Annotated in this window: 51 protein-coding genes, 1 tRNA gene, 2 pseudogenes and 1 riboswitch; of the genes and pseudogenes, 32 read left to right on the top strand and 22 right to left on the bottom strand. The window is 61.2% G+C overall.

The features are described from left to right. The first annotated feature begins 376 nt into the window (after positions 1 to 376). Entirely contained in the window at positions 377 to 2,116 is a 1,740-nt protein-coding gene (locus ACO1XS_RS01685; protein WP_486389897.1) for a pyrrolo-quinoline quinone, read from the top strand. Between the two features lie 147 nt (positions 2,117 to 2,263). Here the strand turns inward: ACO1XS_RS01685 and ACO1XS_RS01690 are convergent. The 6 genes and pseudogenes from ACO1XS_RS01690 to ACO1XS_RS01715 form a co-directional block, all read right to left on the bottom strand. Beyond that, positions 2,264 to 2,338: transfer RNA gene (locus ACO1XS_RS01690), tRNA-Gly, on the bottom strand. A 178-nt stretch (positions 2,339 to 2,516) separates the two neighbouring features. Continuing rightward, complete coding sequence (locus ACO1XS_RS01695) at positions 2,517 to 2,945, bottom strand: DUF2442 domain-containing protein (protein WP_486389898.1); 429 nt, start codon at positions 2,943 to 2,945, stop codon at positions 2,517 to 2,519. Then, positions 2,938 to 3,186 (bottom strand): DUF4160 domain-containing protein, encoded by a 249-nt coding sequence (locus ACO1XS_RS01700; protein WP_440561257.1) that lies wholly within the window; start codon positions 3,184 to 3,186, stop codon positions 2,938 to 2,940. Before ACO1XS_RS01700 ends, ACO1XS_RS01695 begins: the two co-directional genes overlap by 8 nt. Before the next feature lie 135 nt (positions 3,187 to 3,321). Further along, entirely contained in the window at positions 3,322 to 3,681 is a 360-nt protein-coding gene (locus tag ACO1XS_RS01705) for a DUF1493 family protein (RefSeq protein ID WP_486389899.1), read from the bottom strand. After that, positions 3,678 to 4,130, bottom strand: a complete 453-nt coding sequence (locus ACO1XS_RS01710; protein WP_486389906.1) for an STM2901 family protein — start codon at positions 4,128 to 4,130, stop codon at positions 3,678 to 3,680. The genes ACO1XS_RS01705 and ACO1XS_RS01710 overlap by 4 nt, the downstream gene beginning before the upstream one ends. 248 nt (positions 4,131 to 4,378) lie before the next feature. Beyond that, positions 4,379 to 4,555 (bottom strand): annotated as a pseudogene (locus ACO1XS_RS01715) (transposase); the annotation flags it as partial. 759 nt (positions 4,556 to 5,314) lie between these two features. Here ACO1XS_RS01715 and ACO1XS_RS01720 point away from each other — a divergent pair. The 5 genes from ACO1XS_RS01720 (at position 5,315) to ACO1XS_RS01740 (ending at position 9,726) form a co-directional block, all read left to right on the top strand. After that, positions 5,315 to 7,456 carry a peptidase domain-containing ABC transporter gene (locus tag ACO1XS_RS01720; RefSeq protein ID WP_486389900.1) on the top strand — a complete coding sequence of 714 codons (2,142 nt, stop codon included), beginning with the start codon at positions 5,315 to 5,317 and terminating at the stop codon, positions 7,454 to 7,456. Continuing rightward, positions 7,456 to 8,265, top strand: coding sequence for a sulfotransferase (locus ACO1XS_RS01725; protein WP_486389901.1), 810 nt, complete (start codon positions 7,456 to 7,458; stop codon positions 8,263 to 8,265). Before ACO1XS_RS01720 ends, ACO1XS_RS01725 begins: the two co-directional genes overlap by 1 nt. A gap of 69 nt (positions 8,266 to 8,334) precedes the next feature. Further along, complete coding sequence (locus tag ACO1XS_RS01730) at positions 8,335 to 8,526, top strand: hypothetical protein (protein ID WP_440561391.1); 192 nt, start codon at positions 8,335 to 8,337, stop codon at positions 8,524 to 8,526. Positions 8,527 to 8,793: 267 nt separating this feature from the next. Next, on the top strand, positions 8,794 to 8,919 hold the full coding sequence (locus ACO1XS_RS01735; protein WP_331571881.1) for a benzoate/H(+) symporter BenE family transporter: 126 nt from the start codon (positions 8,794 to 8,796) through the stop codon (positions 8,917 to 8,919). Between the two features lie 75 nt (positions 8,920 to 8,994). Next, a complete protein-coding gene (locus tag ACO1XS_RS01740) occupies positions 8,995 to 9,726 on the top strand; it encodes an oxygen-binding di-iron domain-containing protein (protein ID WP_486389902.1) in 732 nt (243 codons plus the stop codon). 138 nt (positions 9,727 to 9,864) lie between these two features. Here ACO1XS_RS01740 and ACO1XS_RS01745 read toward each other — a convergent pair whose 3' ends face one another. The 3 genes from ACO1XS_RS01745 to ACO1XS_RS01755 form a co-directional block, all read right to left on the bottom strand. Further along, the gene (locus ACO1XS_RS01745) at positions 9,865 to 10,908 is read right to left on the bottom strand and encodes a methyltransferase (RefSeq protein ID WP_486389907.1); all 1,044 of its coding nucleotides are present in this window, start codon (positions 10,906 to 10,908) and stop codon (positions 9,865 to 9,867) included. A gap of 332 nt (positions 10,909 to 11,240) precedes the next feature. Beyond that, complete coding sequence (locus ACO1XS_RS01750; RefSeq protein WP_331567730.1) at positions 11,241 to 12,053, bottom strand: class I SAM-dependent methyltransferase; 813 nt, start codon at positions 12,051 to 12,053, stop codon at positions 11,241 to 11,243. A 153-nt stretch (positions 12,054 to 12,206) separates the two neighbouring features. Further along, positions 12,207 to 12,464, bottom strand: coding sequence for a type 2 periplasmic-binding domain-containing protein (locus ACO1XS_RS01755; RefSeq protein WP_331567710.1), 258 nt, complete (start codon positions 12,462 to 12,464; stop codon positions 12,207 to 12,209). Positions 12,465 to 12,817: 353 nt separating this feature from the next. Here ACO1XS_RS01755 and ACO1XS_RS01760 point away from each other — a divergent pair, with 353 nt between their 5' ends. Further along, positions 12,818 to 13,108, top strand: a complete 291-nt coding sequence (locus ACO1XS_RS01760; protein WP_331567708.1) for a hypothetical protein — start codon at positions 12,818 to 12,820, stop codon at positions 13,106 to 13,108. On the opposite strand, the gene ACO1XS_RS01765 is transcribed toward ACO1XS_RS01760, so the two are convergent. Next, positions 13,092 to 13,991: a LysR family transcriptional regulator gene (locus ACO1XS_RS01765; protein WP_331567706.1), complete on the bottom strand. Its 900-nt coding sequence runs from the start codon at positions 13,989 to 13,991 to the stop codon at positions 13,092 to 13,094. The two genes, ACO1XS_RS01760 and ACO1XS_RS01765, sit on opposite strands and share 17 nt — an antisense overlap. A gap of 130 nt (positions 13,992 to 14,121) precedes the next feature. On the opposite strand from ACO1XS_RS01765, the gene ACO1XS_RS01770 reads away from it, so the two are divergent. Then, the gene (locus tag ACO1XS_RS01770) at positions 14,122 to 14,514 is read left to right on the top strand and encodes a carboxymuconolactone decarboxylase family protein (RefSeq protein WP_331567704.1); all 393 of its coding nucleotides are present in this window, start codon (positions 14,122 to 14,124) and stop codon (positions 14,512 to 14,514) included. A gap of 32 nt (positions 14,515 to 14,546) precedes the next feature. Here ACO1XS_RS01770 and ACO1XS_RS01775 read toward each other — a convergent pair whose 3' ends face one another. After that, entirely contained in the window at positions 14,547 to 15,428 is an 882-nt protein-coding gene (locus ACO1XS_RS01775; RefSeq protein ID WP_331567702.1) for a LysR substrate-binding domain-containing protein, read from the bottom strand. A 94-nt stretch (positions 15,429 to 15,522) separates the two neighbouring features. Here ACO1XS_RS01775 and ACO1XS_RS01780 point away from each other — a divergent pair, with 94 nt between their 5' ends. Further along, on the top strand, positions 15,523 to 16,290 hold the full coding sequence (locus tag ACO1XS_RS01780) for a sulfite exporter TauE/SafE family protein (RefSeq protein ID WP_331567700.1): 768 nt from the start codon (positions 15,523 to 15,525) through the stop codon (positions 16,288 to 16,290). Between the two features lie 165 nt (positions 16,291 to 16,455). Then, positions 16,456 to 17,004 (top strand): putative glycolipid-binding domain-containing protein, encoded by a 549-nt coding sequence (locus ACO1XS_RS01785; protein WP_331567698.1) that lies wholly within the window; start codon positions 16,456 to 16,458, stop codon positions 17,002 to 17,004. Between the two features lie 70 nt (positions 17,005 to 17,074). Here ACO1XS_RS01785 and ACO1XS_RS01790 read toward each other — a convergent pair whose 3' ends face one another. Next, a complete protein-coding gene (locus tag ACO1XS_RS01790; RefSeq protein WP_331567696.1) occupies positions 17,075 to 17,791 on the bottom strand; it encodes an SDR family NAD(P)-dependent oxidoreductase in 717 nt (238 codons plus the stop codon). Positions 17,792 to 17,920: 129 nt separating this feature from the next. Between ACO1XS_RS01790 and ACO1XS_RS01795 the strand changes: the two genes are divergently transcribed. Continuing rightward, a complete protein-coding gene (locus ACO1XS_RS01795; protein ID WP_331567694.1) occupies positions 17,921 to 18,877 on the top strand; it encodes a LysR family transcriptional regulator in 957 nt (318 codons plus the stop codon). A gap of 53 nt (positions 18,878 to 18,930) precedes the next feature. On the opposite strand, the gene ACO1XS_RS01800 is transcribed toward ACO1XS_RS01795, so the two are convergent. The 4 genes from ACO1XS_RS01800 to ACO1XS_RS01815 form a co-directional block, all read right to left on the bottom strand. Then, positions 18,931 to 19,260 (bottom strand): DMT family transporter, encoded by a 330-nt coding sequence (locus ACO1XS_RS01800; RefSeq protein ID WP_331567692.1) that lies wholly within the window; start codon positions 19,258 to 19,260, stop codon positions 18,931 to 18,933. 14 nt (positions 19,261 to 19,274) lie between these two features. Continuing rightward, positions 19,275 to 19,985: a glutathione S-transferase family protein gene (locus ACO1XS_RS01805; protein ID WP_331567690.1), complete on the bottom strand. Its 711-nt coding sequence runs from the start codon at positions 19,983 to 19,985 to the stop codon at positions 19,275 to 19,277. After that, the gene (gene gstA, locus ACO1XS_RS01810; RefSeq protein WP_331567688.1) at positions 19,982 to 20,608 is read right to left on the bottom strand and encodes a glutathione transferase GstA; all 627 of its coding nucleotides are present in this window, start codon (positions 20,606 to 20,608) and stop codon (positions 19,982 to 19,984) included. The genes ACO1XS_RS01805 and gstA overlap by 4 nt, the downstream gene beginning before the upstream one ends. A gap of 194 nt (positions 20,609 to 20,802) precedes the next feature. Further along, complete coding sequence (locus ACO1XS_RS01815) at positions 20,803 to 21,600, bottom strand: DeoR/GlpR family DNA-binding transcription regulator (RefSeq protein ID WP_331567686.1); 798 nt, start codon at positions 21,598 to 21,600, stop codon at positions 20,803 to 20,805. A gap of 175 nt (positions 21,601 to 21,775) precedes the next feature. On the opposite strand from ACO1XS_RS01815, the gene ACO1XS_RS01820 reads away from it, so the two are divergent. The 9 genes from ACO1XS_RS01820 (at position 21,776) to ACO1XS_RS01860 (ending at position 31,071) form a co-directional block, all read left to right on the top strand. Continuing rightward, positions 21,776 to 22,630, top strand: a complete 855-nt coding sequence (locus tag ACO1XS_RS01820) for a transketolase (RefSeq protein WP_331567684.1) — start codon at positions 21,776 to 21,778, stop codon at positions 22,628 to 22,630. Continuing rightward, positions 22,623 to 23,567, top strand: coding sequence for a transketolase family protein (locus tag ACO1XS_RS01825; RefSeq protein ID WP_331567682.1), 945 nt, complete (start codon positions 22,623 to 22,625; stop codon positions 23,565 to 23,567). Before ACO1XS_RS01820 ends, ACO1XS_RS01825 begins: the two co-directional genes overlap by 8 nt. 31 nt (positions 23,568 to 23,598) lie before the next feature. Next, positions 23,599 to 24,396 carry a GolD/DthD family dehydrogenase gene (locus ACO1XS_RS01830; protein WP_331567680.1) on the top strand — a complete coding sequence of 266 codons (798 nt, stop codon included), beginning with the start codon at positions 23,599 to 23,601 and terminating at the stop codon, positions 24,394 to 24,396. 64 nt (positions 24,397 to 24,460) lie between these two features. Further along, positions 24,461 to 25,405, top strand: a complete 945-nt coding sequence (locus tag ACO1XS_RS01835; protein ID WP_331567678.1) for a D-ribose ABC transporter substrate-binding protein — start codon at positions 24,461 to 24,463, stop codon at positions 25,403 to 25,405. 68 nt (positions 25,406 to 25,473) lie between these two features. Next, positions 25,474 to 26,109, top strand: a complete 636-nt coding sequence (locus ACO1XS_RS01840) for a DUF2291 family protein (protein WP_331567676.1) — start codon at positions 25,474 to 25,476, stop codon at positions 26,107 to 26,109. After that, a complete protein-coding gene (locus tag ACO1XS_RS01845; RefSeq protein WP_331567674.1) occupies positions 26,106 to 27,644 on the top strand; it encodes a sugar ABC transporter ATP-binding protein in 1,539 nt (512 codons plus the stop codon). The genes ACO1XS_RS01840 and ACO1XS_RS01845 overlap by 4 nt, the downstream gene beginning before the upstream one ends. Positions 27,645 to 27,664: 20 nt before the next feature. Then, complete coding sequence (locus tag ACO1XS_RS01850; RefSeq protein ID WP_331567672.1) at positions 27,665 to 28,747, top strand: ABC transporter permease; 1,083 nt, start codon at positions 27,665 to 27,667, stop codon at positions 28,745 to 28,747. Between the two features lie 35 nt (positions 28,748 to 28,782). After that, entirely contained in the window at positions 28,783 to 30,252 is a 1,470-nt protein-coding gene (locus ACO1XS_RS01855; protein ID WP_331567670.1) for an FGGY-family carbohydrate kinase, read from the top strand. A 27-nt stretch (positions 30,253 to 30,279) separates the two neighbouring features. Further along, positions 30,280 to 31,071: a glucose 1-dehydrogenase gene (locus ACO1XS_RS01860; RefSeq protein WP_331567667.1), complete on the top strand. Its 792-nt coding sequence runs from the start codon at positions 30,280 to 30,282 to the stop codon at positions 31,069 to 31,071. Positions 31,072 to 31,133: 62 nt separating this feature from the next. Here ACO1XS_RS01860 and ACO1XS_RS01865 read toward each other — a convergent pair whose 3' ends face one another. Further along, positions 31,134 to 31,634 carry a 6,7-dimethyl-8-ribityllumazine synthase gene (locus tag ACO1XS_RS01865; RefSeq protein WP_331567665.1) on the bottom strand — a complete coding sequence of 167 codons (501 nt, stop codon included), beginning with the start codon at positions 31,632 to 31,634 and terminating at the stop codon, positions 31,134 to 31,136. 70 nt (positions 31,635 to 31,704) lie between these two features. Then, positions 31,705 to 31,863: riboswitch (FMN riboswitch) on the bottom strand. Positions 31,864 to 32,245: 382 nt separating this feature from the next. Between ACO1XS_RS01865 and ACO1XS_RS01870 the strand changes: the two genes are divergently transcribed. Beyond that, positions 32,246 to 33,133: a hypothetical protein gene (locus ACO1XS_RS01870; RefSeq protein ID WP_331567663.1), complete on the top strand. Its 888-nt coding sequence runs from the start codon at positions 32,246 to 32,248 to the stop codon at positions 33,131 to 33,133. Between the two features lie 79 nt (positions 33,134 to 33,212). Here ACO1XS_RS01870 and ACO1XS_RS01875 read toward each other — a convergent pair whose 3' ends face one another. Continuing rightward, complete coding sequence (locus ACO1XS_RS01875) at positions 33,213 to 33,848, bottom strand: 2-hydroxychromene-2-carboxylate isomerase (RefSeq protein WP_331567661.1); 636 nt, start codon at positions 33,846 to 33,848, stop codon at positions 33,213 to 33,215. 254 nt (positions 33,849 to 34,102) lie between these two features. Here ACO1XS_RS01875 and ACO1XS_RS01880 point away from each other — a divergent pair, with 254 nt between their 5' ends. The 4 genes from ACO1XS_RS01880 (at position 34,103) to ACO1XS_RS01895 (ending at position 36,399) form a co-directional block, all read left to right on the top strand. After that, positions 34,103 to 35,077 (top strand): LysR family transcriptional regulator, encoded by a 975-nt coding sequence (locus ACO1XS_RS01880; RefSeq protein WP_331567659.1) that lies wholly within the window; start codon positions 34,103 to 34,105, stop codon positions 35,075 to 35,077. A 19-nt stretch (positions 35,078 to 35,096) separates the two neighbouring features. After that, the gene (gene crcB / locus ACO1XS_RS01885) at positions 35,097 to 35,483 is read left to right on the top strand and encodes a fluoride efflux transporter CrcB (RefSeq protein WP_331567657.1); all 387 of its coding nucleotides are present in this window, start codon (positions 35,097 to 35,099) and stop codon (positions 35,481 to 35,483) included. A gap of 49 nt (positions 35,484 to 35,532) precedes the next feature. Continuing rightward, on the top strand, positions 35,533 to 35,856 hold the full coding sequence (locus tag ACO1XS_RS01890) for a DUF190 domain-containing protein (RefSeq protein WP_331567655.1): 324 nt from the start codon (positions 35,533 to 35,535) through the stop codon (positions 35,854 to 35,856). A 303-nt stretch (positions 35,857 to 36,159) separates the two neighbouring features. Then, positions 36,160 to 36,399, top strand: a complete 240-nt coding sequence (locus ACO1XS_RS01895; RefSeq protein ID WP_331567654.1) for a hypothetical protein — start codon at positions 36,160 to 36,162, stop codon at positions 36,397 to 36,399. Positions 36,400 to 36,508: 109 nt separating this feature from the next. Here ACO1XS_RS01895 and ACO1XS_RS01900 read toward each other — a convergent pair whose 3' ends face one another. Continuing rightward, positions 36,509 to 37,009 (bottom strand): Ohr family peroxiredoxin, encoded by a 501-nt coding sequence (locus tag ACO1XS_RS01900; RefSeq protein WP_331567653.1) that lies wholly within the window; start codon positions 37,007 to 37,009, stop codon positions 36,509 to 36,511. Between the two features lie 437 nt (positions 37,010 to 37,446). On the opposite strand from ACO1XS_RS01900, the gene ACO1XS_RS01905 reads away from it, so the two are divergent. The 5 genes and pseudogenes from ACO1XS_RS01905 (at position 37,447) to ACO1XS_RS01925 (ending at position 43,885) form a co-directional block, all read left to right on the top strand. Further along, positions 37,447 to 38,472, top strand: coding sequence for a LysR family transcriptional regulator (locus ACO1XS_RS01905; RefSeq protein WP_331567651.1), 1,026 nt, complete (start codon positions 37,447 to 37,449; stop codon positions 38,470 to 38,472). Between the two features lie 424 nt (positions 38,473 to 38,896). Further along, positions 38,897 to 39,250, top strand: a pseudogene (locus ACO1XS_RS01910) (lecithin retinol acyltransferase family protein); the annotation flags it as partial. Between the two features lie 111 nt (positions 39,251 to 39,361). Beyond that, a complete protein-coding gene (locus ACO1XS_RS01915; protein ID WP_331567728.1) occupies positions 39,362 to 40,876 on the top strand; it encodes an efflux transporter outer membrane subunit in 1,515 nt (504 codons plus the stop codon). Positions 40,877 to 40,909: 33 nt separating this feature from the next. After that, positions 40,910 to 42,226 (top strand): EmrA/EmrK family multidrug efflux transporter periplasmic adaptor subunit, encoded by a 1,317-nt coding sequence (locus tag ACO1XS_RS01920; RefSeq protein ID WP_486389903.1) that lies wholly within the window; start codon positions 40,910 to 40,912, stop codon positions 42,224 to 42,226. 105 nt (positions 42,227 to 42,331) lie between these two features. Further along, positions 42,332 to 43,885, top strand: a complete 1,554-nt coding sequence (locus ACO1XS_RS01925; protein WP_486389904.1) for a DHA2 family efflux MFS transporter permease subunit — start codon at positions 42,332 to 42,334, stop codon at positions 43,883 to 43,885. Positions 43,886 to 43,913: 28 nt separating this feature from the next. Here the strand turns inward: ACO1XS_RS01925 and ACO1XS_RS01930 are convergent, their stop codons facing one another. After that, complete coding sequence (locus ACO1XS_RS01930; RefSeq protein WP_486389905.1) at positions 43,914 to 44,915, bottom strand: LysR family transcriptional regulator; 1,002 nt, start codon at positions 44,913 to 44,915, stop codon at positions 43,914 to 43,916. Positions 44,916 to 45,151: 236 nt separating this feature from the next. Between ACO1XS_RS01930 and ACO1XS_RS01935 the strand changes: the two genes are divergently transcribed. Beyond that, positions 45,152 to 45,907 (top strand): SDR family oxidoreductase, encoded by a 756-nt coding sequence (locus ACO1XS_RS01935; protein WP_331567643.1) that lies wholly within the window; start codon positions 45,152 to 45,154, stop codon positions 45,905 to 45,907. A gap of 98 nt (positions 45,908 to 46,005) precedes the next feature. Here the strand turns inward: ACO1XS_RS01935 and ACO1XS_RS01940 are convergent, their stop codons facing one another. After that, a complete protein-coding gene (locus ACO1XS_RS01940) occupies positions 46,006 to 46,569 on the bottom strand; it encodes a YggT family protein (RefSeq protein ID WP_331567641.1) in 564 nt (187 codons plus the stop codon). A gap of 63 nt (positions 46,570 to 46,632) precedes the next feature. Further along, positions 46,633 to 47,562 carry a Rossmann-like and DUF2520 domain-containing protein gene (locus tag ACO1XS_RS01945; RefSeq protein WP_331567726.1) on the bottom strand — a complete coding sequence of 310 codons (930 nt, stop codon included), beginning with the start codon at positions 47,560 to 47,562 and terminating at the stop codon, positions 46,633 to 46,635. Between the two features lie 326 nt (positions 47,563 to 47,888). On the opposite strand from ACO1XS_RS01945, the gene ACO1XS_RS01950 reads away from it, so the two are divergent. Next, positions 47,889 to 48,050 (top strand): hypothetical protein, encoded by a 162-nt coding sequence (locus tag ACO1XS_RS01950; RefSeq protein WP_173259740.1) that lies wholly within the window; start codon positions 47,889 to 47,891, stop codon positions 48,048 to 48,050. Positions 48,051 to 48,404: the final 354 nt, after the last annotated feature.

Raw genomic sequence — 48,404 nt, forward strand, 5'->3', positions numbered from 1 at the left:
GCAACCGTTCGTAATGCGACGCATCGTGCGCGAATTTATCTTCGCGCTGCTGCGTGATGGCCCGCCGGGCATCGACGAGCAACGCGACGGCGCTGGTGCGAGACATGAAATACCGTTCCATCGACTGCCATTCAAAGGGGGGAATGAGTCGGGCATCGATTGTCGCCCGAAATGCGTGACCATGCATCGACAGCCGGTTAATGAAAAAATTCAGGCATGGCGCAAAAAAAAGGGCACGCAAACCCGCAACGATGGCGGACCAATGCGCTGCAATGTCGCGCTACGTTGTGTGCGGCTTCGTACCATCGAAGCCTCTGACGATGCGTCGGCCGACGTTTTTGCGATCGTCTGGCGCTCGCCGGGAACGGAGATTGGCATGCGAGCTCTGCAGCCCGAGCGCGACGACAGGCGGCGCCTGCTCGCCCAACGCGCGAGACGTCTGGGAATATGGCTTTTGACAGCGGGCATCTGCGTATCGTGCGGTGGAGGTGGCTCCGGTAGCAGCCAGATGGCGGCGCTCGGAGGCGGCGCGGGTGGCGGTGGAACCGGCTCGGGCGGCGGAACCGGCGCGGGCGGCGGAACGGGCGGCGGCGGCATGGGCGGCATGGCCTTCGCCACCGACGTACTGATGCACCACAATGACCTCGCCCGTACGGGCGAGATGCTGGCCGAGACGACGCTGACGCCGGCCAACGTGCGCGCTGCGACGTTCGGCAAGGTGGGTTTCCTGCCGGCCGATGGCAAAGTGGATGCTCAACCTCTCTTCGTCACGAATCAGTCGATCGGTGGGGCCGCGCACAACGTCGTCTATGTCGCGACCGAGCACGATAGCGTCTATGCCTACGACGCCGACACGTCGGCACTCCTATGGCATGTCTCGCTTGTGGGCAACGGAGAGACGCCGAGCGACGATCACGGGTGTCAGGACTTCACGCCGGAAATCGGCATCACCGCCACACCGGTAATCGATCGCAATCGCGGCGCGAACGGCGTGCTCTATGCCGTCGCAATGACGCGGGATGCAAGCGGCGGCTACCACCATCGCCTGCACGCACTCGATTTGTCGACGGGTACCGAAGTGCTGGGCGGCCCCAACGAGATCGGCGCGAGCGTTCCGGGCAATGGAAGCGAAGGCACGAACGGCGTGATGCGGTTCGATCCGTCGCTGCATACCGAACGTGCCGCCCTGACGCTCGTCGGCGACAAGATTTACACCGGATGGACTTCCCACTGCATGAACGGCCCTTATACGGGCTGGATCATGTCCTACAGCGCGAATACGCTGCAGCAAACGGGCGTGCTCAACATCGCGCCGAACGGAAGCGCCGGATCCGTCTGGATGGCGGGCTCCGGGATGGCTTCCGACGGTACGTCGATTTTCGTCGTCGATGGCAACGGCACGTTCGATCCGACGCTCAATGCGCAGGGCATGCCGAGCGGAGGCAATTTCGGCAATACCTTCATGAAGCTATCGGGTGCGTCGCTCGCCGTCACCGATTACTTCGCGATGTCGAATACCGTAGCCGAATCGAATGCCGACGACGATTTCGGTTCAGGCGGGCCCTTGCTGCTGCCCGACGAGGTGGCGGCGGACGGCACCGTCAAGCACCTGGCTGTCGCTGCGGGCAAGAACAACAAGATCTATGTCGTCGATCGCGATGCGATGGGCAAGTTCGACGCTGCGGGGGACCACATCTGGCAGGAGCTGACGGGCACGCTGGGCGGTGGCATCTGGGGCTCGCCGGCGTATTACAACGGTGTGGTGTACTACGGCGGGCTCAACGACAATCTCAAGGCCTTGCCGATCACGAACGCACTGCTTGCATCGACCGCAGCTTCGAGGAGTCCCACGACCTTTCCCTATCCGGGCACCACGCCGGCGATCTCAGCCAACGGCGCGACGAACGGCATCGTATGGGCCGCGGAAAACGGCAGCACGGGTGTGCTGCATGCGTACGACGCGGGCAATTTGGGCAACGAGCTTTACAACAGCAATCAGGCCGGTACGCGCGATCAATGGGGTAGTGGCAACAAGTTCATCACGCCGATGATTGCGCTGGGCAAGGTGTACGTGGGTGCGACGAATGGCGTTGCTGTTTTTGGGTTGCTGCATTAGGCGGTGCGGGGCGGCGGGCGATGCAGGGTGCCGCCGCTTCCCTTCGGGCGAGGGTCGACCGCGTATCGATTTGCACGAAAGGGGGAGTAATCCGGGAACCGCGCGCAGATCACATTGCGCGAAAGTCTTTGCAGGAAGAGGAGATGCTGGAGCGGGCGATGGGAATCGAACCCACGTCTCTAGCTTGGGAAGCTAGGGTAATAACCATTATACGACGCCCGCGGAGCCGGTGATTGTACAGGGGTTACCGTGGGGACGGCAAGCACAAGAGATTGGCCAGTGATGGCAAAACTGGCATGGCTCGATCGTGAAGCGCTGGCACCGCTAGGATAATCGGCGAGCCACCGCTTCGGGGGAGAGGCATGTTTAGAAGCCGCTGCCGTAGTCCGAGTCCATTTCGTTACGCGTGTGCGGGCGTGGCCGGATGTTTGCGCGGGCGGCCACCCTTGCGTCCGTTCTGGCGGGATGCCGCAGCCTTGGCTGGGGACTTGATCGCGCCCATCCCGCGCGCGAGTTCGCGCATCCACGCCTTGGTTCCAAAAATGCCATGCAACAGGCCCGGGCCCCACAGACCGAGATCAAGGCGCGGCCAGTACAGCGAGGTACCCGCGCCCGATACCTCTACCTCAGCGAGTTCGGCCAATGTCGGCTCACGCCCCAGCGTGCCGAAGTCTTGAATCAGCGTGATAGGAACCCCGAGTTTCACACCATGTACGAATACGACCTCCAGCGTGCGCGTGGAGCGTATGAAGCGGACCGATACGATAGTCGGTTCATCTGCACCGCGCTTGCGTGCGGCGGCAATTTCGGCAGCAGTGATGTTAGCCATGTATATTTCTCCATTCCCTGCAAAGGCGCTCGATTTCGGGCTCGATCAGTTCCGCAAGCCGGGCAATTGTGCGATCCGACATGCGCCCCTTTACTGTCCGTAACCTGAGCGGGCCGCGCGGACAGCTCAACTCGAACACGCACGACGGGCCGCTCGTCTTTTCGACGTGAACGTGCGGTGGGCTATGGTCGTTGGTGAATATTTGAACACGATAGCCGAGGATTCTTAGCAGTGTTGGCATGCTGGGATTATAACCTAACGTTAGGTTTTTGCCGGTAAGCTTCCAGCGGTAATCCCCCGAAGATCACGTTGTCGGCTGCCGCGTCCAGCTGAATCATCTGGTATCGAAACCGCCCATCGCCTTCCCGATGGTTCGTCACAAGCGACCGTTTTCTACCTTGGCGGAATCCCATTTCCCCAGCCCGATAGCTGTGACGAGCATGCCGACCGTGATAGGAATGCGATCGAGCGCCTTTCGCCGCTTTCGCGACAGGGCTGTGACGAGCATGATCAGAAGGCCGGACCCCTCGTCCATGAAGTAGCGCCCCGACGCAAAATCGCCTTCATCGACCTTGAAGCGGGCAAAGAAGGCTTCCATGAACATTTCGCCCTCCATGCCAGTGATGCCGAGGTCGTCTTCAAGCGTCGTGGCCGTCGTGATGACCTTGCTCTTCGACAAGCCGCGCTCTTTGCGCACGAACAATTCGACTTCTTCGAGCAGCAGCGGATTGCTCATAGCCGGTCCTCGGGCTTCACCAACTGGTTGTAATGAACGGCGCTGCGGTAGCTGATTACCGACACGTCGTAGGCGAGGATGACTTCGCCGATGATCGGGACCGTGCGACCGACGAAGATGCCGATGTTGCGCGTCCAAAGAATTTTGAAGCGTCGGACGCTGCCGAGCGTTAGCGTTGGCAGGATGTCCTTTTCTATCCTGAAGTCGAGGTGCCTGCGCGCCAGCCGCGATGCTATCGATGTGCCGATTGTCGCACCCTTCGGTTTGCGCCTCGTTGGAAGGAATGGCCAGCCGATGATCAGCAGTGCCAGCCCGGTCAGCTCGTCAACGCCGAAGTGCGTTGCGGCCTCGTCGAGCATGACGAGAAAGAACAATTGCGGCGGCGTTAGGTTTGTGTGTATGCCGTATGTGTAGGTGTTGTTCGATACGTTTTGGTCCTCGGAGTCGATCAGGGCGAGAACGTATCAGAACTTGATTCGTCTGAGAATAGACAGGCCGGGCTACTCCATGCCAGCGCGTCAGCAAGCCTAGCCACCTGCCTTATACCGCCGCTTCGTCGAGTAGGATGCCCTCGTTGTTACGATCGCGGCATAGCCGGGATAGTCGCCGCATGGACGACACCGAACACCCCCGACAATTTCCCGCCGCTGACCATCGAGGAGAGTAGCGAGTTGGCTGCCGCAATTCGCGAAGTCTGCATCGTCTCCAAACCGCGCGGCCGCCGGCCTTTGCCCGCCTTAGGGTAATGAGGCTCGATCAGCTCCATCAGCCGCGCCCACGGCACCACCTGATCCATCTCGTCAAGGAAGCGTTGGTGCTTGGTCTTACGCTTCTTGCTCGTCTCTGCCAGCGTTGCAAAGCTGATTTGCTTCATCGTCCTTCTGTACTCGACTCGTCCGCGTTGCGCCCAGCGAGGACTTGTTTAGAGATTCCCTAGCTCGGGATACGGAGGAATGATTGGCACCCGTTCAGTTGCTTTGAATCGCTCGATGCTGCGGGCGGGCAGATTGTCATCGATACGAGAGAACCCCGCAATCGGACGGATATGCCGCTACCGAGCCAATGACTTTCTTGAATGACCCGGCAACGGCCCGAAAACGACGGATTTCGGCTTGCTTCGACTCGAATCCATCAGAATCGAATGACGTAAAAACTAGAAATACCCTACCTAATTCTCAAAAACTCTCATCATCGCGGAGAGGCTTTAACTATCGAGTTGACAGCGTCTGTGCGGTGTCGCCGGAGCAGTGCGAATTCAATTACGCACCAGCGAATCAATAAGGATTATCTGACGAGAAATTCAACGAATTCTTCACATTTTATTATCAATAACTATGCGAGACTATAAGCGCTCGCCGATCGACCGGCTTTCAATGTAAATCGATGCGGCACGCCCGCAGCTTTCTCATTGAGATGAAGCATCAAAAAATAGTTTTCTTATGGCGCAAAACCGGATCTTTCGGACAGCTGCACTGAATTACCGGCAACGCACAATGGCCGGCACGGTTCTGATCCGCCGGGCATGGCCTGCGTGGGCGTCGTGGGCACTGGCAGGCTCGCTCGTGGCCGCCGTGATGATCTTTGCGTACATGGCGCAAACGCGATGATCGGGCTGCGCGGGAAACTTCCCGTTATGCTCCAGGCCGAGTTGACCGAATGCGGTCTCGCGTGCGTGGCCATGATGGCCGCCTTCCACGGAAAACCGCTTTCGATGCGCGAAGCCAGACAGCACATTGTGTTGTCCAGCAAAGGTGCAACGCTTGCGGATCTCATCGATATTGCCTCCGCTTTGGCGTTGTCGTCGCGAGCGTTACGCGTCGAGATCGAAGATTTCGGCGAGCTGCGGCTGCCGTGCATTCTGCACTGGAACATGAATCATTTTGTCGTGCTTAAGTCGCTGAGCCGAAGCGGCGTCACGATACACGACCCGGCCGCGGGCTTGCGGCGAATTTCGTGGCGCGAGTTCGATGGGCATTTCACCGGCGTGGCGCTGGAATTGTGGCCATCGAGCGAATTCGTGCGCCACAGCGAAAAACGAGATCTCTCGCGCTTCGCACCGATCGCCAAATATTGTCTCGATGCGAAATCCGAACTTAGCTGGATTTTGCTATCGGCATTCGCGCTCGAGGCGTTGTCCATTGCCATGCCGTTTCACCTGCGATGGGCAATCGACCGGGGGCTCGTGTCGTCGTCTCACGCGCGTACGCTGGCGGTGCTGTCGATGGGATTCGCGCTGCTGGTCGTCGTGCAGGCGGCGATCTCCGCGGTTCGTGGGTGGCTAGTCGCCGCGATCAGCGCACACCTGAATTTCCGGTGGCTATCGAATGTCTTTTCGCATTTGATTCGGCTGCCGCTCGCGTGGTTCGAACGGCGTCACCCGGGCGCCGTTCAGTCGAACTTCGGATCGGTCGAGCAGATCCAGCACATGCTGAGTACGCGATTTGCGCAAACGATCGTCGATGGCGTCATGGTCGTCGGCACGATGGCCATGATGCTGTCGTATAGCACTGCCGTCGGCGTCGTATCGGTCGGTGCCGCGTCGCTGTACCTCGCCTCCCGATGGCTGTCGTTTCGTGCAATGCGCGACGTCAAGGCGGAAGAGATCGCGTTCGGCAGCAAGCAGAACAATCATTTTCTCGAAACGCTGCGCGGCATTCAGACCGTGCGCCTGTATGGCCAAGTGCCGCTGCGGACAATGCATTGGCTGAATCTGCTGGTCAGTCAGTTCAACGCCGGTCTGCGCGGTGAACGCATTGTCGCCGTTCAACGCGCGATGAGCACATTGCTGTTCGGGCTGGAGCGCATTGCGGCCGTCTGGATCGGCGCGCTCGCGGTCATCGATAGCCGCTTGACGGTGGGGATGCTGTTCGCCCTTGTCGCCTACCGGGAGCAATTCTCAACCCGTGTTGCCGGGCTGATCGATTGCGTCATCGATTTGAGAATGCTTGCCGTGCACGTGGAACGGGTAACCGACATTACCGATCACGCGCCCGAACCCAACGAAGCAGTGGCGGGCTGCTTGTCGCCGATCGACCACGATCGTCTGGAGGCGAGCGTCGAGCTGCGCGGCGTCAGTTTCCGATATGCGCCGTCCGAGCCGTGGGTATTGAAGCGCGTCGATCTGCGCATCGAGCCCGGCGAAAGCGTCGCCATTACCGGCCCATCCGGGGGCGGTAAATCGACCTTGGCAAAAATCCTGTTAGGGCTGCTCGAACCCGTGGAGGGAGAAGTGCTGTTTGGCGGCCGGCGTATCGACGAGATCGGATTGACACCTTTTCGTCGTCTCGTCGGCACCGTGATGCAGGACGACACCGTGTTCGGCGGCACGATTGCCGAGAACATCAGCTTCTTTGCCGCGGACGTCGATATCGCGCGCATCGAAGCCTGTGCAGCGCTCGCCGGGCTCCATGCGGAAATCGATCGCATGCCGATGGGTTACGACAGCCTCGTGGGCGCGGGCGGATGTTTGCTGTCGGGAGGCCAGAAGCAGCGCCTGCTGCTGGCGCGTGCGCTCTACAAACAACCCCGCCTGCTGCTGCTCGACGAAGCCACGAGCCATCTGGATACCGCGAATGAAACCGCCATCAATGCGGCCGTGCGCGCGATGCAACTGACTCGCATCGTCATTGCCCATCGGCCGCAGACGATTGCGTCGGCCGAGCGCGTGTTCCGGCTCGAGCACGGCCGCGTAGATCTTGTCGACGATGACGAGGCACACCGGGGCCAGGATGCCGGCGCGGTCGGCACCCACCACGCTCATAGGGAGACCGCCTGATGACCTATCACGTTCTGTCGGGATTGCCGCGCTCGGGATCGACGCTGCTGGCGGCGCTGCTTCGACAGAATCCTCGTATCCACGCGGATATGACAAGCCCCGTCGCCCAGCTCTACATTGCGCAGTTACAGGCGATGAATGCATCGGTCGAGATGCACCATCATTTTGATACGGCACGACGGCGACGGCTGTTGCGGGCGGTTTTCGATGCCTACTACGGCGATGCGGACGGACGGCCGGTTGTGATCGATACGCATCGCTCATGGAGCTGCATGCTGCCGGGATTGGTCGATCTGTTTCCGGCGACACGGGCGATTTGCTGCGTCCGGAATGTCGGCTGGGTGGTGGACAGCCTCGAGCGGCTCGCGCGCAAGCATCCCCATCGATTGTCCGCATTGTTCGGCAACCGGGCGGACGTGACGGTGTACGAGCGCGTCGAGGCGCTTTGTGCGAGCAACGGCATGGTGGGCTACGCGCTCGATGCACTGAAGCAGGCTTGCTATGGGGCCGAAGCCGGACGCGTGCTCGTGGTGCGCTACGAAACGTTGTGCCGCGAGCCCGCCCTGGCGCTCGCTCGCATTTATGCGCATCTTGATGAAGTGCCTTTCGAACACGACACGGCAAACGTTCAATACGACGCTGAGAGCTTCGATCTCGCCGTGAATACGCCCGGCCTGCATCAGGTGCGGCGCGGCGTGTCGTTCGAGCCGCGTGACACGGTCTTGCCGCCCGATATGTTCGCGCATCTGGAGTCGTTCAATTTCTGGGAACGCCCCGATGTGGAGGCACACGGCATCGCGATTGTATGACTTCGATCGATACCCGCACGATCGAAGGCAATGAAGCCTTTAATTGCGGGATTTACGAGGATATTCACCATGAATGAGAAGAACCAGGTCGAGCGCCAGGCAGCTGAATCGCTCACGCGCGAAAAGATCCGCACGCCGATGACGCTCCGTGAAGGTCGCTCGTCGTCGCTGCGGACGCTGACCGCCGAGGAAATCCAGGGCGTGCGCGGTGGGTATAGCGACCCGGGCCCGAACTGCAACCGCTGGGGATACGGCTGCTAAATAGCGGTGAGATGACGCGCGCCGGAAGGCGTGCGTCTCCGTACCCCTCAGCGATTGGAAGCACAGCGGCTCCGCTCCCGCACCTGCGACTCGTTACGATCCTCGGCTTGTACATCCACGTTTGCCGGCTCCTTGAGTAGACGATAGGATCGAGCTCGCTCCTTCGTATCCGAACTCGATTCGTCTGAGAATGACGGACCGGGCTACTTCGTGCAAGCGCGTCAGCAAGCCTACCCACTGGGCTCCGTACCGGGCACCATGAGTGGCATGGTCGTGGAGGTCGCGGACGATCGCGATGCGGCCGCTCTGGCGTTTGCTGCTACCGCCTCGGGCATAGCTCTGGTCGGGATCGGGTCCGCGTTTTGGGGCATTGGACATCAGTACCCTGGATAATCGACAATCGGTGAACGTGCACCGACGATGTGACCGCGCCTGGAGCACGTCAGTTGCCCAAGACAGGAGCGCACCATGTCGACTCTATCTCTTTCGAGCGGTACAACAATCGACGAGATTGCGGACCGCATCTATCGCATCTCCACTCCAGTCGAGATTCCCGGTGGCGGCGGATTCTCGTTCAACCAGTACCTGATCGACGACGACGAGCCGCTGCTATTTCATACGGGTCTGCGCAGATTATTTCCGGTCGTCCGGGAAGCAGTCGAGCGGATCATGCCAATCGGTCGCTTGCGTTATGTCGGTTTCTCGCATTTCGAGGCCGACGAATGCGGCGCACTCAACGAGTTTCTCGCGGCCGCGCCGCGTGCGGAGCCACTGTGCGGCCAGATCGCGGCTATAGTCTCGGTTAGTGACTACGCCGACCGGCCGCCACGTGCGCTGGATGATGGCGAGACGCTCTCGCTTGGGCAGCACACCGTGCGCTGGCTTTATACACCGCATTTACCGCACGCGTGGGAATGCGGGTTCCTCATGGAGACAGCGTCGGCAACGCTGCTTTGTGGCGACTTGTTTACCCAAGGCGGTTCGAATCACCCGCCGCTTACCGAGGGCGACATCCTCGAATCGAGCGAGGCATTCCGTCACAAGATGGACTACTTCTCCCACACCAGGGACGCCCGCGCAATGCTGGAACGCCTCGCGGCCTTGCAGCCGACAACGCTCGCCTGCATGCACGGCAGTGCTTGGCGCGGCGATGGCGCGGCCTTGTTGCGCGCGCTCGCCGACAGCGTCGAACACGGCTAGGCCCTGCGCTGAAGGGCCGCTTCGGAGCAAACTGATCAGCTCGTCTCGTCCGGGGCTACGCCCGTCGTCCGGCTGTCACCGACCGCCGAGAAGCATCGTGGTCGGTGGTCGAATGCCTGCGGATTTCGCGGCGACTTTCTACCTGGTTCCAATCACCATTGAATCGGGCCCGGTAAGAGCCTCGACGCGTACCTGTGTGAAGCCGACTTCCTGCATCCATTCGCGACACTGCGCGCCGGTATAGTCGAAGCCGCCGGCTGTCTCGATAAGCATGTTGAGGCTCATTAGCAGGCCAAAGGCATTGCGCCTTCGCTCATCGTCAATTATCGCGTCGTACACGATCAGGCAACCTCCAGGAGGTAGCGCTGCGTAACACTTCGCGAGGAGTTCGAGCTTCTGCGCGAGGTCCCAGTCGTGGAGGATGTGCCCCATTACGAGCACATCGGCCCCCGGACAGGGATCCTTGAAGAAGTCGCCCGGATAGAAATGCAACCGTTCCTGCAGGCCGTGCGACGTGACGTATTCTTCAAATACAGGGCGCACCACCGGCAGATCGAAGCCGCCGCCGCGCAAGTGGGGATGGGCGAGTGCGATCTGCACGGGTAAGGCGCCTTGGGCCGCGCCGATGTCGACGAAGGTGCTGTAATTCTGCCAGGGGAATTGCTGCGCAATCGCCTTGGCTGCGCCCAGGCTGACCCCGCTCATCGCACGCAGGAATCCACGTAGTTCGTGTTCGTCGCGATATATCGTATCGAAGAAATTGCCGCCCCCTTTAATCTCATTCTGTGGCTGCCCCGTGCGAAGGGCTTCCGTCAGAGAACCCCAGAACGGATATAGCCGCGCGTTGGCCATTTCCAGCAACCCACCTACGTAGCCATGCTTGGCCCTGTCCAGAAAGACATCGACATCCGGCGTATTGCGGTACCTCCCATCTTCGCGTTCCAGCAGATTCAAAGCGACCAGCGCGTCAAGAAAATCAAGGGCCGATCTCGGATGCAAGTCGAGTGCGTCAGCGAGCTGCGTGCCTTCGAGAGGACCTGCCGCGAGGTGCGAGAACACACCGAGTTCGACTGCGGACAATAGGGTCTTGGACGCCCAGAACCCCATGCCCAGTTGAAGTAGCCGTTCGGGGGAGGGCTCGCTCTGGAGCGTGTTGTCAGCGCCAGGCTCCTGTTGAACCATGCTCGGTGTGCTTTTCATCATTGCTCCCGGGGGCGTATGAAGAGCATCAAATAGCGTAGTGGGCGAAGCGAAGCTTTTCAAGCGATCGCTATCGTTCAGACGAACGAGCAATGCGTCAATTGGCGCGCCTTCTCGTGCGCTTGCGGATCTCCGAATCGAGAGTAAGCCGGCCGCGCAACTTGCCCTTCATCCGCTTCACATAACGCGCGCGCGGCGGTGCTCGACCTGTTTTCCCACTTGATTCGAACGCCGAGTACTGACTGAAAGTTCTCGCTGAAGGCATCCGCGCTGCCCGGCAGCTTTTGCACGGATATGAGCAATCCATGAATCCACTATCCTGCTGCCACGATCACATGCGCCTGAATTTTGCCGGCCACCGGCCCGTCGCCATGGCGGTTGGCAATCGCCTTCGTCGCTCGGTCCGTGGCGAGTTGAAGCAAGCTGGCGTCGCGCGCTTCGATTTCATTACGCAGAGGCGTTCCCAGACAATAGGCGGCGGCAGCGTCTCGCGCCGAACGCGCCGAGCTCACCTTCTCGCGTGTCTCGACCTCGATGTCGGAAAATCCTGCGCGGCTCAGCTCCTCGCGGATCAGCGCGACATCGTGATAGCCGTGCGGCGTGCGGGCGAGGAATCGAGGAGGGTCGTGCGGAAACAGCGTGGCGACGGCATTGGCAACTTCTTCGGCAAAGTCGTTCTCTTCGATGCGGTCCCAGACGTTGAAGACAAAGCGACCGCCAGGCCTCAGCATGCGCCGCGCCTCGACGTAGCCGGCGACCCGGTTGGGAAAAAACATCGCGCCGAACTGGCAGCAAACCACGTCGAACGAGGCATCTTCGAACGGCAGATCAAGCGCGTCCGCTTGCCTCCATTCGATACGGCTGTCGGCCTGCTGCTTGGCCGCGGCGTAGTCGAGCATGGGCTGGTTGAGGTCGGTCACGACGTAGCGCGCACCCGCGCAAAGTTTTGGCGCAAGCGCTCGCGTGACCACGCCGCTGCCGGCTGCCGTTTCAAGCACCGAGCCGGGCGAGGAGGCTGCGACAAGCTCCGCCAAGTCGGCGGCATAGGCCTCGAAGATCAGCGGCACCATCAGCGTGTCATAGAACTTCGGGATCGAGCCACCAAACACCTTATCGCGCTCGGTCATGATTCCTCCGCGAAAGCACCAACGGTGCCCTTGATCATCATTCAAGAGCGCACCAACCTGCTGCAATGAGGCGTCAGCCTGCTTGGTAATTGGCGAGCATTTACCATGGTGGCCACGCATATCCGCCCCGTCAAGGTTGTCCGGCAATCATGTTCACAACCGGTCACGCACACACATTGCATCATCGGCATAAATCGTGGGCTCGTCGTTTTCCCACTCGGTGAGTGTCGGCAGCAGCGAACCCTCGGCCAAGTGATTGCACACATAGAGTTCGGGAATGGGGCTCAAGCCGAATCGCGCAAGCAGCGCGTCGCGTACAGCAAGGCTCGAAGAAACCTTATAGAGGCTCGTCACCGGCACCGTCACCGTCGGTCCTTGCGAAACGCCCAGGCGGCACATATGAGGTAACATTTTCCCGGGAATAGCGGGGAATTCTGGATAACGACGACGGGATGCTGATGCTCGCTTCCTGGGTGCTGGATACGGACGACAGGGTGCTGCGCGCCCTTCGACGTGCCCGATTGCGAGTTGGCGTGCGGCGCGGCCATTTGCGCACGTTGGCTGAAAGCGCCTAGATTTTCCACCCCTTGCAAGGTTTACTACGGCGGCACAGTTACTACACTGCTAACGGGTCGCGGATATCAGACCGCGCGACCTTCTCCATCAGTTGCGCGCACTGCACGCTGTCGGAGGGAGCAGTGAGGGGACGCACGCATTGCGTGTGCGGCTTGCTCGTCTCGTTGGTCCGTCAAGGAGCATCGATCATGCAAACTGTTATAAGGAAATTTTCCGGAAAGGGTGCAAAGGAGTTATACGATCTGCTCGAGAAACGAACGACTGAGGTGGAGGAACTGATGCGTTCGGTCAAGGGCTTTGTCAGCTACACCCTCGCACGCAGTGGAGATGGCGGATTCTCGGTAACCGTTTGCCAAGACAAGGCAGGCACTGATGAAAGCATGCAAAAAGCGAAGGACTGGATCGCGAAAAACGCCGCAGACACGGGCGTGGGCGCGCCCGAAGTATTGGAAGGATCAGTCCTCATTTACCTGAAGTGACGTCTCCAAACCGTTCGACCAAGAAGTCGACAAACGTACGAATCTTCGCCGGCGGCCGCCGGTCCGCCGCGAACAGCAGGTGCATCGACCGCGACGCAGGCGCGTAGTCGGGCAATATCCGTACGAGTCGGCCAGCGTGCAAATCGTCGGCGAGCAGAACCTCGGGCTGCATGACGATGCCGAGCCCGGCGAGCGCCGCCATTTTCAGTGCTTCGCCGTTGTTGGCCGTCAGCACGAGCGAAACGGGCACGACAACTTCCCCGTCCGGTCCCGCCAAGCGCCAGCGGCGGCCCGCCACCGGATGCGCAAAGCCCAGACATCGATGGGCCGTCAGATCCGCCGGCACGGAAGGCGTCCCGTGCCGCTCCAGATAGGCAGGCGCGGCGCACACGATTGATCGATATGGGCGCAATCGTCGTGCAACGAGCGAGGAATCGGGTAGTTCGCCCACCCGCACCGCGACATCGAAGCCTTCGTCGACGAGATCGACTGCGCGATCGCTCAATACGAAGTCGATGTCGACGGCCGGATGCGCTTCGCGATAATCGATGCACGCGGGCGCCAGCGCATGGACACCGAACGATACCGGCGCCACCACGCGTAGCCGTCCGCGTGCTTCGTCTCGCAGTTCGACGCCGAGCGATTCCGCATCGCGAACGTCCGTCAGAATGCGCCGGCAACGTTCATAGTATTCGGCGCCGAGCTCAGTCAGGCTCTGACGGCGCGTCGTGCGGTTCAACAAGCGCCCGCCCAGCCGCGCTTCGAGTGCTCGGACGTGATGGCCCACCATGGTTCCCGTCAGCCGGAATTCCTCTGCTGCGGCCGAGAAACTGCCTCGTTCCACGACCCGCACGAAAATCGCCATGCTTTCCAGTCGGTCCAATTGCGAAGCGTCCTTTCGTTATGTTCGAAGCAGTTCCATCTTTTTCCCGGCGGGCTGCGTCGCAACAATGACATCGATCGCCCGAATCGAAACCGGTGCGACCTCGCAGACCAACACAGGAGGATTCGTCATGCTATCGCAACCCACGCTTCGCGAACGCGGGGCGGCATTGCTCGAGCAACTGCATGGCAGCGGTGCTGCCGACGCTTTGAGGGCCGACATGGAAGGGCTGTGCCCCGACTTTGTCGATATGTCGATCGAATGGGCGCTCGGCGGCGTCATGGCGCGGCCGGGCCTCGATCTCGTGACGCGCGAGCTCGTCGTCATCTCGTCTTGCGTGACGCTCGGGCACCCCGTTACGCAGTTGCGCGCGCACGTCCACGCCGCGCTCGCAGCCGGCGCGACACGCGAGCAGGTGATCGAAGCGATTCTGCAATTGATGTTCTATGCGGGCGGAGCGGCCGTTCGCAATGCGCTCGTTCACTGCAAGGATCTGCTAGCGGAGCCGGCGTCGGCTCGGTAGGGCAACCAACGATGGCTCTGTCAGCGCAAAGGCTATGGCGAGCCTGCCTTCAACTGCCGCGCGAGCAGATCGGCATGCGGCGCCAGCGCGAGAAAGTCGCGCGCGCAAAGGTAAAGCCGCCGCGCAGCCCATGCCTCCGACAGTGGCAGGATGGCAAGGTCCCGACGCAGCGTGCTCGCCAATACTTTGGATAGGATCGATACGCCGACGCCTGCCTCGACCAACATCGCCACATGCTCGACGCTGCGCAACTGGACGCGGTAGTAGAGCTGACGACCAAGACGCGACGCGCGTTCCGCAAGGTATGTTTCGAGCGCGGTATCCGCCATGCCGACAATCGGTTCGCCAAGAACTTCCGTGAATGCCACGGAGGCTTGCGTCGCCACGCGATGCGCGCGGCTGGCCACTACCACGAGTTCGTCCTCTGCAATCAGATGCGTCTGCAGGCTCGCGAGGTCGGTACTGTCGGCCACGATGCCAAGGTCCGCGCGCCGGTCCACCAGCGCCTGGACGATCTCGGAACTAGGCCGTTCTTCGAGATCGACGGCAAGGTCGGGATGCGCCGCCAGGAACTGACATAGCCGGGGCGGCAGGAATGCCGCCAGCGCGGCGGTGTTGGACAGCAGTCGAATGCGTCCTTTCAGTCCCGTTGCGTAGGTACGCAACTCCCCGCGCATCTGCTCCACTTGGCCGAGGATCGAACGGGCATGCCGAATCAAGGCCTCGCCGGCCGCGGTTGCGCGCACGCCGCGACGGTTGCGCTCCAGCAACGGTGCGCCAAGCGCCGACTCCATGCCCGCGATGCGCTCACTGACCGACGCCAGCGCCAGGTGCATTTCTCGCGCGCCTTGCGTCAGGCTGCCGCATTCCACAACAGTCAGGAATAGCCGCATATCGGTCAGGTCGAAGCGCACGATACGGGTCCTTTATCTGCTTTCGCTTTTTCCGAAGTCTAGCACTGGAAATGCCAGATTGCGGATAGAGGGTCGAGTGCCTAGCATTACGGCCATGGAATCAATTTTTCTGATTTTTCTTGCTGGATTGGTGGCTGGTGCAATGAATGCACTAGCCGGGGGCGGCTCGTTTGTCAGCCTGCCTGCGTTGATCGCGGCGGGTGTGCCACCGGTTTATGCGAATACCTCCAGTACGGTTGCGCTGTTTCCTGGTGGCCTCGCCAGCGCGTGGGCCTATCGCGACGGCCTGGGTCCGGTCGGGTCGGTGCCGTTGCGCGCGTTGCTGGTTGCGACGCTGTGCGGTGGCCTGGTGGGAGCGATCCTGCTGCTGCACACCTCGTCCGCAGCATTCGCTTTCGTGTTGCCATGGCTGCTGCTGATCGCGTGCGTTGCGCTTTCGTTCGGACGGCGGATCGGCGCCGCGCTGCGTGCTCGCTGGCGCATTCGCGCAGGCGCGGTACTGGCCATCCAGTTCGCGCTCGGCGGATATGGAGGCTACTTTGGGGGCGCGGTGGGGATCATGATGGTCGCCATATGGGGGCTGCTCGACAATCGCGATATCAAGCACCTCAATGCTGCACGTACGCTGCTGGTCAGCGCGGCGAATCTTGTTGCAGTGCTGGCGTTCATCGGCGCGCAAGCGGTGCGCTGGCCGGAGACGCTGGCCATGCTGGCCGGCGCAATCCTGGGGGGATACGGTGGTGCGCACCTTGGCCGGCGCGCCTCGCCGGCAGTCATTCGTGCCGGCACGCTGCTGGCAACTTCCTGCATCACGCTGGCGTTCTTCGTGAAGACCTATGCGCCGATGCTGCTGCATCGTTGAGCATGTTGTACGCCCTGCTGGAAACTATTGGATCGCTCCTAACGGCCGGTATGCTTCATAGGCACTGATTGATGGCAGGTGGGAATCGCACGCGCTGTCTCGATGGCAGCAAATCATATTTCCGCGGTCACAAGGGCTCTGAGCGAGCCCGCGGAGGGAACACAGATGACATGCGTTGCGCAGTGGGCCGCGGAAGACGGCGTGGGCGTCGAGCACCTGGTGTTGAACGAATGGCCGGATCGCGTGATCGGCGAGGCGGTGGTCGTCGATACCCGCTTTGGCTCGCCGTATGGCGCGCACTACCGGGTTGAGATTGCCCCCGACTGGACGGTGCGACGCGTGCTGGTCGCGCTGACCGATGGGCGCACACTGGTGGTATCGGCGGACGGCAGTGGCCATTGGTACGACATCGACGGCATGCCGCTGTCGGCACTCGATGGCTGCATCGACATCGACATTTCGGGCACGCCATTCACGAATACGCTGCCAATCCGCCGCCTCGGGCTGATGCAGGGCGAGCGGCGCGAAATCCGCGTAGCCTATCTGGCGCTGCCGGCGTTGACCATCGAGCCTGCCGATCAGGCGTACACGTGCATCGAACCGCGGCGGCGCTATCTGTACGAGGGCCCATTGCGACAATTCGAGGCAGAGTTGACGATCGATACCAATTGGCTGGTCGAAGACTATCCGACGCTGTTCAAACGGATCGCGTAGTTCGTGCAGAAGGAAGACCACGCGGCGCGGATCGGCGAAACGCTGCGCGCATGGATTGACGCGAATCTTCTCACCACCGAACGGTCCGACCTTGGTAGTCGAGATACTCCAACCCGGGACGCCCCAACTTGTTTAGCAGCACGTTCACGACCCCGGGCACGCTCTCGTCGATGGACAACCGTCCCTCGGGCCCTCCGAGGTCGGTCCGCACCCAGCCCGGCGCCATCAGCACCATGGGCCGCGGCGTACCCGCCTGGCGCGCGGCAAAGCTGCGCATGAACTGATTCAGCGCCGCCTTGCTGCCCCGATAGACCTCCCGCTGGCCTGTTTCGTTGTCGGCGATGCTGCCTTGTCCCGACGACATGATTCCAATCAGGCCGTCCGGTGCAACGAGATCGGAAAGGCGTTCGACCACGCGCATCGGGCTGAGCGCGTTGGTGATCATCAGGTTCACGAAATCCTCGGTCGATACTTCGCCAATCGTTTGAGTGGGATCGGGATTGGTTGTGCCCGCATTGACGAAGAGCATCTCGAACGTACGTCCGGCCAGGCGTTCTCGCAAGGCGGCGATTTGTTCGGGCCGCGTGATGTCGAGCGTCTCGATGTCAACCTGACCGGGACATGCATCGGCCAAGTCGTGCAGCAGCGTTCGGCGGCCGGCGCGGACAGTGCCCACCACATGCCATCGCTGCTTCACGAACTCGACCGCCATGGCGTGGCCAAGGCCGCGCGAGGCGCCGATCAGCGCAATGGTGCGGACAGGAGCGGAAGTGGAAATGTCTGGCATGGCGCGATCCTTTGTGCGGGTAACGTCATCGATTCTCCGGATAGCGGCCGGCTTGCGCCAGACGCCTGGGATGCAATCGACGGTTGCGCGTAACGCCATACCTCAGTCGTTTTCGACTATGCTGCGGGCATGTCACGCGTCGACCTCAATCTCTTGACCGCGCTCGATGCATTGCTGAGCGAACGCAGCGTTACGCGAGCCGCGCTACGCCTGAATGTGAGCGTTTCGGCAATGAGCCGCACGCTGGCGCGTCTGCGCGTAGCTACTGGCGACCGGTTGCTATTGCAAGCCGGCCGCGCGCTGGTTCTCACGCCTTACGCCGAGCAGTTGAGTCAGCGCCTTCCCGCGCTGCTCCGCCAAGCTCAGGCTGCGCTGAGTCGTGCCGACACTCGGTTGGAGATCGCGGCGCTCGAGCAGCGCTTCACTGTGCGAGCGGGGGAGGGCTTCATCGATCTGCTGGGCGCAGCATTGATCGATCGGGTGCATCGAGCGGCCCCTGGTGTTCAGCTTCGCTTCACGCCGAAGCCCGATTGGAATGCGCAACCGCTGAGGGAAGGGGGCGTCGATCTGGAGATCGGCATCGTCAAAACCGCCGCGCCGGAGGTCCGCGCGCGTGTGCTCTTGCGCGACCGCTACGTCGGCGTGTGCCGCGTCGGTCATTCGCTGTTGAGCGATGGCGATGTCAGCCTCGAGCGATGGACCGCGTACCCGCACGTGGATATATCTCGCACTGGCCAAGCCGATAGTCCGGTGGACACGGCCCTCGCGTCGCGCGATCTGCGGCGGAGCGTGCCGATCGTCGTGCCGTCATACACGAGCGCTATGCAGCTTGTTCGTCAATCGGATTTGCTGGCCGTCGTCCCACATTCGTGCTTGGGCAACGCCTTTGTGCCTGACTATGCAACGGCCAACGGCGTGCAGCGCTTCGAGCTGCCGCTGGCGGTGCCGGCATTCAACGTCTCGGCGATTTGGCATCCGCGCCTCGATCACGATCCGGCGCATCGCTGGTTTCGCGCGGAAGTGCTGGCGCTGTGCTTGGCCGCTTACCCGCGCACTGCAACTCGGGCTGGACATTCATCGACCTGAGCCTCGGGGCGGGACGCTTCGAACGCGTGCATACGATCTGTTAATGCTGCACGTTAGGCAGGCGCCATCTTCAATGTGACGATGCCCGCCACCACGAGCGCGACGCCGCCGAGTCGGATCAGCCCCGCGGGCTCTTCGAAGAGCGCAATGCCGAGCAGCACCGTTCCCGCCGCGCCAATTCCGGTCCACACCGCGTACGCCGTGCCCACGGGCAGCACTTGCAGTACGCGGCCCAACAGGAAGACGAACGCGGCGAGCAACAGCAACGAAACCACGCTCCAACCCAGCCGTGTGTAGCCCTGGGCGTATTTCATCGATACCGCCCAGGCGACATCGCAAAGCCCCGATACGATCAGCCAGCCCCATGCGGCCCCTTGGCTCATTGCGGTTATCCCGTTCATTGCATCGACGCTCCCGAGCGTTTGAGCAGATAAGCATCATGCCGAGTCAGAAACGCCCGCAGGCGCTCCTCATAGCCGGGCAAGACCGCATCCGAAACGCTGGGTCTTTCGAACAACGCACGCCGCCAGGCGTCGACCTTCGGCGTGCGCGCAAAGACGCCGGTGGGCACGAGCGCATCGAACACATCGAAATATCTGAAGATCGGCGCGAACGCCGCGTCGACGAGGCACATTCGCGAACCGCAAAACAACGGACCGTCGCCGAGTTCCGCTTCGACGCGAACGAACTTCCGTTCCAAAGCCTCGCGCTTCGTCTCGTAGGTGGTCGCGTCGGTCGCGGTCTCGAAATGCCAGATGTCCGCGAGGATGGCCGAAGCGAATTCGATCCAACTGCGATGCCGCGCCCGCTCGAGCGGATCCGACGGGTGCAGCGAGGGGCCCGCGCCGACATCTTCGAGGAATTCGCAAATGACCGCGCTCTCGAAGACGGCGGCAGGCGGCTCGGGGCCGTTCCCGCCGACGAGCAACAACGGAACTTTGCCGAGCGGCGATATCGCGCGAAACCATGCGGGTTTGTCCGCCAGATCGATGTAGCGCCGCTCGAAAGCCACGCCTTTTTCAGCGAGTGCGATCGCGGCGCGCTGCACATAGGGACACAGCGCATGGCTCACGAGCGTGTAGGCCGGCGTTATCGACGACGCAGTCATGCCGGCACCTTCAATCCTTCGGCCTTCATCGCTTCGCGTACGGCCGGCCGCCGGCCCACCCGTTCGAGATAGGCACGCAGACTCGGGAAGCCGGATAGGTCGACGTCGACGAACCGCGACCAACTGACGATGGTGAACAGATAAGCGTCGGCCACCGTGAAGGCTTCGCCCGCGAGAAAGGGGCCCCCCGCAGCCAAATGCGTTTCGACGTGTCGCAGCCGCTCGGCAATCTTGCTACGCGCGACTGCTTGCGCTTGCGCGCCGTATTCGTCGTGGAACAGCCAGGGGCTGTACATCTTGTGCAATTCGGTGGCGATGAAGTTCAGCCAAGCTTGCAGGCGGACGCGCGCCATCGTTCCCGCCGGCGGCGCCAAGCCGCTTTCCGGCTTCATGTCGGCCAGGTATTGCACGATCGCGGGGCCTTCGGTCAGGAGCGTGCCGTCGTCGAGTTCGAGCACCGGGACATAGCCGTTTGGATTGACAGTCGAGAAGTCGGTCCCGGAACCGGTGGTGTGCGGTGTTTTCGTGATGCTCACGCGTTCCAGTTCGAGCGCGATGCCGGCTTCGACGGCGACGATATGCGGCGACAGCGAGCAGGCGCCGGCGGAGTAATAGAGCTTCATAGGGGCCTCTTGAGCGATGGCGGTAGATGAACGACCGGACCAGCATACGGGCTGCGAGCATGCAACGTCTATTGCACAAATGCCATTTTGGATTGCATTCGCGCAAGCGATCGTCAGCGTTTCGCCACGCTGGACTTGCCGAAATCGACCGCAAGGTCGCCGGGCCCTGCGCCGCCTAAATCGTCATGCGCGCATCAGCCCGCGGACCGATCGGACTCGTCCTGGGCGTAGATGATCTGCGTGCCGTTGTCGGCGAGCCACTGGGCGAAATCCGCACCCAACCCCTCGTCGGTGACGAGATAGTCGATCCGGTCCATCGCGCCGAATGCCGCGAACTCACGCTTTCCGAACTTTTTCGAATCGGCGAGCAGGTAGACCGTTTTCGCGGCATCGATCATCGCCCGTTTGACGTGCAAATCGATGAAGTCGGGGTACGAGATCCCCGATTCTTTCGAGACACCGCCGGCCGCCAGGAACAGTTTGTCGACGAACATCCCCTGGAAAAACGTCGACGCCTTCTCCCCCGAAACCGCGATCGTCTCCGGCTTGAATTCGCCGCCTGTCAGCATGATCCGGTTGGTCGGCTCCGCGCCCAGGATGATGGCGATGTTCAGCGCATTCGTCACGATCCGCAGGTGCTGTCGATCGAGCAGGTTCTTCGCGAGTTCGGTCGTCGTCGCCCCGCAATCGAGAATGATGGAGTCGCCGTTTCCGATGAGCGTCGCAGCCATCCGGCCGATCAGCTCCTTCTCGGGACTCGTCGGAAGAATGTTGGTTCGATCGGCGACAGGTCGGGCCTGACCGGCCAGCGACGTCACGAGGCGGACGTTGCCGTGGACGCGTTCGACGCGGCCATGTTTCTGAAGCTCGTCGATGTCCTTTCGAATGGTTGGCATCGAAACGCCAAACTCGCTCGAAAGCTCGGAAAGCTTGATCAGCTTGGCGGCCTGCACCCTCTCGAAAATCTTTTCTGTTCTCGTCCGTTGGTCCATTGTTCTCTTCCCGCGAAGCGACCGAGCGGCTTCGCCACATCCGCCAATATTGTGCCCTAAACGACCACGATGTGGTCCGATCCGGGGTTTACCCTCTTTCCTTTTATTTCTCTTTGACTTTCGAAAGAAAGTAAAAGAAACTTAAATCAAGCAAACGGGAAGTGCGGGAGTCGGAATGCAAAACCCTTACAAGCAGTCTGGAGACGCGCTCCATCGGCGCGCGCAAGAAATCCGTAAAAAGATCTGCGTGATGAACTCCGCTGCCAAGAGCGGCCATACGGGCGGTGACATGTCGGAGGCCGACGTGCTCGCAGCGCTTTACTTCCACGTGCTCCGCTATGAGGTGCAAGCTGACCGGACGGTGAAATGGCACGATGAATTCATCCTCAGCAAGGGACACGGCGTAGGAGGGCTCTATTCCTGCTTTGCCGAACTCGGCTGGCTCACCGACGACGAACTGCTGACCTACCTGAGAGACGATTCGCGCCTGCCGGGTCATCCGGTGCGCGAGAAGCTGCCGTCACTGGTGACCGTCAACACGGGCGCTTTAGGGCACGGCTTGCCCATCGCGGCAGGGCTGGCGATGGCAAAGCAGCGTCATGCAAGCCATGTGGACGGCTCGCCCGGCCGAGTTTTCGTGCTGACGGGCGACGGCGAGCTCGAAGAGGGCTCGAACTGGGAAGCCGCGATGGCGGCGGCACATTTCGAACTGGCGAACCTGGTCGTAATTGTGGATCGCAACCGCCTGCAACTGGCGGACTTCACCCACAACATCATGGACATGGATCCGCTCGACGAGAAATTCCGGGCTTTCGGCTTCGAGGTGCATGACGTCAACGGAAACCAGGCGGATTCGATTTGGAAACTAATAGAAAGCCTGGATTTCGAGAACGGAAAGCCCAAAGTCGTCATCGCTCACACCATCAAGGGTCGCGGCGTGTCGTTCATGGAGAACGTACCCGCGTGGCACCACAAGTTTCCGGACGAAAAGCAACTTCGACAGGCACTGGAGGAACTGGACCATGCGTGAGTACGCCGATTTGCGAGACGGTGTGATCAGCGCACTCGGACGGTTGACGGCCGCGGGCCGGGACATTCTCGTGATGGTCGCGGATTCGACCTCCACGTCCAAGATCGGCCCTTTCCTCGAGACCTATCCCGAACGCGTCATCAACGTGGGAATCGCCGAACAGAACATGGTCGGCATGGCGGCGGGGCTGGCCCTGGGCGGCCATGTCGTCTTCACCGCCAATGCCGCGCCGTTCCTAGTCGCCCGCGCGAACGAGCAGGTCAAAAACGATGTCTGCTACAGCGCGACGAACGTCAAAATGCTCGGACTGAATGCCGGAGTGGCTTATGGTCCGCTAGCGTCGACCCACCACGCGATCGACGACATCTCGATCATGAGCGGATTCGGAAACGTCCAGATTCTCGCGCCTTGCGACGAGGTCGAAGTGATTCAGATGGTCGAATACGCAGCCGCCGTCGAAGGGCCCGTCTACATCCGGCTCGACAATGCGAAGTTTCCCATCGTGCACGAGGCGGACTACCGGTTCCAGCCAGGCCGTCCGGACGTGGTGATGCGGGGCAGCCGCGTCGTTGTGATCGCGTTGGGCTCCGTGGTCGGCGAAGCGCTCGATGCTTGCGAACGGGTGAAGGCACAGCACAACATCGCCCCGACGCTCGTGAATCTGTCATCGATCCGGCCGCTCGATCAAGACGCCCTCGCGAAGATAATTGCGGCTCATGACTGCGTCGTCACAGTGGAAGAACATTCGCTTCACGGCGGAATCGGCGCGATCACCGCGGTCCTGATGGCGCGACGCCAGCTTGCGAAGCCGCTCACGATGCTCGGGATCACCGAAGGCGAGTTCGCCAAGTACGGCACGCGCAAAGGAATCCGGCGTCACTACCGCATTGATGCGGCAGGCATTGCCGAAGCGATCTGCGCGCAGTGTGCGCACTGAACGTACAGCTAGATTTCAAGGAGACACTGGCATGGCCATTCAGTACGACATGTCGCTGCGTCATGGCGTCGACTTCGACTTCCGGCTCGACGGCAAGATCGCCGTCGTGACGGGCGGTCTGGGCGGTATCGCGATGGCAACGAATGCGGCACTTATCGCAAAGGGCGCGCGGGTCGCCATTTTCTATCCCAGCTTCGAAGAGCCGCGAGTGAAGGATGCAATCGAGGCGCTCGGGGCGGCAAACGCCGCCGCATTTGCCTGTGACGTTGCGAACGAGGCCGATGTCGCGAAGGCGATGAAGGCGGCGCTGGACCGCTTCGGCGATTTGCATCTTCTCGTCAATGCCGCCGGCTGCATCACGCTTACGCCTGCGGAAGACATCAGCCTCGATGAGTGGCAAAAGCAGATCGGTGTGAATCTCACGGGCCCGTTTCTGTGCTCGAAGCATTTCGCTCGACACGTTCTGGCGAGCGGCCACGGCGGCAAGATCGTCAACATCGCCTCTCAAGCCGCGACTGTGGCGATCGACAAGCATTGTGCCTATACGTCGGCGAAGGCCGGGCTGATCGGCATGACCAAGGTGCTTGCCAAAGAATGGGCCCTGCGTGGGATCACGGTCAACACCATTTCGCCCACCGTCGTGCTCACCCCGATGGGTGCGGCTGCGTGGCAGGGCGAAAAAGGCGAAGCGATGAAAAAGCAGATCCCTGTCGGACGGTTCGCTTACACGGATGAAATCGCCGCCGCAATCCTGTTTCTGCTTTCGAACGGTGCGGACATGATCACGGGCGCCGACATCATGATCGATGGGGGATACACGATCTGTTGATGGCACTTTGAGCGCAGCCGGACGAGGCTGCAACGTTGATAAAGACATTAACCTGGAGACAAAAATGCTGAGGAAATTCGCACTCGCGGCCGCCGTCGCTGCCTCGCTCGCAGCGGTCCATTCCATCGATGCGCTCGCCGCTTCGAAAGGGACCATCGCAATTCTCGTCAACGCCCTCGACAACCCCTATTACGCCGCGGAAGCGAAGGGCGCCGATGCCGAGGCCAAGAAGCTTGGTTACGATACGATCGTGTTGTCGCACGGCGAGGATGTGAACAAGCAAAACGAACTGATCAATCTGGTGATCGGCAAGGGCGTGAAGGGTATCGTTCTCGACAATGCGGATTCCAACAGCAGCGTCGCGACCGTTCGCACTGCCCAGGAAAAGAAGGTGCCTGTCGTGCTGATCAACCGCGAGATTCCGAAGGACGGCATCGCAATTGCGCAACTGAGCCACAACAATCTACAGGCTGGTACTGAAGTCGCGCAAAAGTTCGTCGAGGCGATCGGCGAGAAGGGCGAGTACGTCGAACTCACCTGCAACTTGGCCGACAAGAATTGCGTGACTCGATCGCAGGCATTCCACCAGGTGCTCGATCAGTATCCCGATCTGAAGATGGTGGCCCGCCAGGATGCCAAGGGTGCGCTGCTGCCGGGCAAGCAGGCGATGGATTCGATCCTGCAGGAACACCCGAACATCAAGGGCGTCATTTGCGGTAACGGTCCCGTTGCGCTCGGTGCGATCGCATCGCTCGAATCGGCCGGAAAGAAGAGCGTTGTCGTGATGGGTATCGACGGCAGCAACGATGAGCGCGATTCGATTCTCCAGAGCAAGCTCAAGGCCAGCGTCATGTTGCAGGCGCAAGGCATTGCGAAACACGGCGTCGACCTGCTCGACAAGTACATCGCGACTGGCAAGACAGGCGAACCGGAACGTCAGCTCACGCGGGGCATCCTGATCACGAAGGACAACGCTTCTCACGTCAAAGACTTCTATTACAACAAGTAGGCGCATGGGGCGTTGGAGCGGGTGCGGCGAGGGCGGCACCTGCGCAAATGTCGTCAAGAGAGGTAGTCATGGTTTCTTCCCCATCTGCAGCCGGGCTGGCGCTGGTAGTGCTCGGCGCCGTTTCGGTTGCCGGGTGTCACGTCGTGACGGATACCGAACTCGCCCAGATTCGCTCTCAGGGACAGCATCAGGGCCCGGATCCCGAAAAAATCCTGAGCGAACAACTGATCCCGTATGCGGACAAAACGGCCAAGCCGGCTGCTCAGGTGATCGGCGCAGTCGGCCAGAATTTCGATAGCGCCTGCAAGGAGTACGGTTTCCGTCAAAGCACGGCTTTTCCATGCAACTTCTGGATTCGTGTGCGCGGCAAGGTCACGAAGGTCGACACTTCATCGCGCGTTGGAAAGGCGTACGTGGATGTCACGCCTTCGTCCGGCGGCGATCCAGTGCATATCGCACTCGAGACAGGGCCGGTCGTCATTGGCACTGGCGTTCGTGACGGCTTTCCCGGTATCAAGTACAGCGACTTCGACGACCAGACGCGCTTCGCGGTATTTGGACAGGAGCTGAACAAACTCGTCGTCGCGCGAGCGCAAAAATCGCTGAAGCTCAAGGTGGGCGACACGGTGGATGTGGCAGCGGTCTACAGCAGCTGGAGCGAGCCCGCCGGTGAAATCCGCGCGATTCCGGTGGCCTGGAAATGAGCGAATCCCGAACCATGAATCCGGTCAACGTCATCGAGACGCGCGGGTTGTCCAAGGTCTATCCCGGGACCGCGGCACTATTGGACGTCGACTACAAGGTGCGACGCGGCAAGGTCAATGTGCTGATCGGCGAAAACGGCGCGGGTAAATCGACGTTGATGAAATTGCTCGCCGGCGCGGAAGTCCCGACGTCCGGGGAAATCCTGGTAGACGAGAAGATCGCGCAGATCTCGGACGTGCGCAGCGCGGAGAGGCATGGCATCGGCATCATCTTTCAGGAATTGAACCTGTTTCCCGAAATGACGGTTGCCGAGAATATCTTCGCCGGAAACGAACTGACCAGTTCCGGGGTGATCCGCCGCAAGGACGAGGACCATCAAGCAAGGATACTGCTCGATCGTCTGCAGATTCCGATCGACCCGCGCACACGACTGGGCGATCTCTACGTCGGACAACAGCAACTGGTGGAAATCGCCAAGGCGCTCTCCAAGCACATCAAGGTGCTGATCATGGACGAGCCGACTTCCGCTCTCTCGAAGACGGAAGTCGAGATTCTCTTCAAGATCATTGCGCAACTGAAGGAAGAGGGCGTCACGGTCATTTACATCTCCCACCGTCTGGAAGAGGTCATGGCGATCGGCGACTGCATTACGGTGCTGCGTAATGGACGCCTCGTGGCGGAAGACGATATTGCGAATATCGACATTCCGTGGATCATCGAAGCGATGGTGGGATCGTCGAAAAAGCGATTCGCCTTCGAGCAGCATGCAATCGGCCCGGAGGTTCTCAAGGTCAAGGACCTTGCGCTAAAGCGCCCCAATGGTATCTACGCGGTTGACCATGTTTCATTTTCCGTCAGGGCCGGTGAGGTTATCGGTATCTACGGTCTGATGGGCGCGGGTCGTACGGAACTGCTCGAGTCGTTGCTGGGCGCGCAGCCGCTGGCGCTCGGCGAAATCGAGTTGGCCGGCAAGGCGATCGAAGATCTGCCGATCCACAAGCGGATCGAGGCGGGCATCGCGCTGGTACCGGAGGACAGGCAGAAGCAGGGGATGGTGCAGTTGATGTCGATCCTCGAAAACATGACGCTCTCGAGTCTGTCGAAGTTCACCCGGCGTTTCTCTTTCGGTGCACTGCGACGTGACAAACAGCTCGAGGCATCGACCGATATCGTCAAGCGCCTCGCGATCAAGGCCGCTTCCGTCGACGCGCCCATTACGTCGCTCTCGGGGGGCAACATGCAGAAGGTCGTGATCGGCAAGGCGCTCTTGACATCGCCGAAGGTACTGCTGATGGACGAGCCGACTCGAGGGATCGACGTCGGTGCCAAGGAGGACGTCTACAAGACCATTAGTCTCCTCGCGCACTCGGGTATCGCAGTCGTGTACGCGACCTCGGAGCTAGATGAAGCAATGGCTGTTTCCAATCGGGTCTTCGTGATGGCCAGCGGAAAATTGACGGCAATCATGGAGCGTTCGCAGTTCGACAGCGAACGCATCGTGCGCGCGTCCACGCCCGCAACAGCCGTAGTGTGAAGCATTTTGAGGCACAAACCATGAGCACTCCGAACAGCAGCAATCCTTCGATCCAGCCGGTTCACGGCAAACACAACCGGCAGTCTGCTTACGTGGCTGCCCGCATCGCGGTGAGCGTGCTCAAGCTGCGGATCTTCATTGCACTCTTTGCGATCATCATCGTGTTCTCGCTTGCGGCGGAAAACTTCCTCTCGGCAGGCAACATGTTGATCATGGCGAAACACGTCACCATCGTCGCCATTCTCTCGATCGGAATGACGCTCGTTATTCTGACCGGGGGCATCGACCTTTCGGTCGGCTCCATCGTCGGCATCAGCGGTATGGCGGCAGGGTATCTTTTGCTCGAAGGCGTCAAGCTTGGCCACTACGTGGTGTTTTTCAACCCGTGGGGAGTGACGCTGATCGCTTGCGCGCTGGGTGCGGTCATCGGCGCGGTGAACGGCTACCTGATCACGGCGCTCAACGTGGCGCCGTTCATTGCAACGCTCGGCATGTTGTACGTCGTGCGCGGCGCAGCGCTGCTCGTCAACAATGGCGGCACCTTTGCCGATCTCGGGGGCAACGCGGCTCTGGGCAACACGGGCTTCGAGTTTCTCGGAAACGGCACGATTCTCGGGCTTTCGATGCCCGTGTGGATCATGGTGATTCTCGCCGCGATCACAATTTTCATTGCAAAGCGCACGCCGCTTGGTCGCCGCATCTATGCAATCGGAGGCAATGAGCAGGCCGCTCGCTTTTCCGGAATTCGTACCAATCGGGTGAAGCTGTTCGTCTACATGTTCTCGGGGTTTTGCGCGGCGATCGTCGGGCTCGTGATCACAGCTCAATTGCAGACCGCGCACCCATTGACGGGCCAGACGTTCGAATTGAATGCGATTGCCGCGGTCGTGTTGGGCGGTACCGCATTGATGGGTGGCCGCGGCACGGTCTTCGGTTCGGTCGTCGGTGCCTGTGTGATTAGTATTCTCGGCGATGGCATGGTGATGTGCGGCATCAGCGATTTCTGGCAGATGGTCATCAAGGGCCTCGTCATCATCTTCGCGGTAGTCATCGACCAGTTGCAACAGCGCTTGCAAACCCGCATGGTTTCGCTCACCGCGTGAGCGTCTGGACTCGAACTGCCTTCATGAAAGCGGACATGCAATACATTCTGGCGATCGATCAAGGCACGAGCGGTACGAAGGCGCTCGTTTTCGACTTCGAAGGGCAGGTGCACGCCCGTGGCTTCGTCGCTGTGCCTTGTGCGCATCCGCGTACGGGATTCGTCGAGCAGGATCCGGATCTCATCTACGAGTCGGTGCTGCAAGCTGTATCCAGTTGCCTCGGCGCGTTCGAAGGCGAGAGCAAGGACATCGCTGGTGTCGGGATATCGAACCAGCGCGAGACGGTCGTGCTGTGGGACGCGGAAGGTCGCCCCATCGTGCCGGCGGTATCGTGGCAATGTCAACGTTCGCTCGCCATATGCGACCGGTTCAAGAAGGAAGGTAGGGGACCCGCCATTGCCGAGAAGACGGGGCTGTTGATCGACCCGTACTTCTCGGGTACGAAGCTCGTCTGGTTGAATGAAAACGATGAGCAGGTGCGATCGCACATCAAAGCGGGCACAGCGCACTTCGGTACGGTGGATAGCTGGTTACTGCATCGTTTGACCGGGGGTACGGCGTACCGCACCGACTATACGAACGCGTCCCGGACGATGCTGTTCGACCTTCGCAACCTGGAATGGGATCGTGAACTGCTCGCTGATTTCGGTTTGCAGGGGTTGCAACTGCCCGAACCGCATCCGTCGTCATTCGATTTCGGTGCAAGCGATTTCGATGGCATCTTCGATCGGCCTGTGCCGATCGTATCGATGATCGGTGACTCTCATGCAGCGGCCGTCGGCGAGGGATGCCTGAGCCCCGGTATGGCCAAGGCCACGATAGGTACAGGCTCGTCGATCATGATGAACGTGGGCAACAAGCCTTTGCCTGCCACTCACGGCCTGGTGTCGACCGTTTGCCTTGCCACTGACCAACGTATCGATTACGCACTCGAAGGCATCGTGATAAGTGCGGGTTCGACGCCTTCGTTCCTGAAAGAGAAACTGCGACTTTTCGACGACTTCATAGAGGCAGAGCGCGCGTTCACGGAATACGACAACGGCGGCGTCTTTTTCATTCCCGCGTTTTCAGGAATCGGATGCCCGCATTGGAAATATCCGGGTGGCGCACAGATCGTGGGTCTGAACTTTTCGACATCGTGGCAAAACGTGGCGCGGGCGGCTTATGAGTCGATCGTCTACCAGATCAAGGACGTGATCTCCGTCATGGAGGGCGAGGCCCATGTCCCGCTGCGCGAACTTTTCGTCGACGGTGGGTTGGTGCAGAGGCCGTTCCTTCTTCAATATCTCGCCGACACGTTGAACCGGCCCGTGAGTACGCTCGCGCTGAGCGAAATATCGGCCGCAGGCGCGGCAGTGCTTGCGGCGTTGAAGCTTGGGGCGATCAGCTCCCTCGACGCATATCGCAAGACCCGGGTGGTGGCAAGACGTGTAGAGCCGGGGGCGGGCGTCGAAGCTGCCTCGAGAAATCACGCTCAGTGGTTGCAATGGATCGGGCGGCTTTGAGCTCCGTCGATTAATGGAGATCGAGAAATGGCATTCCAGCAGCGTTTCGAGAACAAGGTTGTGGTGGTAACGGGCGGCAGCCGCGGCATCGGATTGGGTATTGCGAGGCGTTTCGCCGAGGAGGGCGCAAAAGTATGCATCTCGGCGAACGAAAACGGGGTGCATGACGCGGTAGTCCAACTGCGTGAATCGGGCTTCGAGGCCATTTCCATCGAAGCGGACGTTACCAGCAAGGACCAGGTCGTCGCGCTCTACGAAGAAGTTGCAGCCAAGTTGGGCGAGGTTGATGTTTCTGTCCAGAACGCGGGCGTCATTACCATCGCGAAGCTCGAGGATCTGACAGAAAACGAATGGGACAAGGTACTCGCGGTCAATACCAAAGGCGTTTTCCTTTGCTGCCAGGAAGCGGCGAAGCGAATGCTGCGCGCGGGAAAAGCGGGTCGCCTCATCAACACCGCATCGGGACAGGCCCGACAAGGTTTTGTCTACACGCCACATTATGCAGCGAGCAAGTTCGGCGTTCTGGGAATCACGCAGAGTCTGGCGAAAGAACTGGCACCGACCGGCATCACGGTGAATGCGTTTTGCCCGGGGATCATCGCGACCGATATGTGGTCGTACAACGACGAAGCCTGGGGCAAGCTGCTGGGCGACTACAAGCCCGGGCAACTCATGGCCGAATGGGTCGAAAGCATTCCCATGAAGCGCGCCGGCAGCGACAAGGATGTCGCGGGTCTTGTCGCATTCCTTGCGTCGGATGACGCGGCCTACATCACGGGGCAGGCCATCAACGTGGATGGTGGCATGTTCATGTCCTGAGCCCGTGTGCGTAGTCGCGAGCAATGTTGCCCGCGACCTTGCACCGCAGGCGGTGTCCGAGTTCAGGCAGGCTGTAGCAGAGAAACCTTGCGTACCGTATCTGCGCATGCCCGTGCGACTTCCGCTCCCTTCACGACAAAATGATCGGTGAAGAACTTGATGTGTTCTTCGCCGTGATGGAAGTGGTGCGGCGTCAGAACAGCGGAAAACACGGGAGTACCTGTTTCGAGCTGAACCTGCATCAAGCCTGAGATAACCGCCTGAGCGACGAATTCATGGCGATAGATGCCGCCATCGACGACTAGTCCCGCCGCGACGATGCCTGCGTAACGACCGCTCTGGGCGAGCCTTTTGGCATGCAGGGGGATTTCGAACGCGCCTGGGACTTCGTAGAGGTCGATGTCCTCAGCGCCGTAACCGAACTCTTTGATGACGTTCAGAAAAGAGTGCTTGCACTGGTCAACGATATCGCGGTGCCAGCATGCCTGGATAAAGGCGATCCGGGTGCCATTGCCGCCGTAAACGAATGGTGCTTGTGCTTCGATCGAGAGAGATTTGTTCATGGATTTCAGCCTGTTTTGAGTAAACAGGGCGAAGAACAGCCGTCTCCCGCGTGCGCGGGAATGCTGGCTGTCCTGTTCTCTTTCATCCGGACTATACCGTCGGCCCCGGAATCCAACCGGGTCTGCTGACCTCTGTTATCGCAGCAATGTCGAAACAGAGCGCTCGCGGGCTACGTCCGTTAAGACGATTACCGCCGGTGGGGAATTGCACCCCGCCCCGAGAACGTGTTCTTGACGAACGGAGCGTACGTTACCACGGATCCCACGACCCTGTTGCACGCTCGGCCTGATGGTGGCATATAGCGAACGATGGCGATGTCGATAATGCGACACGGATTTGCTGGCGCCTTCTCACCACATCTCCGGCGGCCGGCGCCATAAGGGACGATCATGAAAAGGAATCGCCGCATGAGGCGCGGGCCGTCGCCGAATGCCGGAGCGGGGCATTCGCGCTCTCATCGCACATTTCGCTGCACGGCGGCGAGCGTAGCGAACGGTCTGGCGATGCCTTCGCGCATCGCCCCCGCATTTCGCCGGACAATGCGGCACTTCGAACCCGCCGGGGTCAGCATGACGTTTCCTTTATCGGTAACGGCATCACGAGCGCGGAAATGGGCTTCGACATCACTCGCACGAACGGGGCGCACCCGATCGCATCCGCTACGGGCGGGAGCCAGGCATCGTCATCGAATGCCGCCGGGTCGTCCGCTTCTCGTGGTCGGCGAGCGCTCGCCGATGGCTACCTGCAAGGGCTGCCCGGGCGGGCTGCGAGCAGCGCACGACCGGCCGCGGTGGCCAAGTCGAGCGGGTGGACTGCTGTCGCCGCGCATATCCGAAATCCGGCCGACGACCCGCGCGTATCGAATCTCGTCGCGAAACTCGAGGTACTCCACGAGCAATCGCCGACGTTTCGCGCACGCATGAAAAAGGTGGTCGGCGAAGGGGGAGTCACGATCACCGTTGCCCGCGGCGACCATTTGCCCAAAGCCTTTACGCACCCCGGACTGCGTCGCATCCATCTTTCGGAGGAAGTGGCTAGCGATGCCCCGGGCGGTGCTCACCGGTCGCTGCCAGCGCTTGCGGTGGAAATCTCGAACCTGTATCGGGGCGAAGAGTTCGAGACGCTCAACCGGCATGTCAAGCATGGACGCCTCGGCATCGAGCATGCTGCTCGATTGAAGGAAACCGCCGAGTACGGGTCGGTGACCGATATGGTTCGATACTTTTCCGAGGCGCGCCGGAGTCTGGAGCAAATGGGTTTTGGGAATCCTTCCGACTGGTACGCCCGTATTGGTCCGTTCGGCGACGTTCGTGCCGCCTACCCGACGGCGAACGATTACGTGAGCGCCGCCGTGAAGTCAGGCCATACCGCTGCATACGAACGGCAGTTCGCGAACATTGCGGCGCAAATGAAGCGCACCGCCGAGCCCTTCGCCAACCACGATTCGAGTGCCGCGGCCCTGAACCCGAAATCTCCGGCGCCGCTGGGCGCGCGCTAGACCGGATAGCGGTCTTTTCGTTCGCCGGGGCGGCCGCGGTCGTCCCAACGTCATGGAGTCCCGCGGGCGCGCCTGGGTGTCACGATCCGCTACGCCGGACGCCGACCGGTAACGCGCTCACGCGCTGCACTTCCGGCGTGGCCAGCCAGTCGCTCTCCAGACATTGCAGGAACATCGCCGTCGCGTCTTCTCCCCAGAACAGATCGCCGTTACGCACGAACGTGGGCACACCGAACACGCCGAGTGCGATCGCCGCGTCGGTGTGATGGCGCAAGGCGTCTTTCACCGCAGGCTGCTCGACGGCGGCGACGCCCTCCGGAAATCCGACCGCTTCGCACAGTGCGGCAAAGCCCTCGGGTGAGGCCACTTCCTGTCCGTCGCGCCAGATGTGCCGGAACACCGCACGGACCGCATCGAGCGAGCCGCCCATCGCAATCGTCAAACGTAGCGCCTTGATCGGGTTGAACGGATGCGCGGGCGGCATGCGGTATGCAATGCCGAGTTGCTGAGCGCGAAACAGCGCATGCCGGTAGGTGAACGTACGCTTCGCGTCGATCTCGGCGGGGGCCTTTTGGCCCCAGTGGTTCAGGATCGCGCCGAGCACCACCGGGCGCGGACGGATGGCCAGGCCTGCCGGCAGCTTGTCGAACTGTTCGATCTGCAGGTAGGCGAACGGGGAGACTACGTCGAAGAACCAGTCGATGGTGTCGGGCATGGACGCTCCTCGGCCGGTACGCGCATGCGATCGCGCGGACGGCACAAACGGCACAAACGGCGCCCCGGACAGGGCGCGAATGTCCGCCAGTGTCGCACGCGAGACGATCTCGTGCAGCGCGAGGCCGGTCCCGGTCGCATCGTCCCCTTCGGCCCCTCGCTCGGGCTGACGCGACCGATGCATAGACGCAAAACCCATGGTACGAACGCGGTCCGGGCTTGCAACCGCGCAAGAAGCCGATTAGCGTCGCGTTCATGAACGACTGGAACGAACTTCGCCTTGTCCTCGCCGTATGTAGAACAGGCAGCCTGACGGCGGCGGCCGAGCGGCTGCGCGTCGATCATTCGACGGCCTTTCGACGTCTGAAGGCGCTCGAAAGCCGGCTTGGCGTGCGTCTTTTCGAACGCTCGGCGGGCGGGGCCTACGAGGCCACGGAAGCCGGGGCCCGCATGGCTGCCGCGGCCGAACGGATGGAGGACGAGGTGCTGGCCATGGATCGCGACATCACGGGCCGGGACCATCGGCTGTCCGGCCGATTGCGCGTCACTTCGTCGGAAACACTCGCTTTCAGTCGGCTGACCCGCCACCTGGCGGCATTCAGAGAGGCGCATCCCGGCATCGTGGTCGAACTGACCGTCGACAACCGCGTGCTCAATCTCTCGCGCCGGGAGGCCGATATCGCGCTGCGTCCGGTGCGCCCGAAGGAAGGCGAGCTCTGGGGCCGCAGGCTGGCCAATGTCGCATGGGCGCTTTACGCCTCGCCCGAATATCTGGAGGCGCACGGCGGCGCATTGGCGCACGTCGCCGAACTCGAAGGCCACGCGTTGATTGGCTGGGAATACGCTGCATCGGGTATCCAGGCGGCCGAATGGCTGGCTCGCACTGCCGCTGCCGACGCTTTCGTTTACCGGACCAACAGTCTCATCAACCAGTTTGTCGCGGCGCGTGCCGGTATCGGGTTCGCGCTATTGCCGTGCTATCTCGGCGACAGCCAGCCCGGCGTCGTCCGTGCGCTGCGCGCACCGGTGCCGGAACTCGAGGGCGAGCTTTGGATCGTCGCGCACTCCGATCTGAAAGGCACGGCACGCGTCAGAGCGTTCTTCGATGTCGTGGGCGAAGGGCTGGCTCGTGAGCGCGAGTTGTTCGAAGGGCGGTTCGACGCGAACGACGCTGTTCGTCCGGCCTCGTCTGCCGTACCATCCCGGTTCATAAAAAAACGCCGAACATGACTTGAATCAGGACGGGACCTTGGGTTACACGCTGCTTTCCATTTTCATTGGCGCCGGTTTGGGCGCGTTGCTGCGCTGGGGATTTTCGATCGGACTCAATGCGGTGTTTCCGATGGTGCCGCTCGGCACCCTTGCGTCCAACCTCATCGGCGCCTATCTGATCGGCGTCGCCTTGGTCTTTTTCACCGCGAAGGCCGGTTTGCCGCCCGAATGGCGGCTCTTCGTCATCACCGGCTTCATGGGCGGGCTCACGACGTTCTCGACGTTTTCGGCGGAAGTGGTCACACTGATCGCGCAAGGGCAATTTGCGTGGGCGCTGATCGAAGCGGCGCTGCATGTGTTCGGCTCGTTCGCGCTGACCGGTCTCGGCATCTGGACAGCCCGGGCCTGGCTCTACGCAGCGTAAGGAGGCCGGCCGGCGCCCGCTCCTGCTCCCCCGTTCCTGGAGACGCGCCATGGACGAGTATGTGCTGTTACGGTTTTATGTCCACGAAAACCATCGGCTGCATTGGAAGCCGTTGTGGGAGTGGTTGCTGACCGAAGCGAGCCGAATGGGCGTGACGGGCGGCTCCGCCTTTCGCGCGATGGCCGGTTTCGGCGCGCATCGTGTTCTGCACGAGGAGCGCTTCTTCGAGCTTCAGGGCTCGTTGACGGTCGAAGTCGAATTCGTCGTGACCGAGGCCGAAGCGAAGCGTCTCATCGAACGCGTCTCGCAGGAAAAGCTGCGCGCCCTCTATGCGATCATCCCAGCCCGCTTCGGTGCCATCGACAATACGTAGACCGTGAACGCAACCGAGGCCGGCTCTCGCGATTGCGGGAGGGTACGCGCCGAATGAGGGTTTGCCCCTATCAAGTGCCGCACTCGTCAGCCGTTACACAAGAGGCATGGAGTCATGACGAGAGGGCGGTGATGAACGGCCAAACGTTTGCGCGAACGCTGTGGCTATCCCTTCTCCCGAGCCTGGTGGGCCTGACCGTCATTCCGCGACTCGATGTATGGTTGTTGCGCCAAGTTCATCGAACGGCTCGGAGACATCCGGCCGTACGGAGCGGTGGGTTTCCGACGGGGCAGGAGGATACGCATGGTGAGGGGAGAAATCGAGCGACTGGAAAAGACGGTGCACACTTTAGCCCGCCTTCCCTGGCTGATCCGTCGTGAATACTGGGTCTCGCAGATCGAGCACCTGTTGGAAGCGACAACCATATCGATCGTCGATCGCCGACGATTGACGGCGTTGCTGGAGCAGCTTTCGGCGATGCCGACGGAGCTGCGGTTGACGCAATACGAGCGCACGTTGGCCATGCCGGCGCATAGCGGATGAGCGGTGTGATCTTTTGAAGACGAAGGTGCGCCGGTCCTGGTGCCGGTGAAGTAGGGAATGTCTTCGACAACGGACAATCACGCGCGCTTGCCGCCCCATGGGCGTTGGGTCAGTCAACGACGGTCACGATATTGACGGTCCCTTGTCGGGCCATCTTTGCATACGGGCACAAGCGCTCGGCAGTTCGAACCATCTCTTCCGCCACGCATCGATCGACGCCCGGCATCCGGACCCGCAGGTCGATGACCAACGCATAGCCTCCGTCCATCGGATCGCGACCGAACGAAACCTGCACTTCGACAGCAGTATCGGCGATGTCCATCGCGGCGCGTTTGCCGAGCAGGTTCAGCGCGCCGTGGAAGCACGCCGCAAAGCCCGCGGCGAACAACTGCTCGGGATTGGTCCCGTTCCCGGGGCCGCCGAACTCGGTGGGCAGCCGCAGCTCCACAACCAGATTTCCGTCGTCCGAGCGGGCCACTCCAGATGCGCGCCCGTGTCCCGTCTCGCCCCCGGAAACGGTGACACTCGTTGTATAGAGGGGATGAAAATCGCGGCCCCGATACCTGTCGAGAAGGGAAAGCGGAGGCGCTTGCAGCTTTTTATCGTCCATGATGCATTCTCGAGTTCAGTGACGTGCGATCCGACCCCAGCCAGCGATTGGTCGGAGTCTCTCTTGCAGACTACGGGACAATGCCGCCCCCATCGTAAACGGACGCCGATAGCAACGGTAGGGCCGTCATGGGCGACATGATGTTTCTCGTTTGGCGACAATCCAAATGAAATGATCGGACATTAGGCGCTCATCCAAGAGACTGCTTTCGAAACAGGCGAGTGTTACACTTCCATCCAGACCCACATCTCCAGGTTGACGGCGCCGCATGCGACGGGGACCTTGCCCGATAGTTTTCCATGCAGCCGTTTCCGGTCCCCCCGGAGTTGCGCCAATGACCGCCACTTCATAGTTGCAACTTGGCAGTCGTTGCCGGTGCCAGCGCAGGCTGGCACCCGGACGGCCGATCCGACCACGTCTCAGTATTGGGGCTATCAATGGACCAATCGGATACATCGCAGCGAGGCTTCCGCGTTGGCTTGCCAAATAACGCTGACGCTTTGTCTACCTGTTTCGCGACGAGCTACGCTGGGATCATCGCCTTCATGGCGGTCGCAACCGAGGGAAGCTTCGCCAAAGCCGGGGAGCGATTGGGGGTAGGGCGTTCGGCTGTCTGCCGAAATGTTCAGAAGCTCGAAACGCAGCTCAGTACGCGCCTGTTTCTCCGAACGACAAGAACGACAACCCTGACGCAAGAGGGCGAAAGGTTCTTCGAGAACTGCAACCAGGGCGTGGCTCATATCGTTGGGGCCGTGAACGATATGCTGGACCTCCGCCAGGGTCCACCGCGTGGCTTCCTTCGCGTCCTCTCGACTGTCGGGTTCGGACGCAAAGTGGTTGCTCCGCTGCTTTTCCGGTTCTCCGAGGTCTATCCTGATATCGCAGTCGACCTGCTGCTGGACGACAGGCCAGTCGATTTCGCAGCGGAACAGATCGACGTCGCGTTTCGCGATGGGTGCATCGAGGATTCCAGCATCATTGCGAAACAGTTGATTCCAATGCAGTTGGTACTCTGCGCGTCGCGCGCCTACGCCGAGGAGCGGGGTCTTCCATCCACGCTGGAAGACCTGGCCCAGCACGACTGTATCAACCTGAGGTTCAACGGTCGCGTCTTTGATTGGGATTTCAAGGTCGACGGCCATCTGCGAAAGTATCTGCCGACCGCCAGACTGACTTTCAACGACGCAGACCTGGTATTGCAAGCGGTCCTGGAGGGCCGCGGAATCGCCCAGATGCCGGGCTATCAAGTGTGCGATTACATTGCGCGCAACGAGCTCGTCGCGGCGCTAAGGCGATATGTTCCGGATGACCGGGGTCACTACATTTGCTATCTCTGCCGGCAGCATCTGCCGTCACGCATTCGTGTGTTCGTCGATTTCATGACGGACGAGATCCGGGCGCGCAATTCCCTTTGCCTGGGCGAATTCAATACCGACGACTCGGAAAGCCTGCATCAGGTGTGAACACCACAAGTAGTGCCGTCGCATGTTGTATTGGTGTCCACAGGGCAACAGTGAGTGTTCCGATGCGTATCTACCGAGGTGGCGACTCGACGCCTACTATTCCGACATGACACCGCGATCAGCTCGATTGAGTTGGCGGGGCGTCGAGGTCGTTAGTGGAGAGCGCCATGTTTCGTCTCGGATCCCTATCGATGTTTGCAGGCTGGATCATGCTTTCTGCGGTGAGTGTCGGGCTTGCAATTGCCGTCTCGTTCAGCGGCATTATCTGAAGCCCGATATCCGCCTCTCAAATCGCAATCTTCCATAGCCAATCAGGCCTGACAACGGAAAGATGCGGCTCGCAAGGCGGGCATCCAATTGGATCTCCGAGCGGAATCTCGGAGGGACTCGCGTCTTATTGCACCCATAACATGGGCGGTTCGCCATGGAAATTTCATATCTTGATTGCCGCACAACTTCACCGGAGCTGGGCATCGCCGAATGCGCTATCGAAGTTGGCGCGCATATTGTCGCCGAGCGGGAAGGCTATACGCACCATGGAATTTATGCGGGAAATGGACGGGTAATTCACTACGGTGGATTTCATCATTGCGCGCAACGTCGGCCCATTGAATATATCCCGTTACACCGCTTTGCGGCGGGAAGAGGGATAAAGGTTCGATCTGTACCGGACGCCATTTATACCGGGATAGATGCCGTGGAGCGAGCCAGATCCCGCTTGGGCGAAGACCGATATCGGCTGCTGAGCAATAACTGCGAACACTTCTGCACATGGTGTGTGTCAGGTGTCGGACATAGTGAACAGGTACGCCGATGCATGAGGAATCCATGGCAAGGCATCAAGACCCTGTTCGCGCTTGCGAGAGAGGAATGCATGATGGGCCGGAAGATGAGCATTCAGTCAAACATCAGGCAGTGCGTATCGCGTGCGCTGAAACCGGGTGTGGTGATGTTCGCGGCGGCGCTGTCGGCGTGCGTGAACTATGCCGATATCCACGGCGACGCGAAAATGGCCGCGCCGCAGCAGTATGCCACTCGGCAAAGCCTTCCCGCGCAACAAGGCCATTGGCCCGCCGCCAATTGGGCCGACCAGTTCGGCGACGCGCAACTCAAGGCGCTGATCGAGGAAGCGCTGAAAAGCAGTCCGACGCTAGAGCAGGCGCGTGCACGCGTTGGGGCTGCATCGGCCTACAGCGAAACGGCGAAGGCGAGCACGATGCCGCGAGTCGACGCGAACTATGCGCTCACGCGTCAACGGTTCTCGAGTACGACGTTCGTGCCGCCTCCTTTTGGCGGCTCGTGGCAGACCGAGAACAAGGGCCTCTTGAGCGCGTCCTACGATCTCGATCTGTGGGGCAAGAACCGCGAAGCGCTGAAAGCGGCGATCTCGCTGCATCAGGCGAGCCGAGCCGACGCGGAAGTCGTCAAGCTGACGCTGACGACGTCGATTGCTCGCACGTACAACCAGCTTGCGCGCCTGTATGTGCTGCGCGACATCGCTCAAGACGAAATCACGCATCGCGAGCAGATCGAGCGGATCACGGCGGGGCGCATCGCGACGGGGCTGGACACGGAAGTCGAGCGCAAGACCGCGCAGGCCAATCTCGCGACGAGCCGCGCCGCGCTGAAATCGCTCGACGGACGCATCCTCGCGGTTCGCTATGAGATCGCTGCGCTGCTTGGCGCAGGTCCCGACCGCGGCTTGCAGATCGCGCGCCCGACGCTGGGCATGGGTGACGATGTGCGCCTGCCCGACAATCTGCCGGCGGATCTCCTGAGTCGCCGCCCGGAGATCGTGGCTGCGCGATGGCGTGTCGATGCGATGACACACGATGTGAACGAGGCGAAGGCCGAGTTCTATCCCGACATCAACCTGAGTGCTGCAATCGGGCTCGACGCATTCGGCTTTGGCCGCTTTCTGACGGCGGCGAGCCGCACTGCATCGGTCGGTCCGGCCATCCATCTGCCCATCTTCGACGCGGGCGAACTGCGCGCACAACTGAAGGGCCGCTACGCCGACTTCGACTACGCAGTCGCGACCTACAACCAGTCGCTCGTGAGCGCGCTCAACGAAGTCGCCAAGCAACTCGCGGATGTCCGTTCGACGGATGCGCAGCTTGCGGATGCGCAGATCGCGCAGGACGCCGCACACCAGGCCGACAAGCTCGCGCTCATTCAGTACAAGGCTGGTCTCACGAATCAGTTGACGGTTTTGAATGCCGACGTCGCCGCGCTTTCCGCCGATCAGGCTGTCGCGGATTTGCGCATGAACCGCCGAGATCAGCAGATTGCACTGGCTTCGGCGCTTGGAGGCGGTTTCGTCGATACGTCGAACCAAGACTCTGCGGCAGCGTCGCGCACGCAAGCGTCCGCACTCAAAACGCCTGTTGTCGCCGCACGCTAAGGCGCCACCACCGAATTTGCCTGGAGAACTGAAATGAGCGAAATCAATGCTGTGGAGGGCCAGGAGACCCGGACGAGCGGCGCGAAACATGACGCAGTAGCTGACCCGAAAGCCGCAGTCGCGACCGGACCCGACACGGGCAAGCGCAAGCTGCTGCTCGCGCTGCTCGGCGCGGCTGTCGTTGTCTCGGCGGGGGCTTACGGTGCGTACTACATGACGTATGCGCGTTACCACGAATCTACCGACGATGCGTACGTCAGCGGCAATCTCGTGCAGTTGACGCCGCAGGTGACGGGCACTGTCGTTGCCGTGAATGCCGACGATACACAGATGGTGAAGGCAGGAGACCCCGTGGTTACGCTCGATAACGCGGATGCGAGAGTTGCGCTCGGCAACGCGGAAGCCCTGCTCGGGCAGGCCGTGCGGCAGGTCAGCCGTTTATATGTGGACAACGATTTCTATGCCGCGAACGTCGCGCAGAAGCGCTCCGATCTGGTCCGTGCGCAGGATGATCTACGCCGCCGCCAGGCCATCGCCGATACGGGCGCCGTGTCGGCCGAAGACATCGCGCACGCGCGTGACGCCGTGACGGCCGCGCAGGCGGCGCTCGATGCCGCACGTCGACAGGCGCAAGCCAATCGCGCCTTGACCGGGCGCACGACGATCGGCCAGCACCCGAACGTGCAGGCCGCCGCGTCGAAAGTTCGCGATGCATATCTCGCGTATGCGCGCGACACGTTGCCAGCGCCCGTCACCGGCTATGTCGCGAGGCGTTCGGTGCAGGTCGGGCAGCGCGTGTCGCCGGGCACGTCTCTGATGGCGATCGTGCCGCTCGAGGGTGTGTGGATCGAAGCGAATTACAAGGAAAGCCAGTTACGCAACATGCGCGTCGGCCAACCGGTGACGATGACGGCCGATGTGTATGGCGGGAAGGTCCGCTACCACGGCCGCGTTCTCGGGTTCTCAGCGGGCACGGGCAGCGCGTTCTCCACCTTGCCCGCGCAGAACGCGACGGGCAATTGGATCAAGATCGTTCAGCGTCTGCCCGTGCGCATCCAGCTCGATCGCAGGGAGCTCGAAGCGCATCCGCTGCGCATCGGCCTGTCGATGGATGTCGACGTGGATACGCGCAACGAGACCGGCCCGCAGCTCGGCGCCGCCAGGAACACGTCGTATCGCACAAATGTGTTTGCCGAATACGGCGCGCAGGCAGATGCCGAGATCGAAAAGATCATCGCGCAGAACAGCGTTTCGTCGCATGCGGGGTCCATGGGCGACGTCGTATCGTCGATGCCTTCCGCAAAGCGCGACCCAAGCGATAAGAGTGACGCCAAACAGCACGCAGGCTGAATTGCCTGCCGGAGCGCGACCCGCGCTCGTGTTCCCGTTCATTCACTACTCTGACGGGCCGGATCGATACGCCGGACCTGTCGAAAATTTCAGACTGGAAGCGAGATGAATTCCTCGATGCAACTTGCACCACCTCCGCTGACAGGCGGCAAGCTGGTCCTCGCGACAATCGCGGTCGCGCTCGCGACGTTCATGAACGTTCTCGACTCTTCCATCGCCAACGTTGCGATTCCAACCATCTCGGGCAATCTCGGCGTATCCGTCGACGAAGGCACATGGGTGATCACGCTTTTCGCGGCGGCCAATGCGGTCGCGATTCCGTTGACGGGTTGGCTGACACAGCGCGTCGGTCAGATCAGGCTATTCGTGGCTGCGATCGTGCTGTTCGTGTTCTCGTCGTGGCTGTGCGGCGTCGCACCGAACCTGATCGTGCTACTCGCTGCTCGCGTGTTGCAGGGAGCCGTCGCAGGTCCGCTGATTCCGCTGTCGCAGGCGATTCTGCTCGGCTCGTATCCGAAGGAAAGAAGTTCGACGGCGCTGTCGCTGTGGGCGATGACGGCGACAGTCGGGCCGATTGCAGGTCCTGCGCTGGGCGGCTGGATCACTGACAGCTATAGCTGGTCGTGGATCTTCTATATCAACATACCCGTGGGGCTGTTTGCCGCCGTCGTCACCTGGGTGATCTACCGTGACCGCGATTCCCCGGCGCGAAAGCTTTCCATCGACAAGGTGGGGCTGCTGTCGCTGATCGCGTGGGTTGCGTCGCTGCAGATCATGCTCGACAAGGGCAAGGATCTCGATTGGTTCAACTCGCCCGTGATTTGCACGCTCGCCGTCGTTGCCGCCATCAGCTTCCTGTTCTTCCTGATCTGGGAGCTCACGGAGAAGAACCCGATCGTCGATCTTCGCCTCTTTGCGCAACGCAACTTCCGCGGCGGCACAATTGCGATCTCGATCTCGTACGCGGTGTTCTTCTCGAACCTCGTGATCCTGCCGCAGTGGATTCAGGGTTATCTAGGCTATCGTTCGGTGGATGCCGGTCTCGTGACGGCGCCGCTCGGAATCTTCGCCGTGCTGCTCGCGCCCGTGATGGCGAAGATCTTGCCGAAGTCCGATGCGCGGATCCTCGCGACGCTGGCCTTTCTCGGCTTTGCAGCGGTGTTCTTCATGCGTTCGCATTACACGACAGACGTCGACGCATATACCTTGGTGCTGCCGACGCTGTTGCAAGGCATTCCCATGGCACTCTTTTTTACGCCGCTTACCGCGATCATTTTGTCGGGGCTGTCGGTGGACAAGATTCCGGCGGCCGCCGGCTTGTCCAACTTCATGCGCGTGCTCGCGGGAGGTGTCGGCACATCGTTGATCTCGACGGGCTGGAACGACCGCACGATATTGCATCATGCGCAGCTCGTCGAACAATCGAGCGTGAACAACCCCGACTATGTGAGCTCCATCGCGAACCTTCGCGCGATGCTCGGCGGTGGTATGGATCAGGCCGCGGCATTCTTCGAACACTCGCTGAATGCGCAGGCCGCGATGCTCGGACTGAACGACATCTTCTGGCTCTCGTCGATGATCTTCATTGCGATCATTCCGCTGGTATGGCTCACCCGACCCGCAAAGGGCGGCGGCGCGGCGACGGCAGTGGCGCACTGAAGGAGGCACTTCCAGTGCCTTCTTACCGTCATTCGACTGTCGATAAGGTCGGCATCGTCGGCAGACACTGCAGATCGAGTGCTCTGGTGTGCTCGATCATGTAGTCGATGAACACCCGGATTCGGGCCGGAAGATGCTTGCGGCTGAGATAGCAGATATAGTGGCCGCCATCGTCGGGTGCATGCTGCGCGAGACAGCTGAGCAGTTGTCCATCCTCGAGCAGGTCGCAGACTTGGTAGGCGGGCAACTGAGCGATGCCCACTCCGTGGCGCACCGCCTGCAGCACCAGATCCGCGTCGTTGAACGTTTGGTGCGCGAAAGGCTGGCGCCGCTGCGCGACCCCGTCGATCTTGAACTCCCATTCCCTGATGCGGCCCGAAGCCGTCCGGAAGTTGATGCAGCGATGATTCGGGAGCTCGTCGACGTGGCGCGGCAAACCGTGAATCCGCGCATAACCGCGTGACGCGCAGACAATCATCTGCATGGGGATCAACTGCCGTGCCACGATCCCGCTGTCTTCCATGCGGCCCTCGCGAAAGGACACGTCGATTCGATCGGCGGTGAAGTCGGCGGGCTGATCGTTCAGCAGCAATTCGAGCTCGATCTCGGGATATTGCATGTGAAAGTTCTGCAATAGCGGCGCGACGACCTTGCGGCCGAAGCCGGGCGTCGAACCGATGCGCAGATGGCCGCGCGGCGGCCCGGTACGCAGCTCTCGCATGTCTTCGAGCGCCTGGGCGATGCGCTCCATACCCGGCTGACAGTTCTCATAGAAGAGCTCGCCCTCGCGCGTCAGCGACGTACTGCGAGTCGTGCGCAAAAAGAGACGCGTGTCGAGTTGGGCCTCGAGTTTCTGTACGTTCCGGCTGACCGAAGAGCGACCGATGCCGAGGCGGTCGCCCGCGCGGGAAAAGCTGCCTTCGCTGGCGACGGCCAAAAAAGAAACGACGCAAGCAAAACTGGTCGCCATTTTGCTTGCGAACTGATCGTCCGCGCCCGAAAGGGGGAAGCGTGAGGGGTACGTTGACATGGGAGCGCAAGTCTTGGAGTCCATAAGCGAACTAGACGTATCTGCGCTGCCGTTTGTGACACGGTTCGCGGCTTCATCTATTGCAGGGCGTCGCGACTCGCTGCGCGGCCGAGCGACTTCGATTGCTGCTATTAGGACAACACAGTGAGCCTGTTTGCGTGTCTACCGCGATACGCGCCTCCCCTTTACGATGAGTTCCTCCGGCGCCTTGCCGCTAACCAGATGGAGGGTGAATCATGAGGATCGTCGTCATTGGCGGTACGGGCCTGATCGGCTCGAAGACCGTCGCTATTCTGCGTCAAGGTGGCCACGTCGTCGTCGCGGCCTCGCCCAATAATGGCATCAACAGCATCACCGGCGAGGGGCTCCATGCGGCCATTGCCGGCGCGCAGGTGGTAGTCGATCTCGCCAATTCGCCCTCGTTTGAAGACAAGGCCGTGCGGGAGTTCTTCGAGACTTCCGGCCGCAACGTTCATGCGGCGGAGGCCGCCGCCGGCGTTGGTCACCATGTCGCGCTGTCGATCGTCGGTGCGGACCGGACGCCCGAGAACGGCTATTTCCGCGCCAAGGTTGCTCAAGAGAAACTGATCGAGGCTTCGGGTGTGCCTTACACCATCATCCGTTCGACTCAGTTCATGGAATTCCTGCGCGGCATTGCCGATGCCGGTACCGTTGGAAACGTCGTGCGGCTCTCGCCCGGTCTGTTCCAGCCCATCGCGGCCGACGACGTCGCGGCCTTCGTTGCCCAGGTGGCGCTCGCGGCGCCGCGAAACGGGATCGTCGAGATCGCTGGCCCGGAGCGCGCGCCGTTCGACGAAATCATCGCTCGCTATCTGAAGGCAGTCGGTGATGTGCGCGAAGTCGTACGCGACCCGGAGGCCCGTTATTTCGGCGGCGTGGTCGAAGAGCGTTCGCTCGTGCCGTTGGGCGAGGCGCGTCTAGGCCGCATTGGTTTCGACGAATGGTGCCGCAGCGCTCAGGTGCGCGCTTGATGCCGTGCCGGGATGCGGCAACGGAATGAAGTGCGCACTCGCCGATGCCTCGTGCCGTATCCCGGCCGCGCCCGCTTTGCGACCCGCTCGCCGCCGCTTCAAATGCCGAACAGCGTCAGCGAAACGGCCACGCGCGTCACGATCATCAACAGCACCTGAACGATGACGAAGAGCAGGATCGGCGACAAATCGATGCCGCCGAAGCGCGGCAGCACGCGCCGCAGCGGATTGAGAAACGGCGCGGTCAGCTGATACAGGATCGGCATGGCGGGCGAGCTCGGATTGAGCCATGAGAGCAACGCCATCAGGATCGTCAGCCAGACGAGCAGGTTCAACGCCCATTTGATGACGGTCAGCAACGCCACGATCGCGATGACGGGCGCGAGCCCGAGCGGATCGACACCGGCGACCGACACCATCAGCACCACATAGACGATCGCCGCGATCAGCGCGGCGACCAGGCTCGCCCAGTCGATTCCGCGCGCCGTCTTGAAGACATGGCGCAAGGGCAGCACGAGCCAGTTCGTTGCGTGGTTGACCGCGTTCGAGACCGGGTTGTAAGGCGGCATGCGTACCGCGACGATCCACGCCCGCAGGAGGAGCGCAGCCCCGAATAGCGTGAATACGGTGTTGAGCAGAAAGCGGGCGATATCGCCGAACATCGTTGGTCCTTTCGTTCTTGGGTTCTTAGGAAAGTGCGGCGCGCCGCGCCGGTCGTCACCATATCACGGCTTACTTGCGGCTTGCACTTGCAGCGTACGGGCGAGCGAATCCTCCACGATGCGATCGATTGCATCGAGTGTCGCCGGTGGATTCGCACGCTGCCGCGCCAGCGCCACGGCACGGCGGGTGAGCAGCCCATAAAGCGCGGCGTGATCGCTGCCGAGCGCCTCGAAGCAAGCCAATTGCTTTTGCAGCAGCGCCGCATCGCCGCGCGAAACCGGGCCCGCGAGGGCATTGGCCAAGCCTTTCTCCCGGGCTGTGTCGATGGTGCCGCTCAGCATCGGCAGCAACGCCCGCAACGCGTCTTCCTCGTTCAACCCGAGCGTGCGCCAGAGTTCCACGGCTTCGGACAGTGCGCAAAGCGCGAAGCTTGCGGCATAGTGGGCTGCTCCGTGATAGAGCATCCGTTGCCCGGCCGGAATCTCGAGCGGATGGCACGACATACTGCGCGCCAGCGTTTTCAATGCTTGGGCAAGCTCGTCGTTCGCTTCGATCGTGATCGAGCAGCCCGCGATACGGTCCATGTCCCCTGGGGCGCCGCTGAAGAGAAAGAGCGGATGGAAGCCGCCGGTCAGCACGCCTTGCGCCGCGGCGCCGGCCAGTATGTCGACGCCGGTTGCCCCAGAACAGTGCACGAGCGCCTTGCGGGCGCCGCGCGCGATGGCGCCATCGAACTGTAATGTGTTCGCGATCGTACCGATGCTGTCATCGGGAGTCGCTAAAAAGACGATATCGGCGGCTTCGACGACCTGTTGCGGATCTTCCACGGCCTGGCAGGCGCCGAGCACGGTGGCAAGCTCACGCGCGGTATCGCCGCGGCGGCTCGCGACGGCAGTCACGGGATAGCCGGCGCGCGCGAAGCCGAGCGCCAGACAGCGGGCAAGCCGGCCGGCGCCGATGAAGCCGAGCCGCGGAGCGAGGGAAAACGGCATGTCGGGAAAGATGGGCAAATGCAATTCGCCGCAGTATCGCGCATCTCGATTGTCAGCGGCGAGCGGCGTCGCCGTTAGCCCACACTCCCCGTGTTGCGCAACCGGGATTCGTGCTGATTTTCGGGGATCGTTTTCGGGTGTGGTATGAGAGCCAGAGCAGAAAGTGGCAGCATAACGAACAAGTGCGATGTGACCGCAAGGCGTCGGTCGCAGGCCGCCAGGCGGGCACGGACGCCACCCGCGTCGCGCCGGTGCATGGACGAAGGTTGGAATGAGTTCGCGTTGTATTTTCGTTCCGGTGTTGCAGCCATGTATGGGAGGTCACGATGAACGTCTTTTCCTATCGCAAACACTTGCGCTTTTTGAGTCCCTCGCAACGGCGCATCTGGTGGGACCAGAAAAAGCGCCTGACGCCGCGCGTCAAGATCGGTGGCGCCTACGTGCCCCCCGCCATTACGCGCGAATTCACCTATGTGAAGGTCGGCTGACGCGGCAACCCGTCTGCGGGTTCGTCGCGCCGCCCCGGCGTCCAGGTGCCGGGGTGTGGGTCCGACACATCGTTTTGTAATCAAAGATTACCGATGAATGTGGGCGCGGCAGCCGTGGGTCGGTAAAGAGGACCGGCGGCGGTCGCTGCTTCCGCTCGGACGATGGCGCGGCCCGGCGCTGGGCGCGCAGCGCAATTGCAATTTGCAACAAATGCACACGGTGTGTGCGACGCTTTTTCTATACATTTGACATGTCAGTGCATGGGTCAGTCGTGCGCCGTTGTGGGCGCCGCACCTGCACCGCAAAGGAATAGAAATGAAAAAGCTCGTTGCGTTGATAGCAGTGGCTGCGGC

The organism is Trinickia sp., assembly GCF_057351765.1.

Excerpts from the sequence above, each read along its gene's own strand:
- ACO1XS_RS01905 (WP_331567651.1), top strand. The coding sequence starts at position 37,447 with ATGGACCAATCGGATACATCGCAGCGAGGCTTCCGCGTTGGCTTGCCA.
- ACO1XS_RS01705 (WP_486389899.1), bottom strand. The coding sequence starts at position 3,681 with ATGAGCAATCCGCTGCTGCTCGAAGAAGTCGAATTGTTCGTGCGCAAA.
- ACO1XS_RS01790 (WP_331567696.1), bottom strand. The coding sequence starts at position 17,791 with ATGCCAGACATTTCCACTTCCGCTCCTGTCCGCACCATTGCGCTGATC.
- ACO1XS_RS01805 (WP_331567690.1), bottom strand. The coding sequence starts at position 19,985 with ATGACTGCGTCGTCGATAACGCCGGCCTACACGCTCGTGAGCCATGCG.
- ACO1XS_RS01745 (WP_486389907.1), bottom strand. The coding sequence starts at position 10,908 with ATGGTTCAACAGGAGCCTGGCGCTGACAACACGCTCCAGAGCGAGCCC.
- ACO1XS_RS01950 (WP_173259740.1), top strand. The coding sequence starts at position 47,889 with ATGAACGTCTTTTCCTATCGCAAACACTTGCGCTTTTTGAGTCCCTCG.
- ACO1XS_RS01880 (WP_331567659.1), top strand. The coding sequence starts at position 34,103 with ATGAACGACTGGAACGAACTTCGCCTTGTCCTCGCCGTATGTAGAACA.
- ACO1XS_RS01825 (WP_331567682.1), top strand. The coding sequence starts at position 22,623 with ATGCGTGAGTACGCCGATTTGCGAGACGGTGTGATCAGCGCACTCGGA.
- ACO1XS_RS01845 (WP_331567674.1), top strand. The coding sequence starts at position 26,106 with ATGAGCGAATCCCGAACCATGAATCCGGTCAACGTCATCGAGACGCGC.
- ACO1XS_RS01900 (WP_331567653.1), bottom strand. The coding sequence starts at position 37,009 with ATGGACGATAAAAAGCTGCAAGCGCCTCCGCTTTCCCTTCTCGACAGG.
- ACO1XS_RS01795 (WP_331567694.1), top strand. The coding sequence starts at position 17,921 with ATGTCACGCGTCGACCTCAATCTCTTGACCGCGCTCGATGCATTGCTG.
- ACO1XS_RS01940 (WP_331567641.1), bottom strand. The coding sequence starts at position 46,569 with ATGTTCGGCGATATCGCCCGCTTTCTGCTCAACACCGTATTCACGCTA.
- ACO1XS_RS01895 (WP_331567654.1), top strand. The coding sequence starts at position 36,160 with ATGGTGAGGGGAGAAATCGAGCGACTGGAAAAGACGGTGCACACTTTA.
- ACO1XS_RS01850 (WP_331567672.1), top strand. The coding sequence starts at position 27,665 with ATGAGCACTCCGAACAGCAGCAATCCTTCGATCCAGCCGGTTCACGGC.
- ACO1XS_RS01835 (WP_331567678.1), top strand. The coding sequence starts at position 24,461 with ATGCTGAGGAAATTCGCACTCGCGGCCGCCGTCGCTGCCTCGCTCGCA.
- ACO1XS_RS01840 (WP_331567676.1), top strand. The coding sequence starts at position 25,474 with ATGGTTTCTTCCCCATCTGCAGCCGGGCTGGCGCTGGTAGTGCTCGGC.
- ACO1XS_RS01855 (WP_331567670.1), top strand. The coding sequence starts at position 28,783 with ATGCAATACATTCTGGCGATCGATCAAGGCACGAGCGGTACGAAGGCG.
- ACO1XS_RS01890 (WP_331567655.1), top strand. The coding sequence starts at position 35,533 with ATGGACGAGTATGTGCTGTTACGGTTTTATGTCCACGAAAACCATCGG.
- ACO1XS_RS01685 (WP_486389897.1), top strand. The coding sequence starts at position 377 with ATGCGAGCTCTGCAGCCCGAGCGCGACGACAGGCGGCGCCTGCTCGCC.
- ACO1XS_RS01730 (WP_440561391.1), top strand. The coding sequence starts at position 8,335 with ATGAATGAGAAGAACCAGGTCGAGCGCCAGGCAGCTGAATCGCTCACG.
- ACO1XS_RS01920 (WP_486389903.1), top strand. The coding sequence starts at position 40,910 with ATGAGCGAAATCAATGCTGTGGAGGGCCAGGAGACCCGGACGAGCGGC.
- ACO1XS_RS01875 (WP_331567661.1), bottom strand. The coding sequence starts at position 33,848 with ATGCCCGACACCATCGACTGGTTCTTCGACGTAGTCTCCCCGTTCGCC.
- ACO1XS_RS01720 (WP_486389900.1), top strand. The coding sequence starts at position 5,315 with ATGCTCCAGGCCGAGTTGACCGAATGCGGTCTCGCGTGCGTGGCCATG.
- ACO1XS_RS01755 (WP_331567710.1), bottom strand. The coding sequence starts at position 12,464 with ATGTTACCTCATATGTGCCGCCTGGGCGTTTCGCAAGGACCGACGGTG.
- ACO1XS_RS01785 (WP_331567698.1), top strand. The coding sequence starts at position 16,456 with ATGACATGCGTTGCGCAGTGGGCCGCGGAAGACGGCGTGGGCGTCGAG.
- ACO1XS_RS01760 (WP_331567708.1), top strand. The coding sequence starts at position 12,818 with ATGCAAACTGTTATAAGGAAATTTTCCGGAAAGGGTGCAAAGGAGTTA.
- ACO1XS_RS01930 (WP_486389905.1), bottom strand. The coding sequence starts at position 44,915 with ATGTCAACGTACCCCTCACGCTTCCCCCTTTCGGGCGCGGACGATCAG.
- ACO1XS_RS01915 (WP_331567728.1), top strand. The coding sequence starts at position 39,362 with ATGAGCATTCAGTCAAACATCAGGCAGTGCGTATCGCGTGCGCTGAAA.
- ACO1XS_RS01830 (WP_331567680.1), top strand. The coding sequence starts at position 23,599 with ATGGCCATTCAGTACGACATGTCGCTGCGTCATGGCGTCGACTTCGAC.
- ACO1XS_RS01725 (WP_486389901.1), top strand. The coding sequence starts at position 7,456 with ATGACCTATCACGTTCTGTCGGGATTGCCGCGCTCGGGATCGACGCTG.
- ACO1XS_RS01780 (WP_331567700.1), top strand. The coding sequence starts at position 15,523 with ATGGAATCAATTTTTCTGATTTTTCTTGCTGGATTGGTGGCTGGTGCA.
- gstA (WP_331567688.1), bottom strand. The coding sequence starts at position 20,608 with ATGAAGCTCTATTACTCCGCCGGCGCCTGCTCGCTGTCGCCGCATATC.
- ACO1XS_RS01740 (WP_486389902.1), top strand. The coding sequence starts at position 8,995 with ATGTCGACTCTATCTCTTTCGAGCGGTACAACAATCGACGAGATTGCG.
- ACO1XS_RS01865 (WP_331567665.1), bottom strand. The coding sequence starts at position 31,634 with ATGAACAAATCTCTCTCGATCGAAGCACAAGCACCATTCGTTTACGGC.
- ACO1XS_RS01935 (WP_331567643.1), top strand. The coding sequence starts at position 45,152 with ATGAGGATCGTCGTCATTGGCGGTACGGGCCTGATCGGCTCGAAGACC.
- ACO1XS_RS01820 (WP_331567684.1), top strand. The coding sequence starts at position 21,776 with ATGCAAAACCCTTACAAGCAGTCTGGAGACGCGCTCCATCGGCGCGCG.
- ACO1XS_RS01735 (WP_331571881.1), top strand. The coding sequence starts at position 8,794 with ATGGTCGTGGAGGTCGCGGACGATCGCGATGCGGCCGCTCTGGCGTTT.
- ACO1XS_RS01700 (WP_440561257.1), bottom strand. The coding sequence starts at position 3,186 with ATGCCAACACTGCTAAGAATCCTCGGCTATCGTGTTCAAATATTCACC.
- ACO1XS_RS01945 (WP_331567726.1), bottom strand. The coding sequence starts at position 47,562 with ATGCCGTTTTCCCTCGCTCCGCGGCTCGGCTTCATCGGCGCCGGCCGG.
- ACO1XS_RS01800 (WP_331567692.1), bottom strand. The coding sequence starts at position 19,260 with ATGAGCCAAGGGGCCGCATGGGGCTGGCTGATCGTATCGGGGCTTTGC.
- ACO1XS_RS01870 (WP_331567663.1), top strand. The coding sequence starts at position 32,246 with ATGGGCTTCGACATCACTCGCACGAACGGGGCGCACCCGATCGCATCC.
- ACO1XS_RS01770 (WP_331567704.1), top strand. The coding sequence starts at position 14,122 with ATGCTATCGCAACCCACGCTTCGCGAACGCGGGGCGGCATTGCTCGAG.
- ACO1XS_RS01925 (WP_486389904.1), top strand. The coding sequence starts at position 42,332 with ATGAATTCCTCGATGCAACTTGCACCACCTCCGCTGACAGGCGGCAAG.
- ACO1XS_RS01695 (WP_486389898.1), bottom strand. The coding sequence starts at position 2,945 with ATGGCTAACATCACTGCTGCCGAAATTGCCGCCGCACGCAAGCGCGGT.
- ACO1XS_RS01860 (WP_331567667.1), top strand. The coding sequence starts at position 30,280 with ATGGCATTCCAGCAGCGTTTCGAGAACAAGGTTGTGGTGGTAACGGGC.
- ACO1XS_RS01750 (WP_331567730.1), bottom strand. The coding sequence starts at position 12,053 with ATGACCGAGCGCGATAAGGTGTTTGGTGGCTCGATCCCGAAGTTCTAT.
- ACO1XS_RS01815 (WP_331567686.1), bottom strand. The coding sequence starts at position 21,600 with ATGGACCAACGGACGAGAACAGAAAAGATTTTCGAGAGGGTGCAGGCC.